The organism is Solilutibacter silvestris (genome assembly GCF_002895945.1).
GTDB lineage: Bacteria > Pseudomonadota > Gammaproteobacteria > Xanthomonadales > Xanthomonadaceae > Solilutibacter > Solilutibacter silvestris.
Window position 1 is genome coordinate 191,859 of record NZ_NPZB01000001.1, and the last position, 57,671, is coordinate 249,529.

General features: G+C 65.4%; 49 protein-coding genes (2 of these 49 cut by a window edge). 18 read left to right on the forward strand and 31 right to left on the reverse strand.

The genetic code is table 11. The annotated features are described in order from the left end of the window. Window positions 1–547 carry the 3' portion of an SDR family NAD(P)-dependent oxidoreductase gene (locus Lysil_RS00905; protein WP_205756837.1) on the forward strand. It extends 203 nt beyond the left edge of the window, so the window shows 547 of its 750 coding nt (coding positions 204–750); its start codon lies beyond the left edge, outside the window; it ends in the stop codon at window positions 545–547. A gap of 40 nt (window positions 548–587) precedes the next feature. After that, a complete protein-coding gene (locus tag Lysil_RS00910; RefSeq protein ID WP_165782331.1) occupies window positions 588–2,459 on the forward strand; it encodes a glycoside hydrolase family 35 protein in 1,872 nt (623 codons plus the stop codon). 21 nt (window positions 2,460–2,480) lie between these two features. Here Lysil_RS00910 and Lysil_RS00915 read toward each other — a convergent pair whose 3' ends face one another. Beyond that, window positions 2,481–2,828 (reverse strand): hypothetical protein, encoded by a 348-nt coding sequence (locus Lysil_RS00915; RefSeq protein WP_103073716.1) that lies wholly within the window; start codon window positions 2,826–2,828, stop codon window positions 2,481–2,483. 462 nt (window positions 2,829–3,290) lie between these two features. Between Lysil_RS00915 and Lysil_RS00920 the strand changes: the two genes are divergently transcribed. After that, on the forward strand, window positions 3,291–5,477 hold the full coding sequence (locus tag Lysil_RS00920; protein WP_103073717.1) for a primosomal protein N': 2,187 nt from the start codon (window positions 3,291–3,293) through the stop codon (window positions 5,475–5,477). A gap of 337 nt (window positions 5,478–5,814) precedes the next feature. On the opposite strand, the gene Lysil_RS00925 is transcribed toward Lysil_RS00920, so the two are convergent. Both Lysil_RS00925 and Lysil_RS00930 read right to left on the reverse strand, forming a co-directional pair. Continuing rightward, complete coding sequence (locus Lysil_RS00925) at window positions 5,815–7,647, reverse strand: sensor histidine kinase (protein ID WP_165782332.1); 1,833 nt, start codon at window positions 7,645–7,647, stop codon at window positions 5,815–5,817. Next, window positions 7,647–8,327 carry a response regulator gene (locus tag Lysil_RS00930; RefSeq protein WP_205756838.1) on the reverse strand — a complete coding sequence of 227 codons (681 nt, stop codon included), beginning with the start codon at window positions 8,325–8,327 and terminating at the stop codon, window positions 7,647–7,649. Before Lysil_RS00930 ends, Lysil_RS00925 begins: the two co-directional genes overlap by 1 nt. A gap of 112 nt (window positions 8,328–8,439) precedes the next feature. On the opposite strand from Lysil_RS00930, the gene tal reads away from it, so the two are divergent. Then, window positions 8,440–9,384, forward strand: coding sequence for a transaldolase (gene tal, locus Lysil_RS00935; protein ID WP_165782333.1), 945 nt, complete (start codon window positions 8,440–8,442; stop codon window positions 9,382–9,384). A 204-nt stretch (window positions 9,385–9,588) separates the two neighbouring features. On the opposite strand, the gene rpoH is transcribed toward tal, so the two are convergent. Then, on the reverse strand, window positions 9,589–10,470 hold the full coding sequence (gene rpoH, locus Lysil_RS00940; protein ID WP_103073721.1) for an RNA polymerase sigma factor RpoH: 882 nt from the start codon (window positions 10,468–10,470) through the stop codon (window positions 9,589–9,591). A gap of 222 nt (window positions 10,471–10,692) precedes the next feature. Between rpoH and Lysil_RS00945 the strand changes: the two genes are divergently transcribed. Further along, window positions 10,693–11,400 (forward strand): DUF3761 domain-containing protein, encoded by a 708-nt coding sequence (locus Lysil_RS00945; protein ID WP_103073722.1) that lies wholly within the window; start codon window positions 10,693–10,695, stop codon window positions 11,398–11,400. A 71-nt stretch (window positions 11,401–11,471) separates the two neighbouring features. On the opposite strand, the gene pgaD is transcribed toward Lysil_RS00945, so the two are convergent. The 8 genes from pgaD to rhlB all read right to left on the reverse strand — a co-directional run bounded on the left by pgaD (window position 11,472) and on the right by rhlB (window position 20,133). Next, entirely contained in the window at window positions 11,472–11,906 is a 435-nt protein-coding gene (pgaD, locus tag Lysil_RS00950; RefSeq protein WP_103073723.1) for a poly-beta-1,6-N-acetyl-D-glucosamine biosynthesis protein PgaD, read from the reverse strand. Then, window positions 11,899–13,197 (reverse strand): poly-beta-1,6-N-acetyl-D-glucosamine synthase, encoded by a 1,299-nt coding sequence (pgaC, locus tag Lysil_RS00955; RefSeq protein ID WP_240599999.1) that lies wholly within the window; start codon window positions 13,195–13,197, stop codon window positions 11,899–11,901. Before pgaC ends, pgaD begins: the two co-directional genes overlap by 8 nt. Beyond that, a complete protein-coding gene (gene pgaB, locus Lysil_RS00960) occupies window positions 13,194–15,194 on the reverse strand; it encodes a poly-beta-1,6-N-acetyl-D-glucosamine N-deacetylase PgaB (protein ID WP_103074899.1) in 2,001 nt (666 codons plus the stop codon). Before pgaB ends, pgaC begins: the two co-directional genes overlap by 4 nt. A 67-nt stretch (window positions 15,195–15,261) precedes the next feature. Further along, the gene (gene ung / locus Lysil_RS00965; protein WP_103073724.1) at window positions 15,262–15,948 is read right to left on the reverse strand and encodes a uracil-DNA glycosylase; all 687 of its coding nucleotides are present in this window, start codon (window positions 15,946–15,948) and stop codon (window positions 15,262–15,264) included. Continuing rightward, window positions 15,948–16,784 (reverse strand): response regulator, encoded by an 837-nt coding sequence (locus Lysil_RS00970; protein ID WP_425477096.1) that lies wholly within the window; start codon window positions 16,782–16,784, stop codon window positions 15,948–15,950. Before Lysil_RS00970 ends, ung begins: the two co-directional genes overlap by 1 nt. Further along, entirely contained in the window at window positions 16,784–17,749 is a 966-nt protein-coding gene (gene ftsX, locus Lysil_RS00975; protein WP_425477097.1) for a permease-like cell division protein FtsX, read from the reverse strand. Before ftsX ends, Lysil_RS00970 begins: the two co-directional genes overlap by 1 nt. Continuing rightward, entirely contained in the window at window positions 17,715–18,404 is a 690-nt protein-coding gene (gene ftsE / locus Lysil_RS00980) for a cell division ATP-binding protein FtsE (RefSeq protein ID WP_103073726.1), read from the reverse strand. Before ftsE ends, ftsX begins: the two co-directional genes overlap by 35 nt. 25 nt (window positions 18,405–18,429) lie before the next feature. Continuing rightward, entirely contained in the window at window positions 18,430–20,133 is a 1,704-nt protein-coding gene (gene rhlB / locus Lysil_RS00985) for an ATP-dependent RNA helicase RhlB (RefSeq protein WP_103073727.1), read from the reverse strand. Window positions 20,134–20,359: 226 nt separating this feature from the next. Between rhlB and trxA the strand changes: the two genes are divergently transcribed. Both trxA and rho read left to right on the forward strand, forming a co-directional pair. Next, window positions 20,360–20,698, forward strand: coding sequence for a thioredoxin (gene trxA / locus Lysil_RS00990; RefSeq protein WP_103073728.1), 339 nt, complete (start codon window positions 20,360–20,362; stop codon window positions 20,696–20,698). A gap of 201 nt (window positions 20,699–20,899) precedes the next feature. Next, window positions 20,900–22,579, forward strand: a complete 1,680-nt coding sequence (gene rho / locus Lysil_RS00995; RefSeq protein WP_425477098.1) for a transcription termination factor Rho — start codon at window positions 20,900–20,902, stop codon at window positions 22,577–22,579. A 70-nt stretch (window positions 22,580–22,649) separates the two neighbouring features. Here the strand turns inward: rho and Lysil_RS01000 are convergent, their stop codons facing one another. The 4 genes from Lysil_RS01000 to Lysil_RS01015 are packed head-to-tail and all read right to left on the reverse strand — an operon-like array spanning window position 22,650 to window position 28,229. Continuing rightward, a complete protein-coding gene (locus Lysil_RS01000; protein WP_103073729.1) occupies window positions 22,650–23,579 on the reverse strand; it encodes an energy transducer TonB in 930 nt (309 codons plus the stop codon). 34 nt (window positions 23,580–23,613) lie between these two features. Beyond that, the gene (locus Lysil_RS01005) at window positions 23,614–24,675 is read right to left on the reverse strand and encodes an energy transducer TonB (RefSeq protein ID WP_205756839.1); all 1,062 of its coding nucleotides are present in this window, start codon (window positions 24,673–24,675) and stop codon (window positions 23,614–23,616) included. Next, the gene (locus Lysil_RS01010) at window positions 24,581–27,964 is read right to left on the reverse strand and encodes an ankyrin repeat domain-containing protein (RefSeq protein ID WP_103073731.1); all 3,384 of its coding nucleotides are present in this window, start codon (window positions 27,962–27,964) and stop codon (window positions 24,581–24,583) included. Before Lysil_RS01010 ends, Lysil_RS01005 begins: the two co-directional genes overlap by 95 nt. Continuing rightward, complete coding sequence (locus Lysil_RS01015; RefSeq protein ID WP_103073732.1) at window positions 27,957–28,229, reverse strand: YcgL domain-containing protein; 273 nt, start codon at window positions 28,227–28,229, stop codon at window positions 27,957–27,959. Before Lysil_RS01015 ends, Lysil_RS01010 begins: the two co-directional genes overlap by 8 nt. 114 nt (window positions 28,230–28,343) lie before the next feature. Here Lysil_RS01015 and Lysil_RS01020 point away from each other — a divergent pair, with 114 nt between their 5' ends. After that, window positions 28,344–29,966 (forward strand): phosphoethanolamine transferase, encoded by a 1,623-nt coding sequence (locus Lysil_RS01020; RefSeq protein ID WP_103073733.1) that lies wholly within the window; start codon window positions 28,344–28,346, stop codon window positions 29,964–29,966. Between the two features lie 24 nt (window positions 29,967–29,990). Further along, entirely contained in the window at window positions 29,991–30,935 is a 945-nt protein-coding gene (hemF, locus tag Lysil_RS01025) for an oxygen-dependent coproporphyrinogen oxidase (protein WP_103073734.1), read from the forward strand. Window positions 30,936–30,941: 6 nt separating this feature from the next. Here the strand turns inward: hemF and Lysil_RS01030 are convergent, their stop codons facing one another. The 3 genes from Lysil_RS01030 to uvrD all read right to left on the reverse strand — a co-directional run bounded on the left by Lysil_RS01030 (window position 30,942) and on the right by uvrD (window position 36,680). Then, window positions 30,942–31,427 (reverse strand): DUF421 domain-containing protein, encoded by a 486-nt coding sequence (locus Lysil_RS01030; RefSeq protein ID WP_103073735.1) that lies wholly within the window; start codon window positions 31,425–31,427, stop codon window positions 30,942–30,944. Window positions 31,428–31,736: 309 nt separating this feature from the next. After that, window positions 31,737–34,496 carry a DNA polymerase I gene (gene polA / locus Lysil_RS01035; RefSeq protein WP_103073736.1) on the reverse strand — a complete coding sequence of 920 codons (2,760 nt, stop codon included), beginning with the start codon at window positions 34,494–34,496 and terminating at the stop codon, window positions 31,737–31,739. Between the two features lie 9 nt (window positions 34,497–34,505). Then, window positions 34,506–36,680, reverse strand: a complete 2,175-nt coding sequence (uvrD, locus tag Lysil_RS01040; RefSeq protein ID WP_103073737.1) for a DNA helicase II — start codon at window positions 36,678–36,680, stop codon at window positions 34,506–34,508. Between the two features lie 54 nt (window positions 36,681–36,734). Here uvrD and Lysil_RS01045 point away from each other — a divergent pair, with 54 nt between their 5' ends. Beyond that, a complete protein-coding gene (locus Lysil_RS01045) occupies window positions 36,735–37,424 on the forward strand; it encodes a glutathione binding-like protein (protein WP_103073738.1) in 690 nt (229 codons plus the stop codon). Window positions 37,425–37,881: 457 nt separating this feature from the next. Here the strand turns inward: Lysil_RS01045 and Lysil_RS01050 are convergent, their stop codons facing one another. Further along, the gene (locus Lysil_RS01050; RefSeq protein ID WP_103073739.1) at window positions 37,882–40,212 is read right to left on the reverse strand and encodes a S9 family peptidase; all 2,331 of its coding nucleotides are present in this window, start codon (window positions 40,210–40,212) and stop codon (window positions 37,882–37,884) included. A 123-nt stretch (window positions 40,213–40,335) separates the two neighbouring features. After that, window positions 40,336–40,758 carry a hypothetical protein gene (locus Lysil_RS01055; protein WP_103073740.1) on the reverse strand — a complete coding sequence of 141 codons (423 nt, stop codon included), beginning with the start codon at window positions 40,756–40,758 and terminating at the stop codon, window positions 40,336–40,338. A 301-nt stretch (window positions 40,759–41,059) separates the two neighbouring features. Between Lysil_RS01055 and Lysil_RS01060 the strand changes: the two genes are divergently transcribed. Genes Lysil_RS01060 through Lysil_RS01075 form a run of 4 tightly spaced genes read left to right on the forward strand, consistent with a single transcriptional unit; the run spans window position 41,060 to window position 45,414 of the window. After that, the gene (locus Lysil_RS01060; RefSeq protein WP_103073741.1) at window positions 41,060–42,241 is read left to right on the forward strand and encodes a beta-ketoacyl-[acyl-carrier-protein] synthase family protein; all 1,182 of its coding nucleotides are present in this window, start codon (window positions 41,060–41,062) and stop codon (window positions 42,239–42,241) included. Beyond that, window positions 42,238–43,038 (forward strand): beta-ketoacyl synthase chain length factor, encoded by an 801-nt coding sequence (locus Lysil_RS01065; RefSeq protein ID WP_103073742.1) that lies wholly within the window; start codon window positions 42,238–42,240, stop codon window positions 43,036–43,038. The genes Lysil_RS01060 and Lysil_RS01065 overlap by 4 nt, the downstream gene beginning before the upstream one ends. 1 nt (window position 43,039) lies before the next feature. Continuing rightward, window positions 43,040–43,804: a glycosyltransferase family 2 protein gene (locus tag Lysil_RS01070; RefSeq protein WP_103073743.1), complete on the forward strand. Its 765-nt coding sequence runs from the start codon at window positions 43,040–43,042 to the stop codon at window positions 43,802–43,804. After that, window positions 43,801–45,414 carry an NAD(P)/FAD-dependent oxidoreductase gene (locus Lysil_RS01075; protein WP_103073744.1) on the forward strand — a complete coding sequence of 538 codons (1,614 nt, stop codon included), beginning with the start codon at window positions 43,801–43,803 and terminating at the stop codon, window positions 45,412–45,414. Before Lysil_RS01070 ends, Lysil_RS01075 begins: the two co-directional genes overlap by 4 nt. An 11-nt stretch (window positions 45,415–45,425) precedes the next feature. On the opposite strand, the gene fabG is transcribed toward Lysil_RS01075, so the two are convergent. The 9 genes from fabG to Lysil_RS01120 all read right to left on the reverse strand — a co-directional run bounded on the left by fabG (window position 45,426) and on the right by Lysil_RS01120 (window position 52,688). Continuing rightward, the gene (fabG, locus tag Lysil_RS01080; protein WP_103073745.1) at window positions 45,426–46,160 is read right to left on the reverse strand and encodes a 3-oxoacyl-ACP reductase FabG; all 735 of its coding nucleotides are present in this window, start codon (window positions 46,158–46,160) and stop codon (window positions 45,426–45,428) included. Further along, complete coding sequence (locus tag Lysil_RS01085) at window positions 46,150–46,599, reverse strand: hotdog family protein (protein ID WP_425477099.1); 450 nt, start codon at window positions 46,597–46,599, stop codon at window positions 46,150–46,152. The genes fabG and Lysil_RS01085 overlap by 11 nt, the downstream gene beginning before the upstream one ends. After that, window positions 46,596–48,959, reverse strand: a complete 2,364-nt coding sequence (locus tag Lysil_RS01090; RefSeq protein ID WP_103074901.1) for an MMPL family transporter — start codon at window positions 48,957–48,959, stop codon at window positions 46,596–46,598. The genes Lysil_RS01085 and Lysil_RS01090 overlap by 4 nt, the downstream gene beginning before the upstream one ends. Before the next feature lie 48 nt (window positions 48,960–49,007). After that, entirely contained in the window at window positions 49,008–49,679 is a 672-nt protein-coding gene (locus Lysil_RS01095) for a LolA-related protein (RefSeq protein WP_240600001.1), read from the reverse strand. Beyond that, the gene (locus tag Lysil_RS01100) at window positions 49,597–50,601 is read right to left on the reverse strand and encodes a lysophospholipid acyltransferase family protein (protein ID WP_103073747.1); all 1,005 of its coding nucleotides are present in this window, start codon (window positions 50,599–50,601) and stop codon (window positions 49,597–49,599) included. The genes Lysil_RS01095 and Lysil_RS01100 overlap by 83 nt, the downstream gene beginning before the upstream one ends. Beyond that, window positions 50,598–50,879, reverse strand: a complete 282-nt coding sequence (locus tag Lysil_RS01105; RefSeq protein WP_103073748.1) for an ApeI family dehydratase — start codon at window positions 50,877–50,879, stop codon at window positions 50,598–50,600. The genes Lysil_RS01100 and Lysil_RS01105 overlap by 4 nt, the downstream gene beginning before the upstream one ends. Further along, window positions 50,876–51,646, reverse strand: a complete 771-nt coding sequence (locus Lysil_RS01110) for a lysophospholipid acyltransferase family protein (protein WP_103073749.1) — start codon at window positions 51,644–51,646, stop codon at window positions 50,876–50,878. The genes Lysil_RS01105 and Lysil_RS01110 overlap by 4 nt, the downstream gene beginning before the upstream one ends. Before the next feature lie 78 nt (window positions 51,647–51,724). After that, entirely contained in the window at window positions 51,725–52,408 is a 684-nt protein-coding gene (locus Lysil_RS01115; protein ID WP_103073750.1) for a hypothetical protein, read from the reverse strand. 10 nt (window positions 52,409–52,418) lie between these two features. Then, entirely contained in the window at window positions 52,419–52,688 is a 270-nt protein-coding gene (locus Lysil_RS01120; protein ID WP_103074903.1) for a phosphopantetheine-binding protein, read from the reverse strand. Window positions 52,689–52,834: 146 nt separating this feature from the next. On the opposite strand from Lysil_RS01120, the gene Lysil_RS01125 reads away from it, so the two are divergent. Genes Lysil_RS01125 through aroE form a run of 4 tightly spaced genes read left to right on the forward strand, consistent with a single transcriptional unit; the run spans window position 52,835 to window position 57,013 of the window. Further along, the gene (locus Lysil_RS01125) at window positions 52,835–54,151 is read left to right on the forward strand and encodes an NAD(P)/FAD-dependent oxidoreductase (RefSeq protein ID WP_103074904.1); all 1,317 of its coding nucleotides are present in this window, start codon (window positions 52,835–52,837) and stop codon (window positions 54,149–54,151) included. Next, on the forward strand, window positions 54,148–55,146 hold the full coding sequence (locus Lysil_RS01130) for a chorismate transformation FkbO/Hyg5 family protein (protein WP_165782334.1): 999 nt from the start codon (window positions 54,148–54,150) through the stop codon (window positions 55,144–55,146). The genes Lysil_RS01125 and Lysil_RS01130 overlap by 4 nt, the downstream gene beginning before the upstream one ends. Before the next feature lie 47 nt (window positions 55,147–55,193). After that, window positions 55,194–56,186: a porphobilinogen synthase gene (hemB, locus tag Lysil_RS01135; protein WP_103073751.1), complete on the forward strand. Its 993-nt coding sequence runs from the start codon at window positions 55,194–55,196 to the stop codon at window positions 56,184–56,186. Between the two features lie 5 nt (window positions 56,187–56,191). Next, window positions 56,192–57,013, forward strand: coding sequence for a shikimate dehydrogenase (gene aroE, locus Lysil_RS01140; protein ID WP_103073752.1), 822 nt, complete (start codon window positions 56,192–56,194; stop codon window positions 57,011–57,013). Here aroE and Lysil_RS01145 read toward each other — a convergent pair. Continuing rightward, window positions 57,010–57,671, reverse strand: partial view of a DUF1501 domain-containing protein gene (locus Lysil_RS01145; protein WP_103074906.1) — the 3' portion only. The gene runs 508 nt beyond the window's last position; the window shows 662 of its 1,170 coding nt (coding positions 509–1,170); its start codon lies off the right edge, out of view — the gene reads right to left on this strand; its stop codon occupies window positions 57,010–57,012. The genes aroE and Lysil_RS01145 overlap by 4 nt on opposite strands.

Consider the following 57,671-nt stretch of genomic DNA (forward strand, 5'->3'; position numbering starts at 1 on the left):
CGCCACCGAACACCAGGTCATCGACGCCTGCGCGCAGGTGCTGCAACGCTTCGGCGCCATCGATGTCGTGGTCAACATCGCCGGGATGATGGTGTTCAAGCCGCTGACCGAACTCGACCGCGCCGACTGGCAACGCGTGCTCGGCGTCAACCTGCTCGGTGCGGCATATTTCACCCGCCAGGCACTACGCCACATGGGCCAGGGCGGCGCGATCGTCAATGTCGCCAGCGTGCATGCGCGCGCCACCACGCCACTGGTCGCCGCCTATGCCGCGAGCAAGGCCGGGTTGTTGTCATTGACGCGCAGCGCGGCGATCGAAGGCAAGCCGCTCGGCATCCGCGCCAACGCGATCCTGCCCGGCGCGGTCGACACGCCGATGCTGTGGTCGAACCCGAACCTGAAGTCCGGCGCCGAAACCATCGCGCCCGAGGACGTCGGCACGCCCGACGCCATCGCCGCCGCGATCGCTTTCCTGGCGTCGAGCGATGCCGCTTTCGTCAGCGGCGCCAGCCTCGACGTCGATGGCGGCCGCCTCGCCAAACTGTGACGCGACGCTGCCGTCGTCCGCAACATTCCATGGAGCACACATGAAACGTTCGATCCACGCCCTTGCACAGGGACTTCTCGCTGCGGCATGCATGGCTGCCATCGCACCGCAGATCCAGGCGCAGACCAGCCCTCGCCTCGGCGTGCAGGATGGCCAATTCGTTCGTGACGGCAAGCCGCATGTCATCCGCGCCGCGGAAATGCATTACGCGCGCATCCCGCACGAGTATTGGCGGGCGCGGATGAAGATGGCGCGGGCGATGGGACTCAACACCATCCAGACCTATGTGTTCTGGGATCTGCACGAACCCGAGCCCGGCCATTGGGATTTCTCCGGCGACAAGGACGTGGCGCAATTCATCCGCATCGCGCAGGAAGAAGGTTTGGACGTGATCCTGCGTCCCGGTCCGTATGTGTGCGCGGAGTGGGATTTCGGCGGTTATCCGGCCTGGTTGCTGCGAACGCCGGGACTGCGCGTGCGCAGCATGGATCCGCGCTTCATGGCGGCCAGCGCGGCTTACCTCAAGCGCCTCGGCCAGGAACTTGCACCATTGCAGGCGACGCGCGGCGGGCCGATCGTGATGGTGCAGGTGGAGAACGAATACGGCTCCTACGGCAATGACCACGACTACATGCGCGCGGTGAAGCAGCAGGTGCTGGATGCCGGTTTCGACGTGCCACTGTTTACGGCGGATGGCGGTAGTCGCGCGATGCTCGAAGGCGGTTCCGTGGAGGGTGCGATACCGCTGGTCAACGGTGGCGGCTCACCGGAAGACGTCAATGCAGCGTTCGCGCTGGCCGAGAAGCTGCATCCCGGTACGCCGCGGATGATCGCCGAATACTATCCGGGCTGGTTCGACCACTGGGGCGAGCAACACCACACCACCAGGGCCGAAGACCACAGCGGCGATATCGATTGGCTGCTCGCCCACGACATCTCGGTCAGCTTCTACATGTTCCATGGCGGCACCAGTTTCGGCTTCACGCCCGGTGCGAATTACTCCGCGACCGAACCCTACCAGCCCGACACCACCAGCTACGACTACGATGCGCCGCTGGACGAATCGGGACGTCCGACGCCGAAATATTTCGCCCTGCGCGAAGTCATCACGAAACACCTGTCACCGGGTGAAACGCTACCCGATGTCCCCAAGGCGGCTCCGACGATCGCGATTCCGCGCTTCACGCTCAAACAATCGGTGGCATTGCTCGACGCCTTGTCGCGCTTGTCGGCGCCGCAGCAGAGTGAATACCCGCGCACGATGGAACAGCTCGGGCAGAACTTCGGACTGACGCTTTATCGCACCCGGTTGCCGCAGACCTCGGCCAGCGGAAAGCTGACCCTGGGCGAACCACGCGACTACGTCGATATCCTGGTCAACGGGCAACCGCGCGGCAAGCTCGATCGCCGCATCCCCGGCGAACGCAGCCTTGATCTCACGGCGAAACCGGGTGACACCCTCGACCTGCTGGTCGAGAACGAGGGCCGCATCAACTACAGCGCGAAGATGGTCGACGAGCGCAAGGGCATCATCTCCGGCGTCCATCTCGGCAAGCGGGAATTGAGCGGTTGGCAGCAGTGGACGCTGCCGCTCGATGACTTGTCGCGCCTGCAGTTCTCCAAGGCGCAGGCAACGCAAGCCCCGGCCTTCTGGCGTGGCGAGTTCACCCTCGACAAGACCGGCGACACCTTCCTCGACGTGTCCGGATGGGGCAAGGGCCATGTCTACGTCAATGGCCACCACCTGGGGCGTTTCTGGCACATCGGCCCGCAGCAGTCGCTGTATTTGCCCGGCGTCTGGCTCAAGCGCGGCAAGAACGAGATCATCGTGCTCGACGTCGAGCCTGCGGCCAATGCCCGCCATGACGTGCAGGGACTGCAGCATCCCCTCTACGAAACGAAGAAATCCTGACGCGAGCCCATCCCGGCGCGCTCAGTGCGCGTCGGCTGCGGCCGGTTCGTCGCTTTCGCCCATCGTCTCCGGCGTCGTGTCCAGCGGCGCCGTGGCTGCAGTGCCGGCTTCCCGCCGGTGCGCGTACCACGACAGGAATTCGAGATCGCGCACCACGGTGGCATCGCGATCGTCCGGCGTCAGTTCGCCACGCGCGGACGACGCCTGCCCGCCATCTTTCGGCAAGGTCGCAGGTGCCAGCGCCTCCGTGGTGATACGTGGCGCGTCATCACCGGCACGCCGCCGCCATTCCCCCACCCAGGTCGAGAGCAGTGCCGCGGCGGTCAGCACGGCCACTCCCGCCAGCGAGAGCCAGGTGCGTCGGGTCACGGGGAATACGCCTGGGATACGGTCACGGGTTCAGGCGTCAAGGTGCGGCATCGGCAGGATGATAACGCGCTCCAGCTGCACGCTCGCTGGCATGGAAACATCGCGAGAAAGGACTTGCATTGCCATGGGAACTGTGCATCGCGGACGCATGTTGTGCACAGGGGTCATGACCTTGTCATGAAACCGGACACTTGGCCGGCATGACTCAGCGATCTCGCAGATTTCGCATGCAACCAATTGATTTTAAAAGAATCGACGATCGTGGCACTTTTTTCGCCATTCATGGGAATCCTCCGAAAAAGCCCCTGTTTTGCCCGCGATCGGAATTGCCTGCACAGACTTATCCACATCCTGTGTGGATAACGGCAGCGGTGTCGAGGTCAATGACTTGCGACCGTGTGCTCATCCATAGTCACGGCCGATGGCACGACCGGCAGCGGGGCGTCGTGCCAGAATTCCCGCATGTCCGATGCCACTCGCCGGGTCGCGGTTGCGCTGCCCCGGCCCTTGCCGACGCCGTTCGATTACCGCCTCGATGCCGCAGCGGCCACGCCGCCGCTGCGCGGCTGCCGCCTGCGCGTGCCATTGGGCAGCAGCGAGATCATCGGCGTCGCCATGGACGAGGCTGGTGACGACACCGGAGCGGCCGGCGACGGCGCCACCACGCTGAAGTCGGTGCTAGAACGCATCGACGCCACCCCGATCCTCCACGGCGAGTTGTGGTCGTCGCTGCTGTGGCTGGCGCGCTATCTGCACGCACCGATCGGCGAGGTGCTGGCCAGCGCCTTGCCCGCCGCCTTGCGCCAGGGCGCCGCGCTGCCGGAGACGCAGGCCTTCGGCTGGCGATTGACGGAGGCCGGCCATACCGCGCTGCCGGGATTGCGCGCCGGCGCGCCACGCCGTTTCGCCGAACTGCTGGCCACGGGCGAACGCGACGAAGACGGATTGGACGCGCAACATCCGGGTTGGCGCACGCCTGCACGCACCTTGGCGAAACGCGGGTTGATCGAACGCGTCGCCATGGATGCCGTGTCGCCCTCGCCCGCCACGTCGCCACCGGATTTGAATGACGAACAACGCGCCGCCGCCGACGCCATCTCCGCGCACGCGGGTTTCGGCGTGTTGCTGCTCGATGGCGTCACCGGCAGCGGCAAGACCGAGGTCTATCTCGACGCCATCGCGCGCACGCTGGCGCGCGGACGCCAGGCCCTGGTGCTGGTGCCGGAAATCGGCCTGACGCCACAGATGCTGGAACGCTTCCGCAGCCGCCTCGGCGTCCCGATCCATGCACTGCACTCGGGGCTCGGCGAAAGCGAACGCGCGCGCACGTGGACGGCGGCGCTGCGCGGCCAGGCACGGGTGATCGTCGGCACGCGCTCGGCGGCGTTCGTGCCGTTGCCGGAAGCGGGACTGATCATCGTCGACGAGGAACACGACGGCAGCTACAAGCAGTTTGACGGCATCCGCTACCACGCCCGCGATTTCGTCATCGTGCGCGCCAAGGCGCTGGGCGTGCCGATCGTGCTCGGCAGCGCCACGCCATCGCTGGAAACGCTGCACAACGCCCAGGCCGGCCGCTACACGCATTTGCGCCTGCACCATCGCGCCGGCGCCGCGCAGCCACCGCAGGTGCGCGTGATCGACGTGCGCAAGCGACCGCTGCAATCCGGGCTGGGGCCGGAAGCGCTCGCCGCGATCGAGGCAGCACTCGCCGCCGGCGGGCAAGTGCTGGTATTCCGCAATCGTCGCGGTTACGCCCCGGTGCTGCTCTGCCACGACTGCGGCTGGAGCGCGCAATGCAAACGCTGCGATTCGCCGATGACGGTGCACGGCGGCGGACGGCGTCTGGTCTGCCATCACTGCGGCGCGCAGCAACCGACGCCACCGGCCTGCCCGCAATGCGCCAGCCTGGCGCTGCAACCGCAGGGCAACGGCACCGAACGCATCGAGGAATTCCTCTCGCAACGTTTCACCCAGGTGCCGGTGCTGCGCATCGATCGCGGCAGCACGCAGACGCGCGACGGCCTGCAACAACACCTCGACACCCTCGGCGCGCAGCCGGGCATCCTGATCGGCACGCAGATGCTGGCGAAAGGCCACGACCTGCCGAATCTCACGCTGGTGGTGGTGGTCGGCATCGACGAAGGACTGTTCTCCGCCGATTTCCGTTCCGGCGAAAAACTCGCGCAATTGCTGGTGCAGGTCGCCGGCCGCGCCGGCCGCGCCGACAAGCCCGGAACGGTGCTGCTGCAGACCCATCACCCCGATCATCCGCTGTTGCAGACACTGGTGACGCGGGGCTACCACGCCTTCGCCGAGGAAGAACTGGCAGAACGCGAGGCCGCGATCTTTCCGCCATTCGCGCACATGGCGCTGCTGCGCGCGGAGGCGAAAGACGTGGAGCCGGTGCTGCAATTCCTGCGCGCTGCAAAAGCACGCGTCGGCGATGTCGGCGTCGAAGTGCATGGCCCGTTGGCGGCACCGATGCCGCGACGCGCCGGTTACCAGCGCATGCAACTGATCCTGTCGTCGCCATCGCGTGCGGCGTTGCAGGCGCGGCTGGATGCGTGGGTCCCGGAGTTGTACCGGTTGCCGGAAGCGCGACGCGTGCGCTGGTCGCTGGACGTGGATCCGGTCGACCTGTATTGAGCGTCCTGGCAGCATGCGAGTGACCACCTCCCGGTCACCCGCATGTGCCTCCTTTTTGTCCGCGCGGAAGTCGAATGACTCACGCGCGTGGTGAATCCATTCACCAGCAGCACGGGCGACGCCATCCTGTCATCGCTTGCGTGTTGACCCTGCCGGCCAGGGCAACCTCGTCCTGGCGAGTCCGGCAACGGTTTTCGTGGTGTGCATGGCAGGGGATCACATGCACGCCTGACTGCATCGCTTCGGGGAGCGGTGAAACCCCCTGCCCTCGCGATGGAGCGAGACTGCGCACATTCGCGGCAAAAAAACACCCCCAAATCTGGGGTTATTTTCGGTTCTATGCCATCAACGGCATCAGAAGGTTGACCACGGTTCCATCTTCACGTCGATTGACGTCGAACGTGGCTTTGAGTCTTTGTGCGCGCAACCGCATACTGGCCATGCCGGCACCGCCTTCGCGACTGGCGCGCGGTTCAGGATCGGCGCTGGCCATGCCGACGCCATCGTCGCGCACCTGCAGGCGCAGGTTGCTTCCGCTGATTTCCAGCGTCACGTCGACACGCCGCGCGCGACTGTGCTTGAACACGTTGGTCAGCGCTTCCTGCAGCAGGCGCAGCAAGTCGAGGCTGCGCACACTGCCGATATCGACGCCTTCCAGGCCCTGGATCGACCAATGATCCTCGATGTCCGCGGCCTCCAGCAGGCGGCTCGCGCGGTGGCGCAAAGGCACGATCAACTCGGCGAGGTCGGCGTGTTCACGCGCGGTGCTGTCGATCACCAGCCGCAGGTCGTCGCGCATCTCGCTGAGGATGTCGACGATGCGTGACTTCGCCATGTCCTCCGGCGCCTGCTTCAGCTCGGCGATGGTGCCGACCAGGGTGCCGCCGAAACCATCGTGCAGGTCGCGCACCAGTTGCAGGCGCTCGCCGGCGCGGCTGTGTGCGAGCTCGAGCGCGTGCTGCTGGTTGAGCGTTTCGCCAAGTTGCGATGTGGCCGCATGCACCTCGTGGGTGAGTTCGGCGTTGAAACCCTCGACCCGCTTCATGGTGTTGGCGAAGCGGTACGCCAGCACGAAACCCATGCCGAGCACCGTCAACGGCGACAGCAGTGCACCGAGGTAAGTCGACGCCTTCATCCAGCACAGGTAGACGGCGAGATCATGGAAAGACATCACCAGCGGAACACTGACGCACGCCGCCAGCACCAGGTAATCGCTGCGGCGGTGGCGCAACGCGTAAGCAATGAACGCCAGGTTGGCCGCGTACACGAAGACGATCGCGGGCAGCAGGTAGGTATTGCGTTGCGGTCCCATCCAGTCGGGGATGATCGGCACCAGCACCAGCGCCAGCGTCGCGATCAGCAACAGCGCGCGCTCGATGCGCGGCCAGCGCCGGTCGCAGTAGCGCAGCAGGAAGATCGCATGTGCCACCACCATCGCCACGAAGCAGGCGGCGATGAAGGACTGCCACATATTGGTGGTCGGGAATGGCCAGGTGCTGTCGGCGATGTAGTTGCTGCCGTACAACCCGCCGAACAGGCCGCTGATTGCATACCAGCCATAGGTGGTGTCCTGCCTGCGCAGCAGCCAGAACAAGCCGAACAGCGACGCCATGACGATGCCGATGGCGAAATCGAGGATCTGCAGGTCGCGGCGGATGAAGACGGCCTCGTTGAAACTGGCCTGCAGCGTCGCGGGATCGCCGACGGAAACGGTGCCGAAGCCCGGTTGGTAGGCGCTCATCCCCGACACGCGCACCAGCAATTCATTCTGGCCCTGCCGCAGCAACGGTGCCTGCACCAGGTAATAGCGCGGAACGTGCCACTTGCGCGACAACGGCTCGACCAGCGAATAGTCGCGATCGATCACGCTGCCATTGAGGCGGACTTCGGCCGCCATGCAGGTGTAATCGAGCAACAGACCGACGGGTGCGCTGCCATCCATCTGGTTCCAGCGGATGCGATACCACACCACGCCGCTGTATCCAGGCCAACGCGAGTTCCACTCGTCCATCAACTTGACCGGCACCCAGCCTGCGGCTGGCGGCTGCGTTGCATCCCAGCCCGAAGAGCGCACGGTTTGCGCCTGCTCGATGGTGACGACGGCCGGTTCGGCGGCGCAAGCCACGTTCGCCAGCAATGCCAGCAGCAGTGCGCACAACAGACGGATCATCATTCCAGCAGGCCCAGCGTGCGCGCCTCGTACACGGCCGCGGTGCGCGATTTCACCGCGAGTTTGCGGTAGATGATCTTGGCGTAGCCCTCGACGGTGAGCCGTGACAGATTCATGCGCGCGGCGATGTCGCGATTGCTCAGCCCCTGCGCCACCCACTGCAGCATCTCGCATTCGCGTGCCGACAACTGCGGGATGGGCATTGCATCCGCCGGCTCCGCTGCTCGCGTGGGCGCCGCTGCCGGGACCATCGCGAGAATGCGGCGCGCGATCATCGGATCGATCGGGGCGCCGCCGCGTTGCAGGCTGCGCAGCGACAGCACCAATTCGATGTCTTCGCGATCCTTCAACAAGTAACCGATGGCGCCGGCGCGCAGCGCCGCGAGGATGGTCTCCTCCTCGGCGAAGGCGGACACGATCACTGCCTGCGTCTCCGGCGAATCCTGCTGCATGCGCTGGATCAGGTCGATGCCACTGCCATCGGGCAGGCGCACGTCCACCAATGCCAGCGTCGGCCGTTGCTCGCGCAGGCGGATTTCGGCGCTGGCCAGATCGGCGGCGATGCGGATGTCCGCCTCCGCACCCGCGACCTCGTGCATCAATCCGCGCAGACGCGCCTGCATCGCGGGATCATCCTCCACGATCAGGATCGACGTCAGCTGGATCGGTACCGGTTCCACCACTTTCCCCCTGCTTCCCTTCACAGTCTAACGTCGCCGCATGGCCGTTGTTGCGCGCCCTGTCGCAACCGATGCGCGACAATGGTCTTCTTTCCGCACCCATCGGCCTGCCGTGACCCATCAACTCGACCAGCTCCGTGACCTCTCCACCGTGGTGGCCGACAGCGGCGACATCGACGCCATCGCCCGTTTCAAGCCGATGGATGCGACCACCAATCCGTCTCTGCTGCTCAAAGCGGCGGCATTGCCCGCGTATGCCGGTCACCTCGACGCTGCCCTGCGCGATGCGGAAGGGCAAGGCGACACACGCATCGCCGATGCCTGCGACCGTTTCGCCGTGGCGATCGGCGGCGAGATCCTGAAGCTGATTCCCGGCCGCGTCTCCACCGAAGTGGATGCGCGCCTGAGTTTCGACAGCGAGGCCACCATCGCCAAGGCGCATCGCCTGGTCGATCTCTACCAGCGCGCCGGCATCGGCACGGACCGATTGCTGATCAAGGTCGCGGCGACCTGGGAAGGCATCCGCGCGGCGGAACGCCTGGAGCGCGAAGGCATCCACTGCAACCTCACCCTGCTGTTCTCGTTCGCGCAAGCCGTCGCCTGCGCCGAGGCCGGCGTGTTCCTGATCTCGCCCTTCGTCGGACGCATCCTCGACTGGCATCTCGCCAACGGCATGGCCAAGCCGGCAACGCCGCAGGACGATCCCGGCGTGCAATCGGTCACGCGCATCTGGCATTACTACAAGCAGCACGGCTACCAGACCGTGGTGATGGGCGCGAGCTTCCGCAACATCGGCGAAGTGCTGGCGCTGGCCGGCTGCGATCGCCTGACCATCTCGCCGGAATTGCTGGGCGAACTGGCACAGTCGGATGCGCCGGTGGAACGCGCATTGGTCGATGACGGCACGCACAGCGCGCCGCCGCCGGCACTCACGGAATCCGCGTTCCGCTGGCAGCACAACGAAGACGCGATGGCCACCGACAAGCTCGCCGACGGCATCCGCAAGTTCGCGGCCGATCAGGGCAAGCTGGAAGCGTTGCTGCGCGGGCGGGGTTGACTGCGCACGCTGGCTACGTGGCTGGCCAGCTCCAAAGCGCGACACGCCGTAAACCCGTCCATGGGGGCTCGGACTCGGCATCCATGCCTCGTACGGTCGCGCTTCGGACTGATCCATCCACTTGCCGCTCGTATGCCCTGATCGCGTGAAAACAGAAAGGCCCGGATCGCTCCGGGCCTTCGCATGTTCCACCCGCGATGATGCTCAAGCCGCGAACAGCGCCTTCATCTTCTTCATCGCGTTCGCTTCGATCTGGCGGATGCGCTCGGCGCTGACGCCGTATTCGTCGGCCAGTTCCTGCAAGGTCACCTTGCTGTCGGCATCCAGCCAGCGACGCTTGATGATGTCGCGCGAACGCGCATCAAGATCGGCCAAGCCTTCGCGCAGCAGGTCCAGCTGGTGGTCCTCGCTGTCGGCGCGTTCGTAGAGTTGCGACGGATCCTCGCCTTCGGCCCGCAGGTAGGCAGCCGGCGACGGCGGCGCGTGATCTTCATCCTCGTCGGACGGCGCGTCGAAGCCGATGTCGCGGCCGGACAGGCGCGCTTCCATCTCCAGCACTTCGCTTTCCGGCACGTTGAGATCGCGGGCCACGGCCTTGACCTCTTCGGCATTCATCCAGCCCAACCGCTTCCGCGACTTGCGCAGGTTGAAGAACAGCTTGCGCTGCGCCTTGGTGGTCGCGACCTTGACGATGCGCCAGTTCTTGAGGATGAACTCGTGCATCTCGGCGCGGATCCAGTGCACCGCGAAGCTGACCAGGCGCACGCCCACTTCCGGGTCGAAGCGCTTGATCGCCTTCATCAGGCCGATATTGCCTTCCTGGATCAGGTCGCCGAGTTGCAGGCCATAGCCGTTGTAGCCACGCGCCACATGCACCACGAAGCGCAGGTGGGCGAGGATCAGTTCCTGGGCGGCGCCGAGGTCGTTGTGGTCGCGCAGGCGCGCGGCGAGCGCACGCTCGTCTTCCACCGTCAGCATCGGAACCTGATGCACGGCAGAGATGTACGCGTCGAGGGAGCCCAGCGGGCTGGGCAGCGTGAGCGCAGTGGTTGCAGCGCGGGTGACCGGCACCCGAGCGAGGGTCATTTCAGTCATGAGCGAATCTTAGCAGTCCTGTGGGGAGAGTGCCAAACCAACCATACGGCGTCGTTTTCGGGCGTTCAGGGAGGCCCTGACAGCCCTTTCCGAGCGCCTTCTCGCTGCTATGTGGGCGACATGGACAAGATGCAATGGCTGTGAAAGGTTGCCTGCACACCGCTTGGCTTAGGGTGACGCTGCCCCATCCTCTTTCCTTCTCCGGAGTCTTCCATGAAGCACCCGATCCTGCTGTCCCTGATGTCACTCGCGTTATCCGCCGCCCTGCCGGCCATGGCCCAGACCGCCGCACCCGCCGGATCCACCGGCCAGTGCAAGGACGGCAGCTATACCTCGGCCTCCTTCAAGATGGGCGCCTGCCGTGGCCACAAGGGCGTGCAGAGCTGGTTCAGCACCACCGACAGCAAGCCGGCCAAATCCTCCGGCAGCACATCGACCAAGGCTACCACCGCCAGCACCAGCACGGCCAAGCCGGCCGCAAGCGCACCGGCCGCCGCCGCGGCGACCGCGCCTGTCGCCGGCGCCAGCGGCATGTGCAAGGACGGCACCAGCACCAATGCTGCGTCCAAGTCCGGCGCCTGCCGCGGCCACAAGGGCGTGAAGGAGTGGTACGGCGCAACAACCGCCCCGGCGGCCAAGAGCGCAGCGCCAGCACCGGCTGCAACGTCGCCAACACCCAGTTCCACGGCGGCGACCCCGGCTCCGGCTGCATCCTCCACCCACCCTGCATCCGCCGCTTCACGTCCGATGGCCGCTGGCGGCGGCAACGGCCAAGTCTGGGTGAATGGCAAGGACAAGGTCTACCACTGCCAGGGTGACCAGTGGTATGGCAAGACCAAGCAAGGCCAGTACATGAGTGAAAGCGCCGCTGCGGCTGCCGGCGCACGCCCGGCGCGCGGCAAGACCTGCGGCACGAAGTAATCGCAGCAGCAGGTTGAACGAAAAACGCGGCCCCGGTGGCCGCGTTTTTCTTTGTGGCATCACATTGCCGATTACTGCCGGTGTTCGATCGAATTGATCGCGCCGTCGTCGTCGTGATGGACCACGCAGATGCGGCTGTCGCGGCCATCCTGCAATTCCTGTCGCGGCACTTGCAGGCGCAGCGATTCCTCTTCCAGCGTTTCGGTCTTGGGTACCGCCGGCTTGCGATTGGGAAGCAGTCCCCACAGCAGCAGCAGCGCACAGGTGCCGAGCACCAGCAACGCCGAATGCGTCAACGAAATCGGGGTGATGGTATCGACTGCTTCCTGCGCGGCGAGTCCCCAGTCGACATTGAGCCGATGTGCCTCGCGCAGGGTGTGCAACGCGGGAATCCACAGCAGGATCCAGCCGACCCACAGCAGCAGCGTCGCCACATCCGACAACATCCGCCGCCCGCGACCGAGTTCGCGCCGGGCATTGATGATCGGCGGCCGTGCTTCAACCATGATCGCCGCCTGTCTTCATGTGGACGCCACGATCGGGACTGACCCAGCGCGCGCGCTTGCCCTTCCCGATCATCCACGCCTTCGGGAAGGCCACCACGGTGGCGGCGGTATTGATCAGCCAGAACAGCAGCGGATACCACACCATCCAGTAGTAGTTGCGGCCGAGTCCACGCTCGTAATGGCTGTCCAGCCACTTGCTGAGCGCGAACTGCAACAGGCAGGTGAACGCCAGGAACACGCTGCTGTATTGCGGGATCAGCGGCGAACCGATGCCGGGGAACCAGTCGTCCGGAAGCACGAAACCGAGCAACCACACCACCACCATCGCCAGCATCACGTAGGCCCAGACCAGGCTCAGCACCAGTTCCAGCAGCAATGGCCACAGGCGGTTCTGGCTTGGGTGCAGCACCACGTCGAGGTTGCGACGCAACACCTGCGCACCACCGGTGGCCCAGCGCAGGCGCTGTTTCCACAGGCCCTTCAACGTTTCCGGCATCAGGATCCACACCAGCGCATGCGGTTCGTAGCGCACGTCCCAGCCGGCGCGTTGCAAGCGCCAGGTGATGTCGATGTCTTCGGTCAAGGCATCGGGATTCCAGTAACCGACCTGGCGCACCGCCGAACGACGGAATGCGGTGATCACGCCTGACACGGTGAACAAGGCACCGAAGATCCGCTGCGCGCGCTTGATCATGCCGACGATCGACGAGAACTCGCCGACCTGCACGCGTCCGAGCAAGGTGGAACGGTTGCGGATGCGCGGATTGCCGGTGACTGCGGCGACGCGCGGGTTGTCGAAGTGGCGCACCATCCAGTAGGCGGCGTGCGGATCGAGCAAGGCGTCGCCGTCGATGCAGATGAGGATGCGATGGCGTGCCAGCAACGCGCCGGCCTGCAAGCCCACCGCCTTGCCCTGGTTGCGCGCGAGATGGACCACGCGCAGGCGTGGATTGTCGGCGACCATGGCATCGAGGATCGCGCCGGTATCGTCCTTGCTGCCATCGTTGATGGCGATGACTTCGAAATCCGGGTAGTCGAGGTTCAACGCGTGGGCGATCGTTTCCGCCGCATGCGGGCCTTCGTTGTAGCAGGGGATCAGCACGCTGACGCCGGGCGCATCGGCGGGAATCGGCGGATGGCGGAAGTTGGGCTCGCGGCGCTCGATGCGCCAGTAGAACAGGATCGCCCCGAGCATCCACAGGTAGGACATGAACAACGGGTAGTAATAGACGAATCCCTGCAGCGTCAGCCAGACCGTGGGCAGGTAGGCCTGGATCGAAGCGAGGGTCACTGATCGTCCTCCTCGTCCTGCGGGTTGATCTTGCTGTCGAGCACTGGCCTCAGCAACGCGGCGTCAGGCGTGTTGTTGAACATGTTGTCGGGATAGTAGCCGACGTGCTTCACGCCCAGCCCGTAGAGCATGCGGATGGTGTCGGGCACTTCGGCGGGCGGCAGCGGCGCATCATCCTTGCGCCAGTCGACGGTCTGCAGCTCGAACACGGTGTGGTTGATGCCGTGCGGCGCCGCCTTCACCTTCGCCACCATGTCCTTGTAGAACGCCTGCGGATCGGCAGCCTGTTCCATGTATGGCATCACCATGATCGCGGTGTACTGGTAACGCTGGAGCGACTTGCGGAACGACTGCGAATACCAGGTCTCGGATTCGGGATTGAGCGCGACCTGCGCGTAGAGATTGCGCGCGGTGAGCAGGCCCGGTTGCTGGGCGCGCACGCCATCGGCGACATCCAGCGCGAAGGCGTCGAGGAAGTCGGTCTTGCGCTCGCTCCACTTCAGCAGCAATGCGTGGTCGCTGCGCAGCGTCGTCAGCGGCTGCGGCAGGCCCCAGGCGCGATACTGCTTCTTCGCCCAGACGCTGCCGTCCTCGTAATCCGACAGGGTGACATCGTCATGGAACAGGATGCCGTCGAACGTCGCCTGGCGACCGAGATCCTCGTAGATCTCCTTCACCCATTTGCGCACCCTCGGCGAGAAAGGCGACAGGCGCGGATATCCCATCGCCAGGTGATTGGCCTTGTTCGGCAGTGTCACCACCACGTCCTTCGACACCGGATCGCTGGCCGGTGGCTGCCACGCCAGCAATGGCATCCACGCGAACACGCGCTTCACCTGGGTGCGCGTCAGCAGTTGCCAGGCGACGCGGTTGAACAGGTCGGCGCGCATCGGCAAGTGGCGATTGGGGAAATACACGGCATCGGCGGCGCCGTTGGCATCGGGATCGGCGAAGGCCTGCAGGTAGACCATGTTGATGCCGAGCTTCTGCACGCGATCGAGCAATCTGCCGAGGTTGGCCTCGGTCTGCTCGGGATCCTTGTCGTAGATGTAGTCGAGGTCGATCTGCGCGACCTTCGCCGCGCGCCCCTGGTCGAGCACGTTGCGTTCACGCACTTTCAGCAGGTGCGCCAACACCTCCGGCGTGGTATCGCCCATCACCAGTTCGCGGCGCAGCGCCGACAACGGCGTCGTCGCGGTATTGGGGCCATCGTCCAGATTGAAACCGACCGGCATCCCGGCTTGTTCGCCGATCTTGCTGACATCGGCGTTGTAGCGGCCGTATGGCCACACTATCGCCCGCGGTGCGCGCCCGAGGCGCTTGGCGATCAATGCCTTGTTGCTGGCGAAATCCTGGCGGATGCGCTGGCGATATTCGTTCACCGATTCGTAGCGATGCTGGTCGGGCAGCCATTGCAGTGCGGTCGCGGCAGGCTCGCGATTGCCCTGCGGATTGGCGAGGATGCCGCGATGCAGGTCGAAACTGTGGCTGGCGATTTCGATCAGCCCGCTGTCCTGCATCTTCTTCAACTCGGCCCACGACATCAGGTCCTTGCGTGGCAACTTGTTGCCGTCGAAATCGACCTTGTCCTTTTCCGGAACCTCCATCCAGTGGCCGACCAGCGCCACCACCGCGGGGATCTTCTCGCGCTTGAGGATCGGCCATGCGTTCTGGTAAACCGATTCGTAGCCGTCATCGAACGTCATCAACACCGGCTTCAGCGGCAATGGCTTGCGATGCGCGCGCGCGTCGAGGATGTCCTGCACCGAGATGAAGTGGTAGCCGTTCGCCTTCAACCATTGCAGTTGCTTTTCCAGCAATGCCGGTGGCACCGCGTAGGACGGCGTCAACGCATCCTTGCGTTCGGAGATCTCGTGGTAGCAGAGCACGGTGACCTCGGCCGGCACGATGGCGGCGCGCGCAAGTGCGGCGACGGCGCACAGGCAGAGGATGGCGAGGGACTGCAGGGAGCGGACGAGGACCGGGACGCGGGGCATGCGCGGCATCAATGGGAACCGATGACCATTCTAGGCCGAGGGAGCCGTGCCCCGGATTAAATGGTTGTCATGTCGGCAATGACCAGTCGATCGGTGCGTGGCCGTTGCGAGCGAGATAGTCGTTGGCAGCGGAAAAATGCCCGCAGCCGATGAAGCCGCGATGGGCCGACAGCGGCGACGGATGCGGTGCCTTCAGCACGCGATGGCGGCGCGGATCGATGACCTTGCCCTTGGCCTGCGCGTAACTGCCCCACAACAGGAACACCAGTCCCTCGCGCTCGCGGTTCAGCACATCCACCACGTGGTCGGTAAAGCCTTCCCAGCCGCGGCCCTGGTGGCTGCCGGCGCGCCCTTCCTCCACCGTCAGCACCGAGTTGAGCAGCAGCACGCCGCGCTGCGCCCACGGCATCAGGTAGCCGTTGGCCGGACGCGGCATGGCGATGTCGCGGTGGAGTTCCTTGTAGATGTTGTCGAGCGATGGCGGCACCGCCACGCCCGGCAGCACCGAGAAGCACAGTCCGTGCGCCTGGCCGGGGCCGTGGTAGGGATCCTGGCCGAGGATCACCACCTTGACCGCATCGAACGGCGTGGCATCGAACGCGGCGAAGATGTGGTTCGGATCGGGATGGATGCGCACGCCTTCATGCAAGCGTTCGCGCAGGAAGGCCGACAGCGCGCGCATGTCATCGCGCTGCAGCCAATCACCCACCCGCGCCTTCCACGATGGTTCGAGGCGGACGGAATCGCTACCCATCAGTGCCGGACCAGCCGCGCCGCGCGCAACTGGAACAGGATCTTGGTGACCAGCAGGCGTTCTTCCACCGGCTTCAGCACCAGGTCGTTGGCACCGGCGACCAGCAGGTCGCGTTGCTTGTCCGGGTTCTCGTCGCCGGTCATCACGATGATCGGCAACGCGCGCTTGCCGAGGCGGAATTCGCCGCGCACGCATCGCAACACGTCGCCGCCACCAAGCGGGCCGTTGAGATAGACGTCGGTGAGGATGAGGTCGGCGCCCGGGGCGTCATCGCCCTCGCGATTCTGGGCGAGATAGTCGAGCGCGGCCTCGGCGCTTTCGACGTGGATCACGGCGAGACCCTGCGTCGCCAGCATGCGCTTGATCGCCAGCGCGGCGACGCGGCTGTCCTCGATATAGAGCACGCGTGCGCCAACGACCGGCTGCGGCTGCACGTAACCGCGCAGGAACGCCACCAGCGCACCGTAGCCGAGTTCCTTGTCGAAGTAATCGGTGATTTCGTCGCCCAGCGTGCGCGTTTCCAGTCGGTGCTGGACGTCGGACGACACCGCGATCACCGGCACATAGGCCTGTTCTGCCGCTTCGTGCACCGCGCGCGCAACATCCTGGCCGTCGCCGTCGGGCAGCACCAGCGAGGTCGTCACCAGGTCGACATGGCCTGCGGCCAACGCCGCGCGCGCGCCGGCGACGCCATTGCAGGGCACCACGCTGGCGTTCGGCAACTCCTTCAGCAACACGTCGCCGATCAGCTTGCGCACCATGCGCGAGCCATCGACCACCATCACGCGCGGCGCCTCGCTGACAAGATGACGCAGGTCGCGGGTTGGGATGGACATCAGCGTTCCGTCGGTCGCGTCTGGCGCAGGAAGTGGCCGGTCACGATACCTGCGCCGAGCCATCCCAACAAGGTCGCGGCGACCACCGCGACGATCGCTTCCACCGGCGTCAACGGTTGCAATTCGAAATGCGAACCGTAGCTGGCCGCGAGCGTCGACAACGGCGACTGCAGGGCGATATTCGCGGCGGTGAGCACGGCCAGCGCCAACACTCCGGCGGCGAGTCCGTATAACGCGCCGAGATAGAGGAACGGCCGGCGGATAAAGCCATCGGTGGCGCCGAGCAATTGCAGCACGCCGATTTCCTCGCGGCGCGCCTGGATGTCGAGGCGCACGGTGTTGCCGATCACCAGCACCGCGCCGGCACCGAGCATCACCGCGAGCACCAGCGCCAGTCGCGCGCCGAGTTTCAACCAGTCGTCGAGGCGTTTGCGCCAGGCCGCGTCATGCTGGACCTGATCGGCTTCCGGCAATTGCTTGAGCGCATCGGCCAGCGCCAGTTCGTCGCCCTTGGGCGTCACCACCAGCACGTTCGGCAACGGATTGCCATCGAGTCCGTCCAGCGCATCGCCCAGCGTGCTGCTCTTGCGCAGTTCGGCCAGCCCTTCGTCCGGCGTCTTCCACACCACGTTGCCGACATCGGCACGTGCGCGCACCTGTTCCACCAGCGCGCGCGCGCGATCGACCGTGGTGTCCTGCTTGAGGAAGACGCTGATCTCGCGCGAACGCTGGACGTCTCCGGTGAAGCGCTCGACGTTCTGCAGCACCAGCCACAACCCGAGCGGCAAAGTGAACGCGAGCGCGATCACGGCGATGGTCAGCAGAGAAGCGAACGGACGCCGCAATACCCGGCCGAGGCTGGCCATCACGCTGTAGAGATGGTGGTCGATCCAGGTGCCGACGCCCGAACGCGGCGCTTCCACGCGCTGGTTATTCATCGGCGAGATCCTCGGGCGAGATGTCATCGACCAACTGCCCGTGGTTCAGCACCAGCACGCGCTTCTTCATGCGCTTGACGAGGTTGAGATCGTGGCTCGCCACCAGCACGCTGGTCCCGCGCTGCGGCAGCGAGGCGAACAGTTCCATGATCTCCGCCGACAGCGTCGGGTCGAGATTGCCGGTCGGCTCATCGGCCACCAGCATCCGCGGTTCGCCGATCAGTGCGCGGGCGATGCCAACGCGTTGCTGTTCGCCCGCCGACAACTGCGACGGCAGCGATTTCTCGCGCCCACCAAGGCCGAGGCGTTCCAGCTGGCTGCGCACGCGCTTGCCGATCTCGGCGCGCGGCATCCCGCGCAGGATCAGCGGCAGCGCCACGTTCTCGAAAATGGTGCGATCGGTCAGCAACTGGTGGTTCTGGTAGACCACGCCGACATCGCGACGATGCAGCGCGACCTTGCGGCCGCGCACGTTGTGCAGGTTGCGTTCGTCGAACAGCACCGCGCCACGATTTGGCCGTTCGGCCAGCTGGATCAGCTTGAGCAGCGTGCTCTTGCCGGCGCCGGAGTGGCCGGTGACGAACAACATTTCGCCCGGTTCCACTGCGAAATTGACCTCCGCCAACGCCTGGTGGCCACCGGGATACTGCTTGCTGACGCCGTCGAAGCGGAGAAGGCTCATGCCGGCATTATGCCGCACGCTCCCGTCAGTGCTGCTGCGATGCGCCGCGTGTCACCAGTTTGCGCAAGCCTTGGCCGATGCGGCTCAGCAGGCCGGGTTGCGCCTGGGCATGTTCAGTCTTCGGCGCGACATGTTCGCGCTTGCCGGCGGGCTCCGCGCGCGTTTGCCCCGGCGACCGATTGTTCTCCTGGCCTTCCTGCACAACGGTCACGCCATCGATCGGCTGACCCTTGCGCCGGCGGCGACGCTTGCGCGGCGCCTTGTCCGGATCTGCTTCGCTGGCCACCACGCTCGCCACCACTGGCACCGGCGCAACCGGCTTGGCTACGGTTTCCGCCTGCACACGCGGCGGACGCGGCGCGCGACGTTCGCCATCGCGGCCTTCGCTGCGACGACCGCCACTACTGCTGCCACCGCCACTGCGGGCACGACCGCCGCCACGCTTGGCTTCGTCGGCAGCGCGCGCTTCGCGGGCCTCCTTGAAGATCGTGCCGATGCTGTCGTCCTCGTCACCCTCGACGGCTTCCGGCTTGGCGCGCTCGGGGCGCGGCAGCGCGATCAGCATATCCGGCGTCACGTGCTCGCCCGGGATCTTCTGATCGATGTAGGCCTCGATGTCGGGCAGCGACATGCCGTAGCGTTCGCAGGCGAAGCTGATGGCATCGCCTTCGGCGCCAAGACGCGCGGTGCGGCCGATGCGGTGCACGTAGTCCTCGGCATCGAACGGCAGGTCGTAGTTGTAGACGTGCGAGACGCCATCGATGTGCAGGCCGCGCGCGGCGACGTCGGTCGCCACCAGGATTTCCAGCTGGCCGGCCTGGAACTTCTTCAGCAACGATTCGCGCTTCTTCTGCGGCACGTCGCCGGAGAGCACGCCGACGCGATAGCCGGCCTTCTCCAATGCACGCGCCACCCGCTCCACGAATACCTTGGTGTTGACGAAGACCATCGTGCGCGCGCCTTCGCTGCGCGACAGCAGGCCGATCAGCAGCGGGATCTTTTCCTCGTCGGCGGGGTAATACAGGCGCTGGCGCACGCGCGCGGCGGTGATGAACTCGGTCTCGACGACGAGCTTTTCCGGCTCGTTCATGTGTTCGTAGGCGAGTTCGAGCACGCGATGGCTGAGCGTTGCCGAGAACAGCAGGGTCTGCCGCGTGGTGCGTTCGGGCATGCGGCGGAGCAGGAAGCGGATGTCCTTGATGAAGCCGAGGTCGAACATGCGGTCGGCTTCGTCCAGCACGCAAATCTCGCAGGCGTGCAGGCTCACCACCTTGTGCTGCTTGACGTAGTCGATCAGGCGGCCGGGCGTGGCGATGATCACGTCGGCGCCCCGCTGCAACAACTCGCGCTGCTTGTCGTAATCGACACCGCCATAGACCAGCGCGAACTTCAGGCCGAGGTCCGATCCGAACTTGACCGCGTCCTTGTGGATCTGGATCGCCAGCTCGCGGGTCGGCGCCAGGATCAGCGCGCGCGGATCTTCCGGCTTGCGGTCGGCCAGCGCCGAACGTTTGAGCAGGCGATCGATCACCGTGATCAGGAAAGCCAGCGTCTTGCCGGTGCCGGTCTGCGCCTGCCCGGCGACATCGCGCCCGGCCAGTGCGACCGGCAGGGTCAGGGCCTGGATCGGCGTGCAGCGGTTGAATCCTGCGGCCTCCAATCCGGCCAACAAGGTCGGATGGAGATCGAAGGAGGAAAAGGTGACGTCGGTCAGCGGATTGTCGGACATGCGGAATTCGAAAGGGCGCAGGAAGCGCTTGAGGCTTGAGGAGGGCTGCCGCGTGCGGGACGGGCGCCGGAGAGTTGAGTGCTGCAGAGGCACGACGGGCTTGAAGCCGACGTGCGAGCCCGCACATCTTAGCAAGTCGCGCACCCGGCCGCGTCACAGCCTTTGCGACGGCGACGTGCGAAGCTATTCGTCGCCCCTTTCGCCCCACCCCCATTCCGGAGTGTCCATGAGCAGCGCCAACGTTTTCCATGCCACCGACAAGGACTTCGATGACCTCGTCCTCAAGTCCGACCAGCCCGTGCTGGTGGATTTCTGGGCGCCGTGGTGCGGTCCCTGCAAGATGATCGCCCCCACCCTCGACCAGCTCGCCGATACCTACCAGGGCAAGGCCAAGGTGGTGAAAGTCGACATCGAGGCCAACCCGCAGGTCGGCATGCGCTTCAATGTCCGCAGCATCCCGATGCTGGTGATGTTCAAGGGCGGCCAGGTCGCTTCCACCCAGATGGGCGCCCCGCCGAACGTGAAATCGGTGCTGTCGCAGATGATCGACCGCGCCGTCGCCTGAGCCCCGGTTCCGGCCCCAAATCTGAACCACCTGTCGGCGCCCGCTTGCCGCGGCGCGCCGGCGGTGCTAGCTTTCCAGTTGTCCGGCGCGCCTGTCACCGCAGTTCGACATCTCCGCCGCACCCATCTCGCTGCACCGAATCCATTCCCGAACCACACCGCCGGCCGCGCGCCGAGCGCTCGCCATTGCGAGGATTCCCCTTTGTCTGAAGAAGAAATCAAGCCCGCCCCGAAGCGTCGTGGTCGTCCGCCCAAGGTACGTCCCGAAACCACGGAAGCCGCTCCCGCACCTGTTGCAACCCAAGTCAGCGCACCCGTCGCGCCACCAGCGGCTGCGCCCGCGCCAGCACCACGTGCTGCGGAAGCGCCCCGCGAACACCGCCAACAGCAAGCCCCGGCGCAGTCCAACGACCAGTCGAACGACGGCGATGGCGGCGACCAGCAGGCCGGCGGCGACCAGCGCTTCAACAACAACAATCGTCGCGAACGCTTCAAGAATCGCCGCGACCGCCAGCGTGACCGCTATCGCGAGCAGGGTCTCCCCAGCGACGACGACGGCCAGCAGAACGGACCGCCGCCCTCGGCGCGCCCGATGCCCACGATTCCGGAAGGCTTCCCGCAGTACTCGCTGGGCGACCTCAAGCGGATGCCGGCGCAGAAGCTGCTCGACATCGCCGAGCAATTGCAGATCCATGAAGGCGTCGCTCGCGCGCGCAAGCAGGACATCATCTTCGCCCTGCTGAAGGTGCTGACCCGCCATGGCGAAGGCGTGCAGGCCGATGGCGTGCTGGAAATCCTGCCGGATGGCTACGGCTTCCTGCGCGCGGCCGAGGCCAGCTACCTGGCCGGCCCCGACGACACCTACATCTCGCCATCGCAGATCCGCCGCTTCAACCTGCGCACCGGCGACCACCTGTCCGGCCGCATCCGCTGGCCCAAGGATGGCGAACGCTACTTCGCGCTGAACATCGTCGACACCATCAATGGCGAGCCGATCGAAGCCAGCAAGAACAAGACGCTGTTCGAGAACCTGACGCCGCTGTTCCCGCGCAAGCGCTTCAAGCTCGAGCGTGGCGACGGATCGTCGGAAGACATCACCGGCCGCATCCTCGACCTGATGGCCCCGCAGGGCAAGGGCCAGCGCGCGTTGATCGTGTCGCCGCCGAAAGCCGGCAAGACGATGATGATGCAGCAGATCGCCACCGCGATCACGACGAATCATCCCGACGTCCACCTGATCGTGCTGCTGATCGACGAACGCCCGGAAGAAGTGACGGAAATGCAGCGCACCGTGCGCGGCGAAGTCATCTCCTCCACCTTCGACGAACCGGCCGCGCGCCACGTCCAGGTCGCGGAAATGGTGATCGAACGCGCCAAGCGCCTGGTCGAGCACAAGAAGGACGTAGTGATCCTGCTCGATTCGATCACCCGCCTCGCCCGCGCCTACAACAACGTGTTGCCGAGCTCCGGCAAGGTGTTGACCGGCGGCGTCGATTCCAACGCCTTGCATCGCCCGAAGCGTTTCTTCGGCGCGGCCCGCAACGTCGAGGAAGGCGGATCGCTGACGATCATCGCCACCGCGCTGGTCGATACCGGCAGCGCGATGGACAAGGTGATCTACGAGGAGTTCAAGGGCACCGGCAACTCGGAAGTCCACCTGGACCGTCGCATCACCGAGAAGCGCGTGTATCCGGCGATCGGCGTCAACCTCTCCGGTACCCGCCGCGAGGACCTGCTGATCGAGCCCGACCTGCTGCAGAAGATCTGGATCCTGCGCAAGTTGCTGCACCCGATGGACGAAATCGCCGCGATGGAGTTCCTCCTCGACAAGATGAAGAACACCAAGTCGAACGACGAGTTCTTCGGTTCGATGAAGCGCTGACCGCGGCTTCATCCGATACGACAACGCCCCGCATTGCGGGGCGTTTGTTTTGGCGCAATTGCCGGAGGTGTTACGGCGTGTGCGCGTCGTTGGGAACCAGTTTGTACGGGCTGTCCTTCATCGCCATGAAACCGCCTCCCGAGGTGTCGGAGACGCCGACCCAGCGATCGGGATCGTTGGCGAGCCACGACGCTACATTGCGTTTGCCGCGTTGTTCCAGGCGCCATTTGCCTTCGTTGTCAGTCTTTGAACGTCCATTGGGATTGAAATCGAACGGCAACGTCGCGACCAGATGGTCATCCCCCACCAGCGGACTTCCGGAGCCCGGCGCTGCACGAATATGCCGGGCATATTCCAGCGATTGATCCTCCATGAGTTTGCGCGCGTAATCCAGAAGGCCGTCGTTGCCCCGGATGTTGTACAGCGCCGATTGCGCAACCACGGCATCGGCAACAGTACCGTCGGGATTCAGATAGAGATGGACCATTACCCCGCCGCTTACACCCGCCGCCCACAAACCCATCGGATATACGGGCGGATCGGGCGCGTAAACGATGCAATCCACGACACATTTGCGGCTGCTTTTGACCTGCTTTCGGAGCTCTTTCGATGGCAAATATTCTGTATCGTTAAACTGAGAGTTGTCTACCGAAATCGCGTAGCCGCCATCCTTTGGATGCGCAGCCAGCGTGATCTGGAAGTAAGTCTTGGCATTGACTGGCACGCCGTCCTGCAGATATGGCTTGAATTTCAACTTGCCGATGGTCTTGTCGATGTACTCGGCCACCTTCGGATCGAGCTTGGTCGTGATGTGATGTTCCTTGACGACGCCATCCGGCCCGAAGGTCAGGTCGCCACGCACACGCATGGTCAGCACCGATTCGGTGAGGCCGCGATCACTCGTCACCAGCGCAGGCGGCTCTTTCGCCTGCGTCACCGCCGCCGGGCAAGTCAAGGCGGCCAATGCGACTGCCACCGCCAATATCGTTCGCTTCGTCATATCGTTTTCCCCATGTGATGGGCAGACCGTTTCGTTATGGCGTGTGTGCTTCGTTGGGAACCAGTTTGTACGGACTGTCCTTCATCGCCATGAATCCGCCACCCGAGGTGTCGGAGACGCCGACCCAGCGATCGGGATCGTTGGCGAGCCACGAGGCAATATTGCGTTTTCCGCGTTGTTCCAGGCGCCATTTGCCCAGGTTGTCGGAGGTGGGTCCTTCCATCTGGAAGACGAAGGGCAACGCACCCACCTGATGGTTGTCGCCGACGAGCGGGCTACCGGAGCCAGGCGCGAAACGGGCATTTTTTGCATAAGTGAGCGCAATTTTCTCGATGACCTTGCGCGCGTCATTGAGTGTCAAATCTGAACCACGCACACTGTACAACGCGGATTGCCCGACCACTGCATCGGCCACGGTGCCATCCGGATTCAGATAGAGATCGACGATGACTCCGCCATTTGCTCCACCGGAATATGACGGTGCTGGCGGATGGGACAGCATGCAGTCGACAATGCATTTTGTTGGCGCGTTCTTGCCGAACTTGCGGTCTCCGAAAGTTTCGTCGTCGGTGAAGTATGCATTGTCCATCGAAAGTTCGTAGCGGTCCGCATCCTTGGCGCGCGCCGCCAACGTCATCTGGAAATAGGTCTTGGCATTGACCGGAACACCGTCCTGCAGATAGGGTCGAAACTTCAATTTACCGATGGTCTTGTCGACGTACTCGGCCATCTTCGGATCGAGCTTGGTCGCAATGTGATGTTCCTTCACCACGCCATCCGGCCCGAAGGTCAGGTCGCCACGCACGCGCATGGTCATGACCGTTTCGGTGAGACCCCGATCATTCGTCACCAATTGCGGTTCGTTCGCCTGCGCCATCATCGCCGGACAGGCCAGCATCGCCAGCGCGAGCACCAGTATCGATCGTGTCATCCGCCCTCTCCCCTCGTGGATGGCACGATCGTAACTCCACAAGGACTCGCCGGCCATCACGGCCCGACTATCAGTACGGGCGATCCTGTGGCCGCAACATCCGCGCCATCGATGCATCCGCTCCGGAGGGTGCAGCCGCCTGTTCCGCCAGTTCGGCGGCGACATCGACGAAACCGCGCATCAGGGCGATATCGCGTGGGGTGCGGTTGAGGCGGTCGCGCTGTCCCAGCGGCGCACCGCTGTCGCGCAGGCGTTGCGCCACCGACATCAGGCCATGCAGGGCGGCGATGTGCAGCGGGGCGAATCCGCGCGGATCCTGGGCGTCCAGTTCGACGCCTTCGTCGAGCAGGTGATCGAGTCCGGCGAGGATCACCGTTTCATCGCAGGCGGTGCCGGGTTCGGCGCGCGCACCCAGCAGCAGCAGCAGCGGGGTGACGCCGGCTTCGGCGCGGGTATTGGCATCGGCGCCGGCCAGCAACAAGGTGTCGAACAGCGCGACCAGTCTCGAACGGTCACGCGCGGTGAACCCGTAGAGCGCGGCGCAGTGGATCGGCGCCAGCCCCTGCGGATCGGCGGCGGCGACATCGGCGCCCGCGCGCAACAGCCGCGTGACCATTTCCGGCAGGCCGAGCGCCGACGCCAGCATCAGCACGGTGACTTCGCCCGGCAGGCGCTGGCCGAGATCGGCGCCGGCGGCGAGCAGGCGATCGACCACCGCGGCATGACGCATGCTCACTGCCGCCGACAACGGCGTGGCGCCGGTGCTGGCGCTGAGTCCGGCATTCGCCCCGTGCGCGACCAATTGTTCGACTGCGGCAACATGACCGCCACCGGCGGCGCGCAACAGGGCGCTGCAGCCCTGGCCGTCGAGTGCATCGACCGGGAAACCGAGATCGAGCAGGCGGCGCACGGCATCGCCGTCCCCGGTGATGGCGGCCGCAGGCAGGTCGCCGGCACGCAACGCGCGGCCCGGCAGCGGCCAGCCACGCCAGTCCAGCCAATCCGCCAGATCCTTGCGGCCATTGGCGAGCGCAACGCCGAGTGCGGTCTGGCCATCGGGCGCACGGGCATCGGGTTTGCCGCCGATCGCGACCAGCGCACGCACCGTATTGGCGTCGCCGCAGGCAGTGGCGACATGCAGCGCACTCAACCCGCTGGCACCGACCGTGCAGGGATCGACGCCAAGATCGAGCAGGCGCTGCGTCAGCTGCGACCAGTGCAGGCGAATGGCATGGTGCAGCGGCGGATCGCCGGCGCCATCGTTGCCGAAGGGATCGGCGCCACGTTCCAGCAATCGCAGCGCGAAGGATTCGCCATGTTCGGATGGGTGCGCGCGCATCGCCTGCAGATGACTGGCGAACACGCCGGCACCGGCGGGACTGGCACCCCGCAGCCACAATACGTCCAGCGCCTGCGCGGCGATGGCATCAGCCGGCGCCAGCCGCAGCAATTGCCCGAGCACGCTGTGGCCTTCGCGCATCGCGTCGACATCGGCGCCGCGCGCGAGCAACCACGGAATCACCTGCGGCGACGCCGGCGCCAGTTCGGCGAGCATGCGAGTGAATTCGTCGCGATCCAGCAATGAAGCAAAACGTTCGAGCGTGGCGTTGTCGCCATCGCGCAGGGCATCGCTGACCACCGCATATGGCGGACGATCCAGCGTTGTTTCGTCTGCCGCGACATCGCCCTCGGTCGTTGCCGGCGGTGGCGGCACGAAGGCGGGATCGAGCGCCGGCATCACCGACCAGCGCCCGAGTTGGGTGGCGCGCGCGAGGGTATCGATGCCGGCGTTGTCGACCGCATCGGCACGCGCGCCTGCGGCCAGCAAGGCGGCGACCACATCGGCATCGGCGATTTCGCCTTCCACCGCATGACGCAGCGCGTCGTGGCCGGCGTTGTTGCGTGCGACGACATCGGCGCGCGCTTCCAGCAAGGCATCGATCGCGTCGCGATGGCCGCCCTGCGCGGCGAGCATCAGCGCGGTGGTCTGCGTGGCATCACCGGCATCGACGCCGGCGCCACTGTCCAGCAAGGTCTGGACGATGGCGGAATGGCCGGCCTGCGCCGCAAGGTGCAATGCGCTGCGGCCTTCGTCATCCACCGCATCCAGTTGCGCACGATGACGCAGCAGCAGTTGCACGCCGGCGGGATCGTCATCGGTGGCGGTGGCCGCGAACAGCAATGGCGCCTGTGCGTTCGCCGGCGCGACGCTGGCGCCGCGTTCCAGCAGGAATTTCGCCAGCCGCCAGTTGCCGGCGGCGCAGGCCATCGCCAGCGGAGTCTGGCCGATGTCGTTGCCGACATCGACTTGCGCCTGGGCATCGAGCAGCAAGGCGGCGACGCCGGGATCGGTGCTGCGCGCGGCATGGTGCAGCGGCGTGTTGCCCTGCGCATCGGTCGCGCGCACGTCGGCGCCATTGGCCAGCAGCATTGCGACGGCATCGGGACGGCCATGCCAGCTGTCGCGGGTCGCCGCGAGCAAAGGGGTGATGCCGCTGGCATCGGCATCCAGCGACACACCCTGCGCAATCAATGCGCGCAGCAGGCGCAAGTCCGGCAGCACCGCAGCGAGAATCGGCAGGCGGCGCTGGTCGCGCGCATCGGCATCGGGCACGGCATCGGCGCGCGCGCCGGCATCGAGCAGCGCGAGGGCACGTTCGACGCGACCGCTGCGGGCGGCGGCATGGAGTTCGCGATCGAGTTCGTCACTGCCGGTGGTGGCCGGCAGGTCGACCACGGCATCGGCCGCCGCTTCATCCTCCAAGTGCAACTCCGGCAAGGCATCGAGGCTGACCGGCTCGGCATTGCGCGCAGGTGCCGGCGCAGGCGCAGGCGGTTTGGCCTGGATCTCGCTGACAACCTTCTGGATCCGCGCGGAGAACCGCAGCAACGGCAGCAGTGCCGCCAGCAACACCGCAAACGCCCAACGCACGGGACCGTTCACCACGCCCGGCCACGCCAGCACCAAAATCAACGCGATCACGCAGGCCACCGCGACCGCAGGACGCAAGCCGTTCCACGCCCAGCGTCGCGCCGGATCGCGTTCGGCCAATGCGTGCGCGAACGCGAAACGCGCATCGCCGGCATCGCTGGTCCACAACGGCCACAGCCGCCATGCCAGCACCACGCCGATCGCCGCGGCCAAACCAAGGCCGAGCGCCGCCGGCAACGAACCCGAGGCCATCAACGCGCGCAACGGCCACGCCGCAAGCACTGCACCGATCGCCACCGCCACGACCCACACCAGCACATGACTGGTAACCACCCGTGGCGCACGATCAGCGGGATTTCCGCGCAACGGCCAGGCGCTGGCCAGCAAGCCGCTGCCCATCGCGCCGCCGAGCGCGGCGGTCCATCCACCGAATCCGGTCGCGAGCAGGGCCAACACCCCGGCGGCAGCCGCCAGCCAGGGCATCGCGGCCTGCCCCGTGACAGCCAGGCGCTGGTCAGGCATCCGTCCCCCAATCCGAGGTCAGGGGATCGTGCGGAACAGTCATCGGCATCTGCAGGTGGAAGCCGTGGCCAGCGAGATTCGCCATCACTTCTTCGGTACTTTCGCGCGCCAGCTTGCGTTGTGGCGTCAACTCGGTTTCCAGCACGAAGGTGAGCGGCCCCAGTTGCGAACGCAGCGCTTCCGGCAGCGCCTCTCCCCCGTCGCGCGCGGCGAGGTAGACATAGGTATTGGCCTTGCGGGTGCTCTTGTAGACGTGGGCGCGCATGCATCACTTCCGGAATCCCGGGAATTGTGGGGGAAGGCACGCCGCAAGGGAACCGCCGATTCAGATTTCTTCTGCGTTAGCCTAGGCGACCTTCAGGATGGAATCGGCCTTGCCATGATGCGCGGACCCTTGATGCGCGCGAACACCGTGCTGCTGCTGTGCGCAGCATGGCTGCTGGCGTTCGCCAACTTCAGCGCGTGGAAGCTACTGGTCGCGCTCGATCCCGGCCGCCTGCCGCACTGGCTGTTCCTGCCGTGCCTGGGCGTGCTGCTGGCGATGACCATCCTGGTACTGCTGCTGCCGCTCTCGTTCAAATGGGCGATCAAGCCGTGGCTCGTCATCGTGCTGCTGTGCGCGGGCGCGGCGGCGTTCTTCATGGACGATTTCGGCGCGGTGGTCGATCGCCACACCCTGCGCAGCGTGTTCGAGACCAATTCGCGCGAAGCCGGCGAATGGCTGTCGTGGCGGATGGCGTGGAAGATCGGCGCGACCGGCGCGTTGCCGGCGCTGCTGGTGTTGTGGACGCGGATCGAATGGCGTCCGTTCCCGCGCGAGCTGTGGTCGCGAGTGAAATTGATCCTGATGGTGATCGCCCTCAGCGCAGTGGCGATCGGCATCGGCGGGCGCGGCGTCGCCTCCAGCCTGCGCAACCAGCGCGAACTCGGCCATGTCATCAACCCGATCGCGATCGCCAGCGGCCTCGTCGCCTATGTCGACAACGCACGGCCGCAGGCGCCGATCGTGGTGCAACCGCTCGGGCGCGATGCCACGCGACTGCCAACGACCGCCGGTGCGAAACCGCAGGTGCTGGTGTTCATCGCCGGCGAATCGGCGCGCGCCGCCAGCTGGGGCCTGTCCGGCTACGCGCGCCAGACCACGCCGCGACTCGCAGCGCTTGCGGCGGTGAATTTCGCCGACGTGCGTTCCTGCGGCACCGATACCGCGGTGTCGTTGCCATGCATGTTCTCCGACCTCGGCCGCAAGGACTTCAGCGAACGTGGCGCCCTCGCCCGCGAAAACGCGCTGGACGTGCTGACGCATGCCGGCGTCGATGTCGCCTGGTTCGACAACAATACCGGCGACAAGGGCGTCGCCAAGCGCGTGCACGAAACCGATCTGCAGAATTCCAGCGATCCGGCGTGGTGCAGTGGCCGCAACTGTTTCGACGGCATCCTCGTCGATGCGCTGAAGAAGACACTGGCGGACACCCATGGCGATCGCGTGATCGTGCTGCACGTGAAGGGCAGCCACGGTCCGGCCTATTACCAGCGTTATCCGGCGGAATTCGAGCGTTTCACCCCGGTCTGCCGCAGCAACCAGCTGCAGACCTGCACGCCGGAACAGATCCGCAACGCCTACGACAACAGCATCCTTTACACCGATGCCGTCATCGCCTCGGTGATCGATACCTTGCAGGGTGATCCCGCCATCGATGGTGCGGTGCTGTACGCCTCCGACCACGGCGAATCGTTGGGCGAGAGCGGCCTGTACCTGCACGGCGCGCCCTACGCCTTCGCGCCTGACGTGCAGACGCATATCCCGATGGTGATGTGGATGTCCGCCGGCTTTCGCCAACGCGACGGCACCGATGCCGCATGCGTCACCCATCAGGCCGCACTGCCTTGGAGCCACGACAACATCTTCGATGCCTTGCTCGGGATGATGCAGGTGCGCAGCAGCGCGTATCGGCCGCAACTCGATCCCTTGCACGCCTGCCGCGCGACATCGGCGCCTTGAGCGCACGCTTGCGACAATGACGCCATGACGAATACCACGCCTACCGTTCCCTTCAACGACGTCCGCGACTGGCTGGCCGGATTGCAGGACCGCATCTGCGCCGCGATCGAACGCGCCGATGGTGGCGCGCGCTTCGTCGAGGACGCGTGGACACGCGAAGGCAGCGGCGCGCTGCTCGGCGGCGGCGGACGCACCCGCATCCTCCGCGATGGCGCGGTGTTCGAGCAGGCCGGCGTCGGTTTCTCGGATGTCTCCGGCACGCGGTTGCCGCCATCGGCGACCGCCGCGCGTCCGGAGCTGGCCGGTGCGCAGTGGCGCGCCTGCGGCGTGTCGCTGGTGTTCCATCCGCGCAACCCGCACCTGCCGACCACCCACGCCAACGTCCGTCATTTCCGCGCGGAGAAGGACGGCGAAACCGTGGCCTGGTGGTTCGGCGGCGGCTTCGATCTCACCCCGTTCTATCCCGTCGACGCGGACGTGCTGCACTGGCATCGGGTGGCGCGCGCGCTGTGCGAACCCTTCGGCGGCGCGGAACGCTACGCCGCGCACAAGCGCTGGTGTGACGAGTATTTCCTGCTCAAGCATCGTGGCGAAACCCGCGGCGTCGGCGGCCTGTTCTTCGATGACCTGCAACAGGACTTCGATGCCGACTACGCCTACATGCGTGCGATCGGCGACGGTTTCCTCGATGCCTACCTGCCGATCGTCGAGCGTCGCCGCGACACGCCCTACGGCGAACGCGAACGCCAGTTCCAGCTGTACCGGCGTGGTCGCTACGTCGAATTCAACCTGGTGCTCGACCGCGGCACCCACTTCGGGCTGCAATCGGGCGGTCGCACCGAATCGATCCTGATGAGCCTGCCGCCACTGGCGCGCTGGGAATACGGGTTCGTGCCGGAGCCGGACAGCCCGGAAGCGCGGCTGGCCGATTACCTCAAGCCCCGTGACTGGCTGGGCGAACGCTCATAGAGCCCGTCACGTCCACTTGTCGTCCTTGGTCTCGATCATGATGTGGCCGTTGGGCTGCAGGACCGCGCGCCGGATGTCCTTCTCCGAATTGCAGCCCGCCAACCGCATCGCAGTGATGAAATCGGTCTGGCCGATCAACTGTTGACGCAGGATAGGCCAGTAGACCTCGCCATCCTTCGCCAGCAAGGTCGGCGTGCCTTCCATCAGGTGGCGGAAGCGCAACGAACGCGACGACCCCCAGGCCACGAGCCAGTTGAGGCCAATTTGCGTGCCGAGCATCCAGAACGCGCCGGTCAGCGAATTGTCACCGCCATTGATGCCGTTCTGGACCGTGTTGCCGATCAGGATGATGAGGATCAGGTCGAACGGGGTGAACTGGCCCATCGATCGCTTGCCTGACATCCGCATCAGTACGGTCACCATCGCGTAGATGACGATGCCGCGCAGGATGAAGATCCACCATGGGGCGGACATGTGGAATAGGTCGTTCATGTATGACTCGCGCGGAAGATGGATTCGCAGAGTGTGGCATTCATCCCGCGAAGGCACATAAAAAACCCCGCCGGAGGGGGGCCGGCGGGGCGGGGTTTCAGACAACGTCTGGGGAGGACGTGCCTGAGCAGGAATCACTCCAGGGGAGGGAGTTATCCAATGACAGACGTTGCATCTGTCACGCGTAGTTAAACACTGCGTTTGTCTGCGATACGTAAATCAAACCGAAAAATTATGTAAATCCGGATCAGGTTCAGCGCATGTTTAGAACGAAACCTCGCCGCGCGTTCACGTTCATGACAGCGGCTTTCAATGCGCCTGTTCCCAATTGGCGCCGCTACCGCTGTCGACCACCAGTGGTACGCGCAAATCGGCGGCGCCGGCCATGCGCTGCCCTACTTCGGCGCGCAACGTGTCGGCGAAACCGCCATCGCATTCGAACACCAGTTCGTCGTGGACCTGCATGATCATCAGGCCCTGGTCGTTTTGCGGCTGCAGCCACGCATCCACGGCCACCATCGCGCGCTTGATGATGTCGGCGGCGGTACCCTGCATCGGTGCGTTGATCGCCGCGCGCTCGGCGCCGGCCCGTTGCGCCTGGTTGCGGCTGGCGATGTAGGGGAGATAAAGCCGTCGCCCGAACACGGTTTCGACATAGCCCTGCTCGCGCGCCTGCACGCGGGTCCGTTCCATGTAATCGCGCACGCCCGGATAGCGGCTGAAATACAGCCCGATGTAATCCTGCGCTTCGCCGCGCGGCACGCCGAGCTGGCGGGCGAGTCCGAACGCACCCATGCCGTACATCAGGCCGAAGTTGATCGCCTTGGCGGCTCGGCGCTCGTTGCTGCTGACCGCGTCCAGCGCTTTTCCGAAGACTTCCGCCGCAGTGGCGCGATGAACGTCTTCGCCTGAAGCGAACGCGCGCAGCAGTGCCGGGTCTTCCGAGAGGTGCGCCATGATCCGCAATTCGATCTGCGAGTAGTCGCAGGCGACGATGACGCGCCCCGGCGGCGCGACGAACGCCTCACGAATCCGCCGGCCCTCCTCGGTGCGGATCGGGATGTTCTGCAGGTTGGGGTCGTTCGACGACAAGCGCCCGGTGGCCGCGCCCGCCTGGTTGTAGTTGGTGTGCACGCGCCCGCTGCGCGGATTGATCATCTCCGGCAATTTTTCGGTGTAGGTGCTGCGGAGCTTGGCGAGGCCGCGATAGTCGAGGATGACGCGCGGCAGTTCGTGCTGGTCGGCGATCGCTTCCAGCGCTTCTTCATTGGTCGATGGCGCACCGCCCGGCGTCTTCACCAGTGCCGGCAACTTAAGTTCGTCGAACAGCAAGGCGCCAAGCTGCTTGGGCGAGTCGAGGTTGATTGCGCGTCCGGCGAGTTCGGTCGCGCGTTGTTGCGCTTCCAGCATCCGTCGCGACAACTCCGCCGATTGCGTGCGCAATTCCGCGGCATCGATCAGCACGCCGTTGCGCTCGATCCGCGCCAGCACCGGCACCAGCGGCAGCTCGATGTCGCGATAGACGCCGTCCAGCTTCGGTTCCCCCGCCAGCTTCGGCGACAGCACTTCATGCAGGCGCAGGGTGACATCGGCATCTTCCGCGGCATAGTTGGTCGCGACATCGAGCGCGACCTGCGCGAACGAAATCTGTTTCGCGCCCTTGCCGGTGACGTCCTCGTAGTGGATGGTGTCCATGCCGAGCAGGCGCTTGGCCTGCGTGTCCATGTCGTGACGCTGGCTGGAATCGAGCACGAAGCTTTCCAGCAAGGTATCGCCCAGTGGCGGCAACACGTCGAGGCCGTGGCGATGGAGGATGTGCAGGTCGAACTTGCCGTTCTGCGCGATCTTGAGCTTGCCGGGATCGGCGAACGCGGGTTTCAGCGCGGCGATCACGGTGTCGAGCGCGAGTTGCTGTTCACCCGCAGCGACGTGGCCAATCGGGATGTAACAGGCTTTCCCGGCAACCGTGCTCAGCGAGATGCCGACGAGGTTCGCCTGCATCGGGTCGAGGCCATCGGTTTCGGTATCGAAGGCGAACATCGATGCTTGCGCCAGCGCATCGGCCCACGTTTTCAGCTGTTTTTCGTCGACCACGCACTCGTACTCGCCCGGGCGCGAAAGCTGCGGATCGATGTCGCCGGCGATCACCGGTGGCGCGACGAAACCGCGCAAGCCGGTCGGCGCTTTCGGCATGGCAGCGCCCGCCGATTCCGGAACGGCGGCGCCATCGAGTTCCTTCAAGGCCTGGTTGAAGCCGTAGCGCGCATAGAGGACGCGCAACGCCTCGACATCACGTTCGCGCATCGCGAGTTCGTCATGACGTTCCGGCAATGACACGTCGGTGCGGATGGTCGCGAGCTGGTAGTTCAGTGGCAGGCGCGGCAATGTCGCACGCAGGGATTCGCCGATCTTCCCGCTGATCTTGCCGGCATTGGCGATGACGCCATCCAGCGTCGCGTATTCGCCCAGCCATTTCGCCGCGGTCTTTGGCCCGCACTTGGGCACGCCCGGGATATTGTCGACGGCATCGCCCACCAGCGACAGGTAATCGATAATCTGCGCCGGCTTGACCCCGAACTTGGCGACGACCGCTTCATCGGAATCGAGCTTGCTGCCGCTCATGGTATTGACCAGGCCGACACCGGGACGCACCAGTTGCGCCATGTCCTTGTCGCCGGTGGAGACGGTGACGTCGACGCCGCCCGCCGCGGCTTGCAGCGCCAGCGTGCCGATCACATCATCGGCCTCGACGCCGGATTCGCGAATGATTGGCAGGCCCAGCGCCTGCACGATCGCCATCAATGGTTCGATCTGCGCGCGCAGGTCGTCGGGCATCGGCGGGCGATTGGCCTTGTACTGCGGATCGAGCTCGTCGCGGAAGGTTGGCCCCGATGCATCCATCACGAAGGCGATGTAGTCGGGCTTGTCCTTCAGGTGCGCGCGCAGCATGTTGACCACGCCGAACAGCGCACCGGTCGGCTCGCCCTGCGCGTTGCTCAGCGGCGGCAGCGCGTGGAAGGCGCGGAAGAGATAGGAGGAACCGTCGATCAGGACCAGGCGCTTGTTCATGCGGAAATTCTACGCCGGCGACAGATGCGCGAACGCCAGCACCAGCCACTTCGATCCCGCATCATCGAAATTGACCTGCACGCGCGCATGCGCGCCCCCGCCTTCGATATCGGTGACGGTGCCGCAGCCGAATGTCGGATGACGTACTTGCGCGCCGAGTGCGATTCCCGCGGTCGGGATCGGAGCATGGCCGAAATCGCGGCGCGGCGTCGGCGTGAATGCGCGCGACACCTTCACCTTCGGTCGCACTTCATTGACCAGCGCCGAGGGAATCTCGCGCAGGAAGCGCGATGGAATGCCGTACATGTCCTGGCCATGCAGGCGGCGCGCCTCGGCGTAACTGAGCACCAGTTTCTGGCGCGCGCGGGTGATGCCGACATAGGCGAGACGGCGCTCCTCCTCCAGTCGCCCGCTTTCCTCCGAGGAGCGCGCGTTCGGGAACAAGCCCTCTTCCATGCCGGCGAGGAACACCAGCGGGAATTCCAGGCCCTTGGCACTGTGCAAGGTCATCAACTGCACGCCGTCGTCGCCGGCCTGCGCCTGCCCCTCGCCCGCTTCCAGTGCGGCATAGGCGAGGAACGCGACCAGTTCGCTGAGTTGCGCGGTTTCCTCGTCGTCACCACGCACGAAACGCGAAGCCACGCTCACCAGCTCGTCGAGGTTATCGGTGCGCGAATCGAGGCTGCCACGCGATTCCTTCTCGTAATACGCGCGCAAGCCACTGCGCGCCAGCATGTGGTCGATCTTGTCCTGCAGCGGCAATTCCGCGGTTTCGTCCTGCAACAGGTCGATCAATTGCAGGAACGCCGCCAGCGCGTTGCGCGCCCGCGCCGCGAGATCGCCGGCGTTGACGATTTCGCGTGACGCATCCCACAACGTCATGCCGGCACCGCGCGCGAATCGCCGCACTTCATCCAGCGTGCGCTCGCCGATGCCGCGCGTCGGCGTGTTGACCGCACGTTCGAAGGCCGCGTCGTCGGCACGCGAGGTGATCAGGCGCAGATAGGCCAGGCTGTCCTTGATTTCGGCGCGCTCGAAGAAGCGCATGCCGCCATAGACGCGATACGGCAACTGCTCCGCCAGCAAGGCTTCTTCGAAGGCCCGCGACTGCGCGTTGCTGCGATAGAGGATCGCGCAGTCGCCGTAGCTGCCGCCCTCGCGCACCCAGCCGCGAATGCGTTCGATCACGTAGCGCGCTTCGTCGATCTCGTTGTAGGCGGCGTAGAGATCGATCAACTCGCCCTCGCCACTGTCGGTCCACAATTCCTTGCCGAGGCGCTCCGGGTTGTGTTCGATCACCGCGTTGGCGGCACTGAGGATGTTGGCGGTCGAACGATAGTTCTGTTCGAGGCGAATGGTCTGCGCGCCGGCAAAATCCTGGAGAAAACGCTGGACGTTTTCCACTTTGGCACCACGCCAGCCGTAGATCGCCTGATCATCGTCACCGACCACGAAGACATGACCAGTCTCGCCCGCCAGCAGGCGCACGAAGCCGTACTGGATGGCGTTGGTGTCCTGGAATTCGTCGATCAGCAATTCGCTGAAACGCTGGCGGTAGTGCGCGAGCAGCGCCGGGTTGTCGCGCAGCAACTCATGCGCACGCAGCAGGATCTCGGCGAAATCGACCAGTCCGGCGTTGTCACAACGCTCCTGGTAGAGCGCGTAGCACTTCTGCATCACCTGCGACCATTCGTCGCGATCGGGCTGGATGTGCTGCGGTCGTCGTCCTTCGTCCTTCTGCGCGTTGATCCACCACGCGATCTGCTTGGGCGGAAAGCGCGCTTCGTCGAATTCGAGTTGCTGCGCCACGCGCTTCACCAGTCGCAACTGGTCGTCGCTGTCGAGGATCTGGAAGCCTTCGGGCAATTTCGCGTCCTGCCAATGCAGGCGCAACAAGCGGTGCGCGAGTCCGTGGAAAGTGCCGATCCACATGCCGCGCCCGCCGTTGCGCAATTGCGCCTCGGTGCGCTGGCGCATTTCGCCGGCGGCCTTGTTGGTGAAGGTGACCGCGAAAATGCCGTGCGCGGGCACGCCGTGCACTTCGTTCAGCCAGGCGATGCGATGGGTGAGTACGCGGGTCTTGCCGGAACCGGCGCCAGCCAGCACCAGATAATGTCCAGGCGGCGCGGTGACGGCCTCGCGCTGGGCCGGGTTCAGCCCGTCGAGCAAATGGGAAACATCCATCACCGCAGTTTAATCGTTGTCGGCGATCATTGAGCGTCCACCAAGGAGCGCCCCATGATCGATCTCCACTACTGGCCCACGCCCAACGGCCACAAAATCACCTTGTTCCTCGAGGAAGCCGGCCTTGATTTCCGCATCATTCCGGTCGATATCGGCAAGGGCGCGCAATTCGAACCCGAATACCTGCGCATCTCGCCCAACAACAAGATGCCCGCTATCGTCGATCACGCTCCGGCCGATGGCGGTGCACCGATCAGCGTGTTCGAATCGGGCGCGATCCTGGTCTATCTCGCCAACAAGACCGGCCGTTTCTTCGCCGACGACGTCCGCGGCAAGGTTCACGTCAATGAATGGTTGATGTGGCAGATGGCCGGACTCGGGCCGATGACCGGGCAATACGGGCACTTCCACGTCTACGCGCCGGAAGCGATCGATTACGCGCGCGATCGCTATCGCAACGAGGTGTTGCGCTTGCTTGGGGTACTCGACAAGCAGTTGCGAGGGCGTGCCTTCATCACCGGCGACGAGTACACGATCGCCGACATGGCCTGCTATCCGTGGGTCAATCCGTACACGAAGGCGCCGCTTGATCTGTCACCGTTCCCGGACTTGTTGCGTTGGCATGCGGCGATCGCGGCGCGTCCGGCGACGCAGCGTGCTTATGCGCTGACGACGCAGGTGAATCCGGATGCCGGCAAGCCGATGAGCGACGAAGAGAAGAAGGTGTTGTTCGGGAAGCGCTGATGACTCAGGCGCCCGGCCCTGCACGTGCGCTGTGCAGCTATTTCTAGGCTCGCTGAAGAGCATCGCACGCGCTGGCTGGCGCCGACGTCATCCCGAACGACTTGGAGGATCAGCGTTCTCGCGCCCGGCGCGCGCCCGCTTGGGTGTCCCTATGACCGCGGCCGTGAATACGTCCATGTAGGCTCAGCCGCCGCATCCATGTGGCGGAATGGGCGGCCATAGGGACACACCGCGCAGGCACTGCCGGGCGTTGGAGTGTTTCGTTGTTTCGATAAAGCACCAGCGTGCACGTGCTGTGGCTCTTTCGCCAGTCGCCACAACACGCGCGCGGCCAGTGGCGGTCTGCCCAATGCGCGGGCATACGAGGCATGGATGCCGAGTCGAGCCTCCATGGATGGATTCACGGCGTCCCGCGCAGTGGGTCTGACCGGCCACGCCAGCCAGCGCGTGCGAGAAATCACTTCACCGGCGCGACAAGGTAATCCTTCGGCGGCTCTGCGCCCAGCAGATTCTTCACGAAGAAGTCCCAACGACGACGCATCACGTAGTAGCTGTCTGCACCATAGCCATGGCGTGCGTGCGGCAGCAACAACAGATCGAAATCCTTGTTCGCCTTCATCAACGCATCGACCACCTGCAACGTCGACTGCGGCGGCACGTTGTCATCCATCAACCCGTGGACCAGCATCAGCCGGCCCTTCAGGTTCTTCGCGAACGCCGCGTTGTCCTGCCCGGTGTAATTGGTGGTGCCGTCGGCCTTCTTTTCCAGCAGACCGTGGTAACGCTCGGCCCAGTCGTCTTCATAGGTCAGGTTGTCGTGGTTGCCGCTTTCGGCCCAACCGGCCTTGTACACGTCCGGATAGTGGAACATCGCACCCGCGGTGGCGTTGCCGCCGCCGGAATGGCCCCAGATGCCGGCGCGGGTGGCATCGATCCACGGATACTTCGCCGCGAGCTGCTTCAACGCACCGACCTGGTCGGGCAACGTGTTGTCGGCCATGTTGCCGTAGTAGGCATCCTGGAAGGCCTTGCTGCGCAGCGGCGTGCCCATGCCGTCGATCGCGATGACGATGAAGCCGAGTTCGGCCAGCGCCTGGTTGTCGCCCTGCGCGGGCGAGAAGCTACGCGAACGGATCGAACCAACTTGTGGGCCCGGATAGATGTAAGTGACGATCGGGTACTTCTTGTTCGGATCGAAATTCGACGGCTTGAACATCTGGCCGTACAGATCGGTCTTGCCATCACGGGCCTTGACCGTGAACGATTCCGGCGCTACCCAGCCCGCCGCCTTGAGGCGGGCAAGATCGGCGCGCGCAAGTTCGCTCACCTGCCTGCCGTTGCCATCGCGCAGCACGGCGACCGGCGCTGTGGAAATGGTCGAATACACATCGACGAAATACTTGTCGTCGGCGGATGGCGTGATCGTGTGATTGGCGTTTTCCGGCGTGAGCAGGGTCACGTCACCGCCATCCATGCCGACCTTGTAGTAGCTCACGAAATACGGATCGCGTCCGGCTTCGCGACCGACGCCGCGCAACCAGAGGGTGCGCGAGGCCGGATCGATATTGGCGATCTGGGTGACATTCCAGTCACCACTGGTGATCTGGCGCTTGAGCTTGCCGGTGGCGAGATCATGCAGGTAGAGATGGCCCCAGTTCGATTTCTGGCTGAACCAGATGAACTCGTTGCTTTCCGGCAGGTAACGCCAGTTGACCGACGCCAGTGCCGGCGCGCTCTGGTACTGCGTCGCCACGGTTTCCGTGTAGACATCGCGCACCTTGCCGGTGGCGGCATCGGCCACGCGCAATGTGGCGGACTTGTGGCCGCGATCGGTGCTGATGAAGGCCAGCGTCTTGCCGTCCTTCGCCCACTGCACGTCTTCCCAACCACCATCGCAGACGACGTCATCGGCGCATGTGGAACGATGCTGGTCCGGCGGCATCTGCAGGCGGACCGTCTTCGGTGTCGCGCCAGCGAGATCGATGACGACGCGCTCGATCATCGTCACGTCCTTGTCGCCGGCGAATGGATATTTCCACTGCTGGGCCTTGGGTGCGCCGACGTTGGTATCGACCAGCGTCATCGTGCGGGTCTTGCGCTGGTCCTGCTGGAAGGTGGCGATCTTCTTCGAATCCGCCGACCACACCAGCACGGCATCATCGGTGTGCTTCCAGCCGGCGTTGTCGGTGGCATAACCGTAATCGGGCTTGCCGTCGAACGTGAGCTGGGTTTCCTTGCCGCTGGCGACATCGCGCGACCAAAGGTTCCAGTCGCGGATGAAGGCTTCGCGCTTGCCATCGGGCGAGACGTTGCCGGGTTCGCTTCCGGACTTCGCCGCAGCCACCGGCGCGCAGCCCTTGTCATCGCAACGATAACTGCCGCCACGCACGTCAATTACCAAGGCCGCACCATCACGCTTGATACCCGAGACCGGCAGCATGTCGACCTTCACCGGTGCACCCTTGCCGGCGCGCGCCTGATTCATCGCATCGGCCAGCGCTTGCGCATTGAAGGCCGCCGCGGATTTGCCGGTGGCCGGGTCCAGCCGCAGGAAGCGCGTCTTGCCGCCCGCCGATTCGCGGTACACCACGCTGCCATCATCGAGCCAGCCAATGACACCGACCATGCCATCCACCAGCGGGCCGGTGCGATCGCCGAGGGTTTTCACGGCACGGTCGTAATCGGCAGCGGTGAGCTGCACGGGCGGCTGTGCAGAAGGCACTTGCGCTTGGGTCATCGGGGCGACCAGGCAAAAGGCCAGCAAGGCCAGGCGGGAGTTGGCACGCATCGGGATTCCGGGAAGCGAAGGTAACCGCTCGATGCTACTCGTCGCCGCGCCGCGCCGACACATGACTTACGACCTATACCGCCGGGTCCCCCACAAAAAAAGCGGGCCGGAGCCCGCTTTCGGTCACTTCGCCGACGGGGGTGGCGGTGCTTCTTCCAGCGTGCCAGTCGTGTAATGACCGCCCGCGCTTGCGCAGTCGACATCGCGGGCTGGCGACCATTTGATCGCGGTCCCCGTCGCGACAGGCCTCACAAGTCGCCACGGCCAGAACCCAAAATGTTGGGCGCCGTTATAGTGGATGACGGCGTCGGCACCGGCTGCCTTGGCATCCTTCACGAGCTCTGGAAGAATGTCATTGACGCTTCCATAGCTGCCCTTTCCGTAATCGAGTTCTTTCACGGTGGTGTAGGTGAATTCAGCCGGAGGCGTGCCCGTGAAAAGACAGATCCCGCTCTTGGGAGACTGTTGTTCAGGGGCGGCGGCCTGGGCATTGCACAGTTGCGATGCGCAGAAAAACACGATGACAGCGGTCAGCTTTTGACGCATGTTGGACTCCTGTATTTGTCCGTTGAATGTTGTTCTTGGGTCACGACCAAGCCTGCCAACAGGGCAATCTTCAACTTCATGAGTGTTTCCCCCAAAAAGATGGTCGCTCGCCTCCCCCCGGAGGCTGACAGGATCTTACCGCCGCATTGCCTCTGCCGAGCCGGCGATGAACAAAACCGTGACGCCAGTCGATCCGCACCGCAACATGAGCGGTTCAAGACGGTTTCATGGGGTGCCGGTCTATAATTTCCGACCATTCCCATCCAGCCGCTTCGTGACCCCAGCCCGTTCTGTCCAACGCATGTCCCCGGTGGCGATCCGTGCCCATACCGCCACCACTGCGCTGGGACGCGGTCGCCGGGCCCAGGCCGATGCCCTCCGCGAAGGACGCAGCGGTCTGCGCCAGAACGACTTCAGCCACGCGCCACTGGCTTGCTGGATCGGACGCGTCGATGGCCTGGAGGACGAAACCCTGCCCGATTCGTTGGCCGGCTGGGACTGCCGCAACAACCGCCTTGCCTGGATTAGCCTGCAGCAGGACGGCGTGCCGGAAGCGTTGCGCGCGATGACCGACAAATACGGCGCCGAACGGGTGGCGCTGGTGGTTGGCACTTCGACGTCGAGCATCGGCGCCAGCGAGGAAGCCTACGAACGATTGGTCGATGGCGCCTTTCCGCCCGACCTCGCCCGCCCAATCATCCATACCCCGCATTCGCTCGGCGATTTCCTCCAGCACGCCACCGGCTTGCGCGGCCCCTGCGTCACCGTGGCGACGGCGTGTTCGTCCAGCGCCAAGGTATTCGCGCAGGCGGCGCGCCTGATTCAGTCCGGGATGGTCGATGCGGCGCTGGTCGGCGGCGTCGATACCTTGTGCGGCAGTGTGCTGTTCGGCTTCAACTCGCTGGGGCTGGTGTCGGCGCGGCCGTGCCGTCCGTTCGCGCAGGATCGCGATGGCATCTCGCTGGGCGAGGCCGGCGGCTTCGCGGTGCTGGAACGTGTTGGTGATGATGAAAGCGGCGGATTGCGCCTGCTCGGCTACGGCGAATCCAGCGATGCCCACCATATGTCGACGCCACATCCCGAAGGGCTGGGTGCGCAACTGGCAATGCACGATGCACTGGCGCGCGCCGGACTCGCTGCCGCCGCCATCGATCATCTCAACCTGCACGGCACCGCGACACCGGCGAATGATCGCGTCGAAGCGCTCGCGGTGTCGGCGCTGTTCCCGGAGTCGTTGCATGCCGCGAGCACGAAAGGATTCACCGGGCACACGCTGGGCGCGGCCGGCATCGTCGAATCGGTGTTCGCGTTGATCGCGCTTCAAGACGGCATCCTGCCGGCGACGCTCGGCAGCACCACACCCGATCCCGCCTGCGGCCCCCAGATCCGCTTCGCCACCGAATCGCGCCCGATCCGCCACGCCATGAACAATTCCTTCGGCTTCGGCGGCAACAACTGTTCGCTGGTGTTCGGTCGCGCATGAGTCCGCTCACCGCCACCATCGAAGGCATCGGTTTCTGGACGCGCGGGATTCCCGACTGGGCCGCCGCGCAACGATTCGTCGCCACCGGCGAATTGCCCGCCGATGCGCCATCGAAGCCATCGCCACGATTGCTGCCCGCCAACGAACGCCGGCGCGCGCCGGAATCGGTTGCGGTGGCGCTGGAAGTCGCGCAAGCGGCGTGCAGCGATGCCGGACGCGATCCGCGGACGCTGCCATCGATTTTCGTCAGCACCGACGGCGATCTGCCGATTACCGACACCATCTGTGCGACATTGCGCGATGCCCCGGATGCGCTGTCGCCGACGAAATTTCACAACTCCGTGCACAACGCTGCCGCCGGTTACTGGACCATCGGCCAGGGTTGCATGGCGCCGTCGACCGCGCTCAGCGCGTTTTCCCACACCTTCGCGCAAGGCCTGCTGGAAGCACTGGTCAACATCGCCTGCGGCGAATCGGCGGCTCCAGGGCAGGCAATACTGCTGGCCGCCTACGACACCGGCGCGACCGGGCCACTGGCGTCGGTCTCGACCGGAACCGGATTGCTCGGCGGTGGGCTGGTGCTGTCGGCCGGCGGCAATCCCGGTCCGCAACTGTCCGTCACGCTGGTGGATGGCGAAGGCGATGCCAACGACGGCCCGCTTGCGCGCTACGCTGCGGGCAACCGGATGACGCCGATGCTGCCATTGTTCGACCTGCTCGCCACCGGCAACGATGGCGATGTACTGCTGGATGCCGGTGCCGGGCGCGCGTTGTGCCTGGAGATACGCCATGGATGAGATGACGATGCTTGATCGCCACAATGTCGCGGTGGTGATCCCCGCGTTGAACGAACGCCTGCGCATCCGCGAAGTGGTGAGCGAAGCGTTGCAACACATCGACCACGTGATCGTGGTCGACGACGGCTCCGATGACGGCACCTCCGATTGCGTGCGCGATCTCGCGGTCACCCTGCTCCGCCACGAACAGCGCATGGGCAAGGGCCAGTCGTTGCGCGACGGCTTCGCCGAAGCGACGCGGATGGGCGTGCTGGCGGTGGCGACGATGGACGGCGACGGCCAGCACAAGGCGTCCGACCTGCCGCGGATGATCGCCGCCGCCAACCGTCATCCCGGCGCGCTGGTGATCGGTGCGCGCATGAAGAAGCGTGCCTCGCAACCGTGGTATCGCCGCCTCGGCAACGACTTCGGCGACTGGGGCATCAGCTGGGGGTGCGGCTATCGCGTAGTCGATACCCAGAGCGGCCAGCGCCTGTATCCGCGCGCGGTGTTCACTTTGCCCGACGTGCCCGGCGAAGGTTTCGTGTTCGAAGCGCAAATGCTGATGTCGGCATCGCGCGAGGCCGGCGCCGGCGTGGTCGCGGTGCCGGTGGAGGCGCGTTATGCCAGCGCCGAGCAGGAATTCCGCAAGAGTCATTTCCGCCTGTTCCGCGATCTCTACAACATCACCTCGCACGTGGTGAAGCAGATCGTCGGGCGTGGCGACATGCTGCGCGAATATGCGCGGACGCGCGCCCGGCCCCCGGTGATCGACGCCGACGCATGAACACCAAGGTCGACGTCGTCATCCTCGGTGGCGGCTTGGCCGGGCTTTCGTTGTCGATCCAGCTCAAGCGCATGGATCCGGCGCTGCATGTCACGGTGATCGAACGGCAACGCCACCCCGTGCGCGAAGCGGCGTTCAAGGTCGGCGAATCGACGGTGGAAATCGCCGCCCATTATTTCGGCCATGTCCTCGGCCTGCGCGAACACCTCGAAGGCGAACAGATCCGCAAGTTCGGCTTCCGCTTCTTCTTTTCCGATGGCGTGGAAGCGATCGATCGCTGCACGGAACTCGGTGTCAGCAAGCTGTTGCCGATGGTGTCGTGGCAACTCGATCGCGGCCGCTTCGAGAATTTCCTCGGCGAGCGTGCGCGCGAACTCGGCGTGGTGTTCCTCGACGATGCCACGGTGAAGCATGTCGTCCCCGGCGGCGATGGCAACCTGCACGTCGTCGATTTCGAACACGAAGGCGATCTCGTGCAGCTGGAAGCGCGCTGGCTGGTCGACGCCTCGGGGCGCGCCAGCCTGCTCAAGCGCAAGTTCGATCTTGTCGCAGACAACCCGCATGACGTCAACGCTGCTTGGTGGCGCGTCGATGGCATCGTCGACCCCAACCAATGGTCGAACGATGGCGACTGGCTGTCGCGCTGCACGCCGCCCCATCGCTGGCGTTCCACCAACCATCTGTGCGGACGCGGCTATTGGGCGTGGATGATCCCGCTCGCTTCCGGCGCGCACTCCATCGGCATCGTCGCCGACGGCGCGTTGCATCCGCTGGAGCAGATGAAAACCCACGCGCTGGCGACGGATTGGTTGCGCGAACACCAGCCGGCGCTGGCGACACTGCTCGACGATCCGCGCCACGCCGTGCAGGACTTCCGCTTCCTGCGCCATTTCTCCCACGGCTGCAGGCAGGTGTTCTCGGGCGATCGCTGGGCGATCACCGGCGAAGCCGGATTGTTCCTCGATCCGTTCTATTCGCCCGGCAGCGACTTCATCGCCATCGGCAACACCTATATCTGCGACCTGATCCAGCGCGATCGCGCCGGCACGCCATTCGCGCCGTACGCCGCGATCTACCAGCAGTTGATCGACTCCTTCTTCGACAACACCATGACGCTGTATCGCGACCAGTACGCGCTGTTCGGCGATGCCCGGGTGATGCCGCTCAAGGTGATCTGGGACTACACCTATTACTGGTCGGTGCTGGCGCCGCTGTTCACGGGCAGCCGCATGACCGATGTCGCCATGCTCGGTCGGCTGCGGCCGGTGTTCGAGCGCGCGACGCGACTCAACATCGCCGTGCAGGCCTTGTTGCGCGAATGGGGCGAGCGCAACGGCGCGGCGTCACCGCCGCAAGACGGCCGCGTGCTCGATCAGTACCTGATCCCGTGGTTCCATGAACTCAATCGCGCATTGACCGACCCGCCGCAGGACGATGTCAGCTTCCATGCGCGCATCGCCGCGAATGTCGTGCTGATGGATCGCCTCGCCGCGCAACTGCTCGGCGAGGCGCGGCGCGATCATCCGCAGATCGAAGACTTCGGATTGACCGCGATGCTGGCGGATGTCATGCCCGGCGAACCATTGCTGCAGGCGCCATGGGTGGAGTGATGCGGACTTCGTCAGCCCATCCCGCCATTGACGCCAATCACCTGGCCATTGATGTAACCGGCGGCATCACTGCACAGGAACGCGACCAGCGCGGCGACGTCTTCGGGTGATCCGGCGCGTCCGGCCGGCACCATCGGCTTGAGTTGATCGGCTGGAAACAATTCGTCAGTCATGCGCCCGGCGATCACTCCCGGCGCGACGGCATTGGCGGTGATGCCGCGACTCGCCATCTCCCGCGCCAGCGATTTCACCGCGCCATGCAGGCCGGCTTTTGCCGCGGCGTAGTTGGTTTGCCCACGGTTGCCGAGCACGCCGGCAACCGAGGAAATGCAGACGACGCGGCCCCAGCGCGTGCGCGCCATCGGCAGCAACAACGGTTGGGTGACGTTGAAGAATCCGTTGAGCGAGACATCGACCACGCGCGACCACTGCGCCTGCGACATGCCGGCCATCGGGGCGTCATCGTGGATGCCGGCGTTGTTGACGATGATCTGGATCGTGCCATCCGCAAGCAAGGCTTCGATGGCGACACGCGCGGCATCGGCATCGGTGATGTCGAAGGCGGTCGCTTCCGCGCTGCCACCGGCCGCGATGATTCCATCCACCAAGGCCAGCGCTTTCGCCACCGAGCTGTTGGCATGCACGATCACATGCAGTCCCTGCGCCGCCAACGCGCGGCAGATCGCGCCACCGATATCGCCACTGCCGCCGGTCACCAGCGCGCGCTTCATCGTTTCATTCTTCATTCGTCGCTCCCAGCATCACCGCGGCACGTCCCTCGGCGATGACTTCACCCGCATGAAGGATACGGAATCCGTACTGCTGGCTGCTATCGCTGTCCATCAGCAACTTCGCCTCGCCGACCAGTTCACCATCGAGATCGTCGATGCGCGCGACATGCAGTTGCACGCCACGCAACGCAACCAGCATCCCGGCCTTCACCGCGCCGCCACGTGCGCGCCCGAGCAGGCCGCCATGCACCGCCATCGCCTGCGCGCCGTATTCGCATAGGTGGATCGCCCTGAGCATATCGTCGGAACGCAACGGATGATCGCCGGCGCGATGGCCATCGGTCGCGACGCGCACGTTGTGGTCATCGTGATCGAGCACGCGCTGCCACAGGCACATCGCGCCCTGGTGCGGAATCAACAATTCGATCGCAACGGATTCGCGTTGCATGCTCATGCGTTCGTTCCACCCTCGCCTGCCGCGGCTCGCGGCGCGACATGTGGTGCCATCAGGATCGACAGACAGAAGTGGAACAGCACGCCCAGCGCGACCGTCAGTCCGATCGCGCGCAACACCGGGATGGTGCTCACCGCCAGCATGCCGAACACCAGCAATGCCGACAACACGCAGACGATCGTGGCGTGCAGGGTACGACGCTGTTCGGCGGGATCGCCGGTATCGCGTTCAAAAAACAATGCGTAGTGCAGACCGAGTCCGGCGGCGAGGATCAGCGCGACCAGGTGGAACAGCGAGATCTCGATGCCACACATGCGCTCCACCGCCAGTACCAGGAAGGTCGCCAGCGTCATCGGCGCCAGTACATGCCAGGCACGACGCGGGCTGCGCAGCGCAAAGGTGATGGTGGCGACCAGCAGCAGCGTCGCCGCCAGCAGCGCCTGCAGGATGCGCGTGCGATAGCCGACCAGCAGGCTTTCCGCGGAGTCCTTCAGGTCGAGCAGTTGCACCGCGCCGCCACTGCCCGCCGCCAGCTTCTGCAATGCCGCGGGATCATTGACGCCACTGAGCGTCACCAGCCCGTAGGTCTGGCCATCACGCTGGCGCAGCATCGCACCGATGCGTTCACCCAGCGGATTGCCGGCGAATGTATGCGGATCGAGCAGCGGCATGGCGCGCGCCGTTTCGACATCGTCCACGAACGGCGCGAAACCATCGGGCTTGAACGGCAGGTCGCGTTGCGCCTGCGTCAACGCTGCTTGCAACGTCGCACGATCGGGCAATTTCTGCTGGCGCGCGCGCTGGGTCGCCATGCTCGGCAGGTAGCGCGAAGGCAATTCGGCGCCGACCAGCGCATGCGCCTCGCGCAGTGCATCGATCTTCGGTTCAAGTTGTTCCGACAGTTTCAGCACGCCCTCGCTGTCGGGCGCGCGCAACACCAGCAGGTAGCGCGCATCGGCGGCGCCGAGTGCCGAGCGCAGGCGCATGTCGCGCTGCAGGAGATCATGCGGCAGTGGCGTCAGCGCCGCGAGATCGTTCTGCCAGAACGACCCCGGCGCGAGTGCGATCATCGCCACCGCCACCACCGCGACCAGCCACGGCAACCAGCGTGGACGCGGCAGCGAATCGGCGAAATGACGCGCCCGGATCAACCATGGCATGCCGGCGACATCACGCACGCGCACCGGCAACAACCATGGCAGCAGGTAGCGCGTGCTGAAACCGGCCATCAGCAAGCCGGTGATGGTGAACACCGCCAACTGTTGCAACCCGCCGACACCGGACGCATAGAACGCGAGATAGGCGATGCACGCCGATGCAATCGCGGTGAGCAGCAACGGCCACAGCATGCGCACGCTGGCGAGCGCATTCTCGCCGGCGCGTCGATGGCTCAACACGCGAATCGGATATTCCTGCGCCACCCCGAGCAAGGTGAAACCGAACGCCAGCGTGATGCCATGTACCTGCGGGAACCACAGCATCAGCGCGACGATGCCGGCCAGCGCACCACTGATCACCGGCAACCCGGCCAGCAACAGCGAGCCGACGCTGCGATAGGCCAGCAACAGCAGCAACACGAAACCGATCGATGACACGAAGCCGATGCCATCGGCCTGCGCGCGCGTCTTTGCGCTGATGACGACGCTGAAATAGCCTGGCCCGCTCAACGCGAGCTTGGCGTCCTTGCCGCCGGGCAGCGCATGCAGCGCGTCCTCGATGCCGGCGATCGCCTGCTCTTGCGCGGTGGGATCGAATCCGGGTGCGCGCGTCTGCACCAGCAGCAATGCGCCATCCGTGGGCGATACCCACACGCCATCGAGCAATGGCGGCATGTCCGCCGGTGTCCAGCGCTCGGCGAGCTTGAGCATCTCCAGCGTCGGATCGCGCGGCAGCACGTCTTCCAGCATGCCCGCCGCCGGCGAGCCGAGATCGGCGAGACGCTGCTGCAATTGATCGGCAAGGAACGGCGCATCGAACGCCTGCGTATCCAGCGTCGGCGACAGCAGATAGCGATACGGCAGCAATTTCGAATCGAGCGCGCCGGCATCGAACGAGCCGTTCACCACCTGCGTGTAGCGCGAATCGTGCTTGAGGGCAGTCGCCAGCCCCTTGCTGAGCGCGGCGAGATCGGCGTCCGGCCGACCCGTGATCGACACCAGCAACAACCGCGACGCCGGTCCTTCGCCCATTTCATCCAGCACCAGCTTCTGCATCGGCGTCTGGCCCTTGGGCATGAACTCGCGCAGATCACCGCTGGGATGCAGGTTGCGCGCCACCAGCCAGCCCATCACCGCCAGCACGCCGAGCCAGACGATCGCCAGCGTGACGCGCTTGCGGAGGGACAACGGGTTGGACGACATGCGCGGCTCCATCACAGCTTCGACCGCATAGCCTAGCGCGCGGGGGCGTCAGCGCGCGGCGTCGCCGTGGCAGATCGCCTGCAGCGCGTCATCGCTGGTGGCAGTGCCGGATGCCGATGCCGCCGATGCCAGCAGGGTGCGTTGCACTTCGTTGCCTTGGCTCAGGCGCGTCTCGATGCAGCGCAGTTCGGCGCCGCGTCCGAACAGGGTGATGTCACGCATCTGTTTCGCCAGCGCCGTATCCTTCGGCGTCAGCACCATCTTCCACTTCTCGCGCACGCCGCTGGTATCAAGCGCGAACGCCGATTGCAACTGCTGCTGGTCGCCGCGCAACAACGCGCCGAAGCTGGTCTGCAATGTCGCCAGTTGCGGCGCCCGCGACAACGCGAAGGTGCGGGTGGAACCACCGCGCTGGATGCTGGCCTTGCCGTCGCGGATGGTGGTGGTTTCCTGATAGGGAGAACGCACCTCGCGCACTAGGGTGTCGGCGTCGGGATGGCGATATTCGCCGGACACGCGCAACGGCGACTTCAGCAATGGCGAGCTGCGCACTTCGACGAAGGCGGTGCGGGTCGGGCCGGCGTGTCCCAGTTTCGACAGGATCCATCCGCTGTCGATGGTCGCTGCAGTGCCCGGCTCACGCGCGATCACGGGCGTTGTCAGGGTGATCGCCAGCGTCCCCAGCGCGAGCAGCAGTGCGGCGCTGTACCGCGGCGTCATCGAAGGTGTGGCCGTCATCGTCATGCCAGAAGTCATAGAAGTTGAACCAGTTGTAGGGGGCTTGGCGCACGTAATGTTCCAGCCTGCCGGCGTAACGCTGGATGAGCGCGGACAACGCCTCCGCCCGTGCCTGGCGCGGAATGTCGACGCCGTCGCTGAACAGCTCGAAAGCGAGGTCGTAGTGGTTGCCGCCGCGATACAGGCCGAAGCCGAGCGCGACCGGCACCTTGAGGGCCGAGGCGATCAGCCACGGCGAGGTCGGGAAACGCGCACTGCCGCCGAGGAACCGCGCCGGCAGCCACGGCTCGCCGGGGCGCACGCGATCCACCAGCAGCGACACCAGCGCGCCTTCGGCCGTCGCGCGCTGGATGTCCATGACGATCGACGGACCATCCTGCGAGGCGTCGATGATGTTGGCGGCGAGCGCGGGATTGAGCGCGTCCAGCAGCTGCGTCATCGCCGGGCTCTGCTTCTTGTCCAGCACGATCTTGATGGTGTACTGGGGCGTGCGCGTCGCCAGCACGCGCAACACCTCGAAACTGCCATGGTGCGAACCGAACAGCAGTGCGCCACGCCCTTGGTCGAGCGCCGCGTGCAGCGCGTCGAGGCCGTCCACGCGCACGTCGAAACGATCGATCGGGCCGCCGAGCAGGAACACGCGGTCGAGGATGGTCGAGGCGAAGGTGTGGACGTGGCGCGCACCGTCCCACCAACTGGTCCTGCGGCCAAGCGCACGTTGCAGGTAGTTCCGTGAGGCGCGTCGTTCCGGTCCGCGCATGAACAGGAAGTAGACCGTGATCGGGAACAGCAGCAGGCGCGCGACACGACGGCCGGCACGCCGCGCGATGGTGCGGATCAACCACAGCGCGAACATGCCGCCGCCTTCCGGGCGATCGGTCCAGGTGGTCTGGGGCTGTGTCATGCCGGTGCGATGTCGCCGCTGGCGATCAGGGTATCGCCGCGCTGGACGCGGAACTTCCAGCCTCGCGCGGAAGGTTCGAGCACGATTTCCGCCTCCTGTTCCGGCAACAGCGGTTGCAGGAACTTGACCTGCGCCAGTTTGATCGGCGCAGCGAATGCGCCATGGTCGCGCTCGATCGCCTGTTGCACATGGTCGAGGATCACTACGCCCGGCACGATCGGCCGACCGGGGAAATGCCCCGGCAACGCAGGGTGATCGCCGGCGATGCGGAACTTCATACGCGTCCCCCGTTCGCCAGCAACGCATCCACCTGCGCATGGGCGGCCTGCGCCAGCGCATTGCGATCACGGATGGCGTGTTCGCCGGTTGTCGTGATCGGGGTGCCGAAGCGCACCTTGATCGGACCCGGGTTCACTGCGAAGCCGTCGCTCGGCAACACTTGTCGCGCGCCATCGAGCGACACCGGCAGCACGTCGACGCCGGCGCGGATCGCCGCCTGGAACGGACCGGACTTGAATTCGCCGACCACGCCATCGCGGCTACGGGTGCCTTCCGGGAACACGCACAACTGCCAGCCTTCCGACAGCATCGCGGCTGCGGCTTTGAGCATCGCCGGCGCCGCGCGCGGATTGTCGCGATCGATGAACAACATGCCGGTCGCTTTCGCGTACCAGCCGACGAAGGGCATGCGCGTCATCTCCTGTTTCAGCAGGAAACGCAACGGTACCGGCACGGCGATGAACAGCGAGCAGATGTCGATCACCGACTGATGGTTGCTGACGATCAGGTGTGCTCGCGTCCAATCGACATGCTCCGCGCCCTGCACGTCCAGCTTGGCCCCGGCGCCGATCATCAAGCCCGGCGCCCACATGTTCGACGCCATCCGCAACGGGCCACGCGGGCTTCCGGTCAGTTTCAGCAACGCCACGGCCACCACGATGCCGCCCGCTGTCCACGCCAGCGTGAATGCGAACTGCAGCAGGTTCCAGGCTTTGCGCCACACTGGCCGGCGCGTCACGACGCGCACGGTATCGACCGTTTCCATTTTCACTAACTGCCCGTCCATCCCCGTCGGATCAGCAGAATTGGTGCCCTAGGATACCGTCCCGGACGGTCGCGCTCCTCAATGGAAGATCCCGGCCCATTTTTCGCGCGGCACCCGCGCCAATTTGCGGGCGTAGTCGAGCGGCCCGGCATAGCGCCCGGGAAAACGCCGTTGCCGGATCAGGAATTCGCCGATCGATGCCACTACCAACGGCACGTAGATGCCCCAGGTGTCGACCATTGCCGCGACCTGCGGGGACAGCGGCCATGGCGACGCGATGCCCAGGCGTTCAAGCACGCCGCCCGGCGTCGTCACCAGCGCCAGCGCGAGATCGAGCAAGGCCAATCCGCCCAGCAGGCCGGCCCACAACCGAGTCACCCCGGTGGCGTATCCACGCACGTCTGCCGGCAGTTGCGCGATCGGCAGGCCATCGATCAAGGACACCATCCGCACCACCAGCGGCGCTTGCCCGCCGATCAAGGTCCGCGCAAACAACGAACACACCAGCGCCAGGAACACACTCGGCATCAGCAACAACACCGGCATCGCATAGCGCGATCCCGCCAATACCCAGGCGATGCCGATCCACGCCAAGGCGGCGAGCCATGCGCGTGGCCGCAACAACAGCAGCCCGCGGGCACAGACGACCAAGGCGAGCAGGCCCAGCGCCAGTCCCGCCAATCGCGGGCTGTCGGCGCGCAAGGCACGCTGCTCCACCACGAAACAGGCCAGCAAGGCAGCGATCCTCAGCAGCATCGCCATGGCCGTGCGATCAGGCAGCGCGATGCTGCTGGACGTACTCGGAGAGCGCGCGCAACGAAGCGAAAATCTTGCGGTTTTCTTCATTGTCGGAACGCAGCTGCAGACCGTACTTCTTCGAGATCGCCAGCGACAGTTCCAACGCGTCGATGGAGTCGAGGCCCAGCCCGGTGTTGAACAGCGGCGCCTCGGGATCGATCGCGGATGGAGCGATATCCTCCAGGTTCAGGCTTTCGACCAGCAATTCGGCGAGTTCGCGTTCAGCTGTGGTTTGTTCGGACATGCGTTCCACCCGTGATATTCAGTCTGGCGACGCCGGAGTTCCGGATCATCGCCTGCAGCCGGTATTATGCCTTGGGTATGGAAGCTTCCGAAGTGCGGCCCGACGGCCAGACAAAATCCGCTGGCGTGACCGCCGACACGGCCACGATGCCGCCCCGCAGCTGCGATGTGCAGGCATGCGACGTGCTTGTCATTGGCGGTGGCCCTGCCGGCAGTACCGCCGCGACCTTGCTTGCGCGCGACGGCTGGCAGGTGGTGATGCTGGAAAAGGAGGCGCACCCGCGCTTCCACATCGGCGAATCGCTGCTGCCGCAGAACATGCCGATCCTGGAGCGACTGGGCGTGCACGATGCCGTGCGCGATTGCAGCACGCTCAAGCTCGGCGCCGACTTTCCCAATGACAACGGCAGCTACGAAGTCTTCGACTTCAGCAAGAGCTTCCGTCCGCAGTCGGGATATGCCTTCCAGGTCAAGCGCGCCGATTTCGACAAGATCCTGTGGGACAACGCCCGCGCGGCAGGCGTCGATGCGCGCGACCACAACAAGGTCGATCGCGTCGATTTCGCCGATGACGGCGCCATCACCGTGCACGCCCGCGGCCAGCAATTCCGCCCGCGCTACCTGCTCGATGCCAGCGGCCGCGACACCGTCCTCGGCGGCAAGCTCGCGCTGAAGCGCAAGAATGCGCGCCATGCCTCGGCGGCGATCTTCAGCCATTACCGCGGCGTGCAGCGGCGCGAGGGCCGAGATGCCGGCAACGTCAGCATCTATCGCCATGCCCACGGCTGGATCTGGGTGATCCCGCTATCCGACGGCGTCACCAGCGTCGGCGCGGTGTGCTTCCCCGACTATCTCAAACAGCGCCGTGGCGACCAGGAAGCGTTCCTGATGCAGACGCTGATGGCCGTGCCCGAGCTCGACGCGCGCATGCGCGATGCCGAACGCATCGCCCCGGTGCATGTCACCGGCAATTACGCCTACGAATGCACGCGGATGCATGGCCGCCACTGGAGCTTGCTGGGCGATGCCTACGCCTTCGTCGACCCGATGTTCTCCTCCGGGGTGTTCCTGGCGATGAAATCGGCCGAAGGCTGCGCGCGCATGGTCGACGGCATCCTGCGCACACCCGCACGCGAAGCCTCGCTGCAACGCAAATTCCAGCATCAATTCGATCGCGGCCTGGATGAATTCAAGTGGTTCATCTACCGCTTCACTTCGCCGACGATGAAGCATCTGTTCGCCAACCGTCGCGACCTCTTCGGGGTCGAACGCGCCATCGTCTCGATGCTCAGCGGTGATGTCTTCGACGCCAAGCCGATCCTGCGCCGCCTGCGCATCTTCCGGGTGATCTATGCCCTCACCACGCTGGGCATGTCCGGCCGTGCTTTCGCCGCATGGCGCAACCGCCGTCGCCAGCTCGACGTGGAAGTGCGCGAGGAAACGCTGCAGGGAGATGCGCCGTGAGTCGCGCTGCGCGCCACGTTCCACAACTTCCACGCCTGCTGGTCGATTACGTTCCGCTGGCCACGCTGGACGCCGAGCTCGCGCGCGACGACACCCTGGCGGTGATCGGCTTCGCCGGGCATCCGGCGACCCACGCCGACCCGCGCTACCTGCGCGTGCCGCTGCAACCGCATGGGGATGCGCCGCTGGAAGTCTGGCGCGCCGGCCACGGCGTTCGTCATGGCCGCGACGGCAACATCGCCTGGGCCAGCGACGGCCAACTGACCTTCGGCGCCATTGAAATCGAGGAAGGCGACGGCGACCTGATCGCCGCATCGGAACAGGCCTACCGGCAGCTGACGGACTTCGTCAACGGCAGCGACACGCCGCACCTGTTGCGGGTCTGGAACTACCTCGACTCGATCACCGTCGGCGACGGCGACATCGAACGCTATCGCCAATTCTGCGTCGGTCGCGCGCACGGCCTTGGCACCTTTGATGCGCAATCGCTGCCGGCCGCCACCGCGATCGGGCGCTGCGACACCGCGCGCGTGCTGCAAGTCTATTGGCTGTCCAGCGCCACGACCGGCACGCCGGTGGAGAATCCACGCCAGGTCAGCGCCTACCACTACCCGCGCCAGTACGGGCCGCAAGCGCCGAGCTTCGCCCGCGCCATGCTGCCGCCCGCCGCCAGCGACATGCCGCTGATGCTGTCGGGCACCGCCGCGGTGGTTGGCCACGCCTCGCAGCACGCCAGCGATCTCGTCGCGCAGATCCATGAAACCTTCCGCAACTTCGATGCGCTGATCGGCGCGGCGCGCCTGAAACGCCCCGACCTGCCCGCGAGATTCGGCCACGGCGCGCGCCTCAAGGTCTATGTGCGCGACGCCGGCGACCTCGAACTGGTCGATCGCACCTTGCGCGGCGTGCTTGGCCCCAACGTTCGCTACATCGTGCTGCATGCGGCGATCTGCCGGCGCGAACTCGCGGTGGAAATCGACGGCGTCCACGCCTGAGAGCAGGCCCTGATCCCCCATTCACGTTGCGGCGGTAGAATGCCGGGATGAGCTATCCCTACGTTCGTCCGCGACGCATGCGTCGCGATGATTTCTCGCGGCGGCTGATGCGCGAAACGGTGCTGGGCGCCGACGACCTGATCTATCCCGCGTTCGTGCACGAGTTGCAGCGGCGCGTTGCGGTGCCGTCGATGCCCGGCGTCGAGCGCGTGTCGATCGACGAACTGCTGAAGACCGCCGAGACCCTGTGCGAACTGCGCATCCCGGCGATCGCGTTGTTCCCGGTCACCGCGCCCGAGGCGAAATCGCTGACGGCCGAAGCCGCGTGGCAGGACGATGGCCTGTGCCAGCGCGCCGTGCGTGCGCTGAAGGAACGTTTCCCCGAACTCGGCGTGATCACCGATGTCGCGCTCGATCCCTATACCAGCCATGGCCAGGATGGCCTGCTCGACGACAGCGGCTACGTCCTCAACGATGAAACCGTCGACGCGCTGGTGAAACAGGCGTTGTCGCATGCACGCGCCGGCGTCGACGTGGTCGCCCCCAGCGACATGATGGATGGCCGCATCGGTGAAATCCGTGGCGCACTGGAAGCCAACGGTTTCATCCACACCCGCATCCTCGCCTACGCCGCGAAATACGCTTCGGCGTTCTACGGCCCGTTCCGCGACGCCGTCGGCAGCGCCAGTGCGCTCGGCAAGGGCAACAAGTTCACTTACCAGATGGATCCGGCCAATGCCGACGAAGCATTGCGCGAAGTCGAACTCGACCTCGCCGAAGGCGCCGACATGGTGATGGTGAAGCCGGGCCTGCCCTACCTCGACATCGTGCGGCGGGTGAAGGACACCTTCGGCGTGCCGACCTTCGCCTATCAGGTCAGCGGCGAATACGCGATGTTGAAGGCAGCGTATGCCAATGGCTGGCTGGACGAACGCGCCTGCACGCTGGAAGCGCTGACATCGATCAAGCGCGCCGGCGCCGACGGCATCCTCACCTATTTCGCCATCGACGCCGCACGCTGGCTGCGCGAAGACCGCTGAACACGATGAGCCTGCCCCATTACGCCGTTCTCGGCGCACCGGTCGCGCATTCGCTATCGCCGCGCATCCACGCCGAATTCGCACGCCAGTGCGGCATCGACATGCTGTACGTGGCGATCGACACCGCCGCCGGCTTCGACGTGACGCTGGAGCGCTTCCAGCGTGCCGGCGGCATCGGCGCCAATGTCACCGCACCCGACAAACTCGCCGCCGCGGCTGCCGCGCAATCGCTGAGTCCGCGCGCGCGCCGCGCCGGTGCGGTCAACACGCTGATCTGGCGCGACAACCACTGGTTCGGCGACATCACCGACGGCAGCGGACTGGTGCGCGATCTGCGCGAGCGTCGCGACTTCGCTCCGTTCAGCAAACGCGTGTTGCTGATCGGTGCCGGTGGCGCCGCGCGCGCCGTCGCGCCGGCATTGCTCGATGCCGACATCGCGCAACTCGTCGTCGCCAATCGCACGCGTGCCAACGCTTGGGATCTGGTCGACCAATTGCACGACAGCGAACGCGCCATCGCCTGCACGCTGGAAGAATTGCCGGGTCTCGGCAGCTTCGATCTGGTGCTGAGCGCGGTGCCGCCCGACGAAGGCGATGGGGTGCCGGACTATCCGGCATCGATCCTCGGCGACGAAAGCACCGCGATCGATCTCAACTACGGCGCGCGCGCGTTGCCTTTCCTGGCATGGGCGAAAGGCCACGGCTGCACGCGCACCAGCGACGGCCTCGGCATGCTGGTGGAGCAGGCCGCCGACAGTTTCGAGCTATGGCACGGCGTGCGTCCGCAGACCGATGCGATCTACACGCAGTTGCGGATGGGCGGCTAGACCAGCCCCAGATCCACCGGCTTCGCGCCCGGGAACACGCTGCCGAGTTGCGCAGCGGACAAGCCGTACATGCGATGGAACAAGCCGCCAAGGATGGCGCGGTAGTCGTTGAGCACGGGATAGTCGCGGTTCTGGAACAGGTTGGGCTGCGACACCACGACCTGTTCGCCGGCAACCCGGCCGCCGTGCAGTGCGCCGCCCAGCACCCAGTACACCGATCCATGGCCGTGATCGGTGCCCTTGTCGCCGTTCTCGCGGAAGGTACGACCGAACTCGCTGAGCACCAACACCACCGTGTTCCGCCACTGCGGACCGAGCTCCTGCGCGAACGCCTGCAAGCCCTGGCCCAACTCGTCGAAGCGATTCGCCAGGTAGCCGGTCGCCGCACCCTGGCCGACGTGGGTATCCCAACCGCCGACATCGACGAAGCCGAGATTGTATTTGTCGCGCATCAGTCGCGCGATGCGCTGTGCTTCCTGCGCAAAGCCCTTGGCGCTGGCGGCGTTGCGATTGGCCGCTGTCATCTCCTCACTCAATTCCATCATCACGTCCTTGCGCACTTCCGCGCCCTGCCGGATCGCGGTCGCCAGCGGACTGCCGGCATACATGCGACCGACCACCGCGGTTTGCTGCGCATCCAGTCCGGATTTGCTGAGGT

Coding starts and splice junctions, on each gene's coding strand:
- Lysil_RS01110 (WP_103073749.1), bottom strand. CDS start 51,646: ATGGAAACGGTCGATACCGTGCGCGTCGTGACGCGCCGGCCAGTGTGG.
- hemB (WP_103073751.1), top strand. CDS start 55,194: ATGAGCTATCCCTACGTTCGTCCGCGACGCATGCGTCGCGATGATTTC.
- Lysil_RS01000 (WP_103073729.1), bottom strand. CDS start 23,579: ATGACGAAGCGAACGATATTGGCGGTGGCAGTCGCATTGGCCGCCTTG.
- Lysil_RS01125 (WP_103074904.1), top strand. CDS start 52,835: ATGCCGCCCCGCAGCTGCGATGTGCAGGCATGCGACGTGCTTGTCATT.
- Lysil_RS00970 (WP_425477096.1), bottom strand. CDS start 16,784: ATGTCCATCCCAACCCGCGACCTGCGTCATCTTGTCAGCGAGGCGCCG.
- trxA (WP_103073728.1), top strand. CDS start 20,360: ATGAGCAGCGCCAACGTTTTCCATGCCACCGACAAGGACTTCGATGAC.
- Lysil_RS01100 (WP_103073747.1), bottom strand. CDS start 50,601: ATGACACAGCCCCAGACCACCTGGACCGATCGCCCGGAAGGCGGCGGC.
- rhlB (WP_103073727.1), bottom strand. CDS start 20,133: ATGTCCGACAATCCGCTGACCGACGTCACCTTTTCCTCCTTCGATCTC.
- Lysil_RS01055 (WP_103073740.1), bottom strand. CDS start 40,758: ATGCGTCAAAAGCTGACCGCTGTCATCGTGTTTTTCTGCGCATCGCAA.
- Lysil_RS01085 (WP_425477099.1), bottom strand. CDS start 46,599: ATGAGCATGCAACGCGAATCCGTTGCGATCGAATTGTTGATTCCGCAC.
- aroE (WP_103073752.1), top strand. CDS start 56,192: ATGAGCCTGCCCCATTACGCCGTTCTCGGCGCACCGGTCGCGCATTCG.
- Lysil_RS00945 (WP_103073722.1), top strand. CDS start 10,693: ATGAAGCACCCGATCCTGCTGTCCCTGATGTCACTCGCGTTATCCGCC.
- Lysil_RS01120 (WP_103074903.1), bottom strand. CDS start 52,688: ATGTCCGAACAAACCACAGCTGAACGCGAACTCGCCGAATTGCTGGTC.
- Lysil_RS00925 (WP_165782332.1), bottom strand. CDS start 7,647: ATGATCCGTCTGTTGTGCGCACTGCTGCTGGCATTGCTGGCGAACGTG.
- Lysil_RS00920 (WP_103073717.1), top strand. CDS start 3,291: ATGTCCGATGCCACTCGCCGGGTCGCGGTTGCGCTGCCCCGGCCCTTG.
- uvrD (WP_103073737.1), bottom strand. CDS start 36,680: ATGGATGTTTCCCATTTGCTCGACGGGCTGAACCCGGCCCAGCGCGAG.
- Lysil_RS01095 (WP_240600001.1), bottom strand. CDS start 49,679: ATGACGCCGCGGTACAGCGCCGCACTGCTGCTCGCGCTGGGGACGCTG.
- Lysil_RS01010 (WP_103073731.1), bottom strand. CDS start 27,964: ATGCCTGACCAGCGCCTGGCTGTCACGGGGCAGGCCGCGATGCCCTGG.
- pgaD (WP_103073723.1), bottom strand. CDS start 11,906: ATGGTTGAAGCACGGCCGCCGATCATCAATGCCCGGCGCGAACTCGGT.
- Lysil_RS01070 (WP_103073743.1), top strand. CDS start 43,040: ATGACGATGCTTGATCGCCACAATGTCGCGGTGGTGATCCCCGCGTTG.
- ftsE (WP_103073726.1), bottom strand. CDS start 18,404: ATGAGCCTTCTCCGCTTCGACGGCGTCAGCAAGCAGTATCCCGGTGGC.
- Lysil_RS00910 (WP_165782331.1), top strand. CDS start 588: ATGAAACGTTCGATCCACGCCCTTGCACAGGGACTTCTCGCTGCGGCA.
- Lysil_RS01060 (WP_103073741.1), top strand. CDS start 41,060: ATGTCCCCGGTGGCGATCCGTGCCCATACCGCCACCACTGCGCTGGGA.
- ftsX (WP_425477097.1), bottom strand. CDS start 17,749: ATGACATCTCGCCCGAGGATCTCGCCGATGAATAACCAGCGCGTGGAA.
- Lysil_RS01115 (WP_103073750.1), bottom strand. CDS start 52,408: ATGGCGATGCTGCTGAGGATCGCTGCCTTGCTGGCCTGTTTCGTGGTG.
- Lysil_RS01030 (WP_103073735.1), bottom strand. CDS start 31,427: ATGAACGACCTATTCCACATGTCCGCCCCATGGTGGATCTTCATCCTG.
- Lysil_RS01090 (WP_103074901.1), bottom strand. CDS start 48,959: ATGTCGTCCAACCCGTTGTCCCTCCGCAAGCGCGTCACGCTGGCGATC.
- Lysil_RS01005 (WP_205756839.1), bottom strand. CDS start 24,675: ATGTCGCCGCCGAACTGGCGGAACAGGCGGCTGCACCCTCCGGAGCGG.
- Lysil_RS01075 (WP_103073744.1), top strand. CDS start 43,801: ATGAACACCAAGGTCGACGTCGTCATCCTCGGTGGCGGCTTGGCCGGG.
- Lysil_RS01020 (WP_103073733.1), top strand. CDS start 28,344: ATGATGCGCGGACCCTTGATGCGCGCGAACACCGTGCTGCTGCTGTGC.
- Lysil_RS01105 (WP_103073748.1), bottom strand. CDS start 50,879: ATGAAGTTCCGCATCGCCGGCGATCACCCTGCGTTGCCGGGGCATTTC.
- Lysil_RS01015 (WP_103073732.1), bottom strand. CDS start 28,229: ATGCGCGCCCACGTCTACAAGAGCACCCGCAAGGCCAATACCTATGTC.
- Lysil_RS01050 (WP_103073739.1), bottom strand. CDS start 40,212: ATGCGTGCCAACTCCCGCCTGGCCTTGCTGGCCTTTTGCCTGGTCGCC.
- rpoH (WP_103073721.1), bottom strand. CDS start 10,470: ATGACCCTCGCTCGGGTGCCGGTCACCCGCGCTGCAACCACTGCGCTC.
- Lysil_RS01065 (WP_103073742.1), top strand. CDS start 42,238: ATGAGTCCGCTCACCGCCACCATCGAAGGCATCGGTTTCTGGACGCGC.
- polA (WP_103073736.1), bottom strand. CDS start 34,496: ATGAACAAGCGCCTGGTCCTGATCGACGGTTCCTCCTATCTCTTCCGC.
- pgaB (WP_103074899.1), bottom strand. CDS start 15,194: ATGCCCCGCGTCCCGGTCCTCGTCCGCTCCCTGCAGTCCCTCGCCATC.
- fabG (WP_103073745.1), bottom strand. CDS start 46,160: ATGAAGAATGAAACGATGAAGCGCGCGCTGGTGACCGGCGGCAGTGGC.
- Lysil_RS01045 (WP_103073738.1), top strand. CDS start 36,735: ATGATCGATCTCCACTACTGGCCCACGCCCAACGGCCACAAAATCACC.
- ung (WP_103073724.1), bottom strand. CDS start 15,948: ATGGGTAGCGATTCCGTCCGCCTCGAACCATCGTGGAAGGCGCGGGTG.
- hemF (WP_103073734.1), top strand. CDS start 29,991: ATGACGAATACCACGCCTACCGTTCCCTTCAACGACGTCCGCGACTGG.